Source organism: Pseudoalteromonas sp. NCCP-2140 (assembly GCF_023708065.1).
Lineage (GTDB): Bacteria > Pseudomonadota > Gammaproteobacteria > Enterobacterales > Alteromonadaceae > Pseudoalteromonas.
Window position 1 is genome coordinate 1 of sequence record NZ_BRCZ01000013.1, and the last position, 57671, is coordinate 57671.

At 41.9% G+C, this 57671-nt stretch carries 50 protein-coding genes (1 of these 50 running past the window's edge); 32 read left to right on the forward strand and 18 right to left on the reverse strand.

The window, feature by feature from the left end:
- Positions 1–474 precede the first annotated feature (474 nt).
- From NFU46_RS18060 to NFU46_RS18070, 3 genes are read left to right on the forward strand one after another with little or no spacing between them, the layout of a single operon-like run.
- The gene (locus NFU46_RS18060; RefSeq protein WP_251603803.1) at positions 475–2640 is read left to right on the forward strand and encodes a bifunctional diguanylate cyclase/phosphodiesterase; all 2166 of its coding nucleotides are present in this window, start codon (positions 475–477) and stop codon (positions 2638–2640) included.
- A gap of 46 nt (positions 2641–2686) precedes the next feature.
- Positions 2687–3700 (forward strand): fatty acid desaturase, encoded by a 1014-nt coding sequence (locus NFU46_RS18065; RefSeq protein WP_062566115.1) that lies wholly within the window; start codon positions 2687–2689, stop codon positions 3698–3700.
- Position 3701: 1 nt separating this feature from the next.
- Entirely contained in the window at positions 3702–4112 is a 411-nt protein-coding gene (locus NFU46_RS18070) for a GFA family protein (protein WP_251603806.1), read from the forward strand.
- 14 nt (positions 4113–4126) lie between these two features.
- Here NFU46_RS18070 and NFU46_RS18075 read toward each other — a convergent pair whose 3' ends face one another.
- The 3 genes from NFU46_RS18075 to rhlP form a co-directional block, all read right to left on the reverse strand.
- A complete protein-coding gene (locus NFU46_RS18075) occupies positions 4127–5311 on the reverse strand; it encodes an MFS transporter (RefSeq protein WP_251603811.1) in 1185 nt (394 codons plus the stop codon).
- 96 nt (positions 5312–5407) lie between these two features.
- Complete coding sequence (locus NFU46_RS18080; protein WP_251603814.1) at positions 5408–7465, reverse strand: TonB-dependent receptor; 2058 nt, start codon at positions 7463–7465, stop codon at positions 5408–5410.
- An 88-nt stretch (positions 7466–7553) separates the two neighbouring features.
- Positions 7554–8366, reverse strand: a complete 813-nt coding sequence (gene rhlP, locus NFU46_RS18085; RefSeq protein WP_251603817.1) for a rhombotarget lipoprotein — start codon at positions 8364–8366, stop codon at positions 7554–7556.
- Positions 8367–8617: 251 nt separating this feature from the next.
- On the opposite strand from rhlP, the gene NFU46_RS18090 reads away from it, so the two are divergent.
- The 3 genes from NFU46_RS18090 (at position 8618) to NFU46_RS18100 (ending at position 10562) form a co-directional block, all read left to right on the forward strand.
- Positions 8618–9052, forward strand: a complete 435-nt coding sequence (locus tag NFU46_RS18090) for a hypothetical protein (protein WP_175080235.1) — start codon at positions 8618–8620, stop codon at positions 9050–9052.
- A 98-nt stretch (positions 9053–9150) separates the two neighbouring features.
- Entirely contained in the window at positions 9151–9471 is a 321-nt protein-coding gene (locus NFU46_RS18095) for a hypothetical protein (RefSeq protein WP_062566111.1), read from the forward strand.
- Positions 9472–9488: 17 nt separating this feature from the next.
- Complete coding sequence (locus tag NFU46_RS18100; protein WP_175080289.1) at positions 9489–10562, forward strand: endonuclease/exonuclease/phosphatase family protein; 1074 nt, start codon at positions 9489–9491, stop codon at positions 10560–10562.
- 62 nt (positions 10563–10624) lie between these two features.
- On the opposite strand, the gene NFU46_RS18105 is transcribed toward NFU46_RS18100, so the two are convergent.
- Complete coding sequence (locus NFU46_RS18105) at positions 10625–12001, reverse strand: NAD-dependent succinate-semialdehyde dehydrogenase (protein WP_251603820.1); 1377 nt, start codon at positions 11999–12001, stop codon at positions 10625–10627.
- Positions 12002–12167: 166 nt separating this feature from the next.
- Here NFU46_RS18105 and NFU46_RS18110 point away from each other — a divergent pair, with 166 nt between their 5' ends.
- Genes NFU46_RS18110 through NFU46_RS18120 form a run of 3 tightly spaced genes read left to right on the forward strand, consistent with a single transcriptional unit; the run spans position 12168 to position 14312 of the window.
- Complete coding sequence (locus NFU46_RS18110) at positions 12168–13205, forward strand: nitronate monooxygenase family protein (protein ID WP_251603822.1); 1038 nt, start codon at positions 12168–12170, stop codon at positions 13203–13205.
- Positions 13202–13768 carry a Crp/Fnr family transcriptional regulator gene (locus NFU46_RS18115; protein WP_251603825.1) on the forward strand — a complete coding sequence of 189 codons (567 nt, stop codon included), beginning with the start codon at positions 13202–13204 and terminating at the stop codon, positions 13766–13768. The genes NFU46_RS18110 and NFU46_RS18115 overlap by 4 nt, the downstream gene beginning before the upstream one ends.
- A gap of 55 nt (positions 13769–13823) precedes the next feature.
- On the forward strand, positions 13824–14312 hold the full coding sequence (locus NFU46_RS18120) for a YgjV family protein (RefSeq protein WP_285835552.1): 489 nt from the start codon (positions 13824–13826) through the stop codon (positions 14310–14312).
- A gap of 7 nt (positions 14313–14319) precedes the next feature.
- Here the strand turns inward: NFU46_RS18120 and NFU46_RS18125 are convergent, their stop codons facing one another.
- A complete protein-coding gene (locus tag NFU46_RS18125; RefSeq protein ID WP_251603831.1) occupies positions 14320–14613 on the reverse strand; it encodes a cytochrome b in 294 nt (97 codons plus the stop codon).
- Between the two features lie 79 nt (positions 14614–14692).
- A complete protein-coding gene (locus NFU46_RS18130; RefSeq protein ID WP_251603834.1) occupies positions 14693–15205 on the reverse strand; it encodes an NUDIX hydrolase in 513 nt (170 codons plus the stop codon).
- 216 nt (positions 15206–15421) lie between these two features.
- Here NFU46_RS18130 and NFU46_RS18135 point away from each other — a divergent pair, with 216 nt between their 5' ends.
- The 5 genes from NFU46_RS18135 to NFU46_RS18155 are packed head-to-tail and all read left to right on the forward strand — an operon-like array spanning position 15422 to position 20964.
- The gene (locus tag NFU46_RS18135; protein ID WP_251603837.1) at positions 15422–16762 is read left to right on the forward strand and encodes a sigma-54 dependent transcriptional regulator; all 1341 of its coding nucleotides are present in this window, start codon (positions 15422–15424) and stop codon (positions 16760–16762) included.
- A gap of 12 nt (positions 16763–16774) precedes the next feature.
- Entirely contained in the window at positions 16775–16984 is a 210-nt protein-coding gene (locus NFU46_RS18140) for a histidine kinase (RefSeq protein ID WP_054562695.1), read from the forward strand.
- 22 nt (positions 16985–17006) lie between these two features.
- The gene (locus NFU46_RS18145; RefSeq protein ID WP_251603840.1) at positions 17007–18485 is read left to right on the forward strand and encodes an ATP-binding protein; all 1479 of its coding nucleotides are present in this window, start codon (positions 17007–17009) and stop codon (positions 18483–18485) included.
- Positions 18485–18946, forward strand: a complete 462-nt coding sequence (locus NFU46_RS18150) for a response regulator (RefSeq protein WP_062566100.1) — start codon at positions 18485–18487, stop codon at positions 18944–18946. Before NFU46_RS18145 ends, NFU46_RS18150 begins: the two co-directional genes overlap by 1 nt.
- A 50-nt stretch (positions 18947–18996) precedes the next feature.
- Positions 18997–20964 (forward strand): response regulator, encoded by a 1968-nt coding sequence (locus NFU46_RS18155; RefSeq protein ID WP_251603843.1) that lies wholly within the window; start codon positions 18997–18999, stop codon positions 20962–20964.
- On the opposite strand, the gene NFU46_RS18160 is transcribed toward NFU46_RS18155, so the two are convergent.
- Genes NFU46_RS18160 through NFU46_RS18170 form a run of 3 tightly spaced genes read right to left on the reverse strand, consistent with a single transcriptional unit; the run spans position 20927 to position 24655 of the window.
- Positions 20927–21949 (reverse strand): LacI family DNA-binding transcriptional regulator, encoded by a 1023-nt coding sequence (locus NFU46_RS18160; RefSeq protein ID WP_251603846.1) that lies wholly within the window; start codon positions 21947–21949, stop codon positions 20927–20929. The two genes, NFU46_RS18155 and NFU46_RS18160, sit on opposite strands and share 38 nt — an antisense overlap.
- A gap of 21 nt (positions 21950–21970) precedes the next feature.
- A complete protein-coding gene (locus tag NFU46_RS18165) occupies positions 21971–23302 on the reverse strand; it encodes a glycoside-pentoside-hexuronide (GPH):cation symporter (protein ID WP_251603848.1) in 1332 nt (443 codons plus the stop codon).
- Between the two features lie 24 nt (positions 23303–23326).
- Entirely contained in the window at positions 23327–24655 is a 1329-nt protein-coding gene (locus tag NFU46_RS18170; RefSeq protein ID WP_251603850.1) for a GH1 family beta-glucosidase, read from the reverse strand.
- A gap of 230 nt (positions 24656–24885) precedes the next feature.
- Here NFU46_RS18170 and NFU46_RS18175 point away from each other — a divergent pair, with 230 nt between their 5' ends.
- From NFU46_RS18175 to NFU46_RS18185, 3 genes are all read left to right on the forward strand, one after another.
- The gene (locus NFU46_RS18175) at positions 24886–26154 is read left to right on the forward strand and encodes a sugar MFS transporter (RefSeq protein ID WP_175080252.1); all 1269 of its coding nucleotides are present in this window, start codon (positions 24886–24888) and stop codon (positions 26152–26154) included.
- An 8-nt stretch (positions 26155–26162) separates the two neighbouring features.
- Complete coding sequence (locus tag NFU46_RS18180) at positions 26163–28679, forward strand: exo 1,3/1,4-beta-D-glucan glucohydrolase (RefSeq protein ID WP_251603852.1); 2517 nt, start codon at positions 26163–26165, stop codon at positions 28677–28679.
- Positions 28680–28784: 105 nt separating this feature from the next.
- Positions 28785–29396: a fumarylacetoacetate hydrolase family protein gene (locus tag NFU46_RS18185; RefSeq protein ID WP_251603854.1), complete on the forward strand. Its 612-nt coding sequence runs from the start codon at positions 28785–28787 to the stop codon at positions 29394–29396.
- Here the strand turns inward: NFU46_RS18185 and NFU46_RS18190 are convergent.
- From NFU46_RS18190 to NFU46_RS18200, 3 genes are all read right to left on the reverse strand, one after another.
- Positions 29347–30273: an ABC transporter substrate-binding protein gene (locus NFU46_RS18190; protein WP_251603856.1), complete on the reverse strand. Its 927-nt coding sequence runs from the start codon at positions 30271–30273 to the stop codon at positions 29347–29349. The genes NFU46_RS18185 and NFU46_RS18190 overlap by 50 nt on opposite strands.
- Positions 30274–30409: 136 nt before the next feature.
- Positions 30410–31462: an aldo/keto reductase gene (locus tag NFU46_RS18195; protein WP_175080259.1), complete on the reverse strand. Its 1053-nt coding sequence runs from the start codon at positions 31460–31462 to the stop codon at positions 30410–30412.
- Positions 31463–31474: 12 nt separating this feature from the next.
- Entirely contained in the window at positions 31475–31903 is a 429-nt protein-coding gene (locus NFU46_RS18200; RefSeq protein WP_058586547.1) for a thioesterase family protein, read from the reverse strand.
- Between the two features lie 153 nt (positions 31904–32056).
- Between NFU46_RS18200 and NFU46_RS18205 the strand changes: the two genes are divergently transcribed.
- The 4 genes from NFU46_RS18205 (at position 32057) to NFU46_RS18220 (ending at position 36793) form a co-directional block, all read left to right on the forward strand.
- A complete protein-coding gene (locus NFU46_RS18205) occupies positions 32057–32263 on the forward strand; it encodes a hypothetical protein (protein ID WP_054562678.1) in 207 nt (68 codons plus the stop codon).
- Between the two features lie 61 nt (positions 32264–32324).
- Positions 32325–33377 (forward strand): DNA polymerase IV, encoded by a 1053-nt coding sequence (gene dinB / locus NFU46_RS18210; RefSeq protein ID WP_054552593.1) that lies wholly within the window; start codon positions 32325–32327, stop codon positions 33375–33377.
- Between the two features lie 106 nt (positions 33378–33483).
- The gene (locus NFU46_RS18215) at positions 33484–35166 is read left to right on the forward strand and encodes a carbon starvation protein A (RefSeq protein ID WP_063529047.1); all 1683 of its coding nucleotides are present in this window, start codon (positions 33484–33486) and stop codon (positions 35164–35166) included.
- 103 nt (positions 35167–35269) lie between these two features.
- Entirely contained in the window at positions 35270–36793 is a 1524-nt protein-coding gene (locus tag NFU46_RS18220; RefSeq protein ID WP_175083269.1) for a leucyl aminopeptidase family protein, read from the forward strand.
- 64 nt (positions 36794–36857) lie between these two features.
- On the opposite strand, the gene NFU46_RS18225 is transcribed toward NFU46_RS18220, so the two are convergent.
- Both NFU46_RS18225 and NFU46_RS18230 read right to left on the reverse strand, forming a co-directional pair.
- Positions 36858–38492 carry a methyl-accepting chemotaxis protein gene (locus NFU46_RS18225; protein ID WP_175083270.1) on the reverse strand — a complete coding sequence of 545 codons (1635 nt, stop codon included), beginning with the start codon at positions 38490–38492 and terminating at the stop codon, positions 36858–36860.
- Between the two features lie 149 nt (positions 38493–38641).
- Positions 38642–40867, reverse strand: coding sequence for a S9 family peptidase (locus NFU46_RS18230; protein ID WP_251603858.1), 2226 nt, complete (start codon positions 40865–40867; stop codon positions 38642–38644).
- 112 nt (positions 40868–40979) lie between these two features.
- Between NFU46_RS18230 and NFU46_RS18235 the strand changes: the two genes are divergently transcribed.
- Both NFU46_RS18235 and NFU46_RS18240 read left to right on the forward strand, forming a co-directional pair.
- The gene (locus NFU46_RS18235) at positions 40980–41384 is read left to right on the forward strand and encodes an HIT domain-containing protein (RefSeq protein ID WP_054562674.1); all 405 of its coding nucleotides are present in this window, start codon (positions 40980–40982) and stop codon (positions 41382–41384) included.
- Between the two features lie 63 nt (positions 41385–41447).
- Positions 41448–42197 carry an ABC transporter substrate-binding protein gene (locus NFU46_RS18240; protein ID WP_251603861.1) on the forward strand — a complete coding sequence of 250 codons (750 nt, stop codon included), beginning with the start codon at positions 41448–41450 and terminating at the stop codon, positions 42195–42197.
- 72 nt (positions 42198–42269) lie between these two features.
- Here the strand turns inward: NFU46_RS18240 and NFU46_RS18245 are convergent, their stop codons facing one another.
- Positions 42270–43970 carry a dipeptidyl-peptidase 3 family protein gene (locus tag NFU46_RS18245; protein WP_062566085.1) on the reverse strand — a complete coding sequence of 567 codons (1701 nt, stop codon included), beginning with the start codon at positions 43968–43970 and terminating at the stop codon, positions 42270–42272.
- Positions 43971–44501: 531 nt separating this feature from the next.
- Here NFU46_RS18245 and NFU46_RS18250 point away from each other — a divergent pair.
- Positions 44502–45344, forward strand: coding sequence for an HDOD domain-containing protein (locus NFU46_RS18250; RefSeq protein WP_062566084.1), 843 nt, complete (start codon positions 44502–44504; stop codon positions 45342–45344).
- A gap of 58 nt (positions 45345–45402) precedes the next feature.
- Here the strand turns inward: NFU46_RS18250 and rdgC are convergent, their stop codons facing one another.
- Together rdgC and NFU46_RS18260 are read right to left on the reverse strand one after the other, a co-directional pair.
- Positions 45403–46311 (reverse strand): recombination-associated protein RdgC, encoded by a 909-nt coding sequence (gene rdgC / locus NFU46_RS18255; protein WP_054552583.1) that lies wholly within the window; start codon positions 46309–46311, stop codon positions 45403–45405.
- 90 nt (positions 46312–46401) lie between these two features.
- Entirely contained in the window at positions 46402–48165 is a 1764-nt protein-coding gene (locus tag NFU46_RS18260; RefSeq protein WP_054562670.1) for a sensor histidine kinase, read from the reverse strand.
- A 236-nt stretch (positions 48166–48401) separates the two neighbouring features.
- On the opposite strand from NFU46_RS18260, the gene NFU46_RS18265 reads away from it, so the two are divergent.
- From NFU46_RS18265 to thrC, 4 genes are all read left to right on the forward strand, one after another.
- On the forward strand, positions 48402–48776 hold the full coding sequence (locus NFU46_RS18265; RefSeq protein ID WP_054562669.1) for a response regulator: 375 nt from the start codon (positions 48402–48404) through the stop codon (positions 48774–48776).
- Positions 48777–49003: 227 nt separating this feature from the next.
- Complete coding sequence (gene thrA / locus NFU46_RS18270; protein ID WP_251603864.1) at positions 49004–51421, forward strand: bifunctional aspartate kinase/homoserine dehydrogenase I; 2418 nt, start codon at positions 49004–49006, stop codon at positions 51419–51421.
- Between the two features lie 9 nt (positions 51422–51430).
- Positions 51431–52357, forward strand: a complete 927-nt coding sequence (gene thrB, locus NFU46_RS18275; protein WP_058586208.1) for a homoserine kinase — start codon at positions 51431–51433, stop codon at positions 52355–52357.
- Between the two features lie 18 nt (positions 52358–52375).
- Positions 52376–53659: a threonine synthase gene (gene thrC, locus NFU46_RS18280; RefSeq protein ID WP_062566081.1), complete on the forward strand. Its 1284-nt coding sequence runs from the start codon at positions 52376–52378 to the stop codon at positions 53657–53659.
- Positions 53660–53715: 56 nt separating this feature from the next.
- On the opposite strand, the gene NFU46_RS18285 is transcribed toward thrC, so the two are convergent.
- Complete coding sequence (locus NFU46_RS18285) at positions 53716–54084, reverse strand: hypothetical protein (RefSeq protein WP_251603867.1); 369 nt, start codon at positions 54082–54084, stop codon at positions 53716–53718.
- 291 nt (positions 54085–54375) lie between these two features.
- Here NFU46_RS18285 and glyA point away from each other — a divergent pair, with 291 nt between their 5' ends.
- The 4 genes from glyA to NFU46_RS18305 form a co-directional block, all read left to right on the forward strand.
- Positions 54376–55632, forward strand: a complete 1257-nt coding sequence (gene glyA, locus NFU46_RS18290; RefSeq protein ID WP_054562665.1) for a serine hydroxymethyltransferase — start codon at positions 54376–54378, stop codon at positions 55630–55632.
- Between the two features lie 108 nt (positions 55633–55740).
- Entirely contained in the window at positions 55741–56190 is a 450-nt protein-coding gene (gene nrdR, locus NFU46_RS18295) for a transcriptional regulator NrdR (protein WP_054552576.1), read from the forward strand.
- Positions 56191–56192: 2 nt separating this feature from the next.
- Positions 56193–57332, forward strand: a complete 1140-nt coding sequence (gene ribD / locus NFU46_RS18300) for a bifunctional diaminohydroxyphosphoribosylaminopyrimidine deaminase/5-amino-6-(5-phosphoribosylamino)uracil reductase RibD (RefSeq protein ID WP_251603871.1) — start codon at positions 56193–56195, stop codon at positions 57330–57332.
- Positions 57333–57336: 4 nt separating this feature from the next.
- Positions 57337–57671, forward strand: partial view of a riboflavin synthase gene (locus NFU46_RS18305; RefSeq protein WP_054562663.1) — the 5' portion only. Its footprint extends 319 nt past the window's final position; 335 of the gene's 654 nt are visible here — the first part of the coding sequence; it begins with the start codon at positions 57337–57339; its stop codon lies off the right edge, out of view.

Below are 57671 nucleotides of genomic sequence, written 5' to 3' on the forward strand. Positions count from 1 at the left end.
ATTACTTTGTAGTTTTTGATGAAGAAACTTACCGACTTGAAAAACATTTTTTGCCAAGTCGATACTAATTAGGTTAAATTTTGACATGTATGGATTCCTTATTGGTAAAAGTAATTGTCCAATTTCTTTATACCGTACTCACTATATTTGGGGGAGGAGTCCATACATCTCCTACGGGTACATTTTGCCTAGCACCTAGCATTTAGCACCCAGAACCACCCAGAGTCTATAACTCAAATCTAAGTACCAATTCAGGCTCCATTAAAGCAACTTTTGTTCTATTTATAAGCAGTCAAGTTCGAACTATGCTTAGTCTACAAATAACCCCGAAAAATGTGTGTTTATTTGGTTGAAAATTAATCATTTAAGACTAGAGTACGATGGTGTTTGAATACATCTTATAATACAATTTGTGGTCTGAACTATAAGTGAAGTCAATCACTTAGTGCACATTATCGGGTAAGGTAGCATAGCGTGGGTACATACGACTTAAAGCGTATTGTTGAAAGTATTTCAAATCTTAAAAGTGAGAACTTTTATAATGCAATATGCTTGTCTTTATCAGAAGTGCTTGGTGCTTCTCATGTTTTTTTAGCTCAAGTCGATGAGTCAACTTTGTATGCAACAACTATAGCTTTGTGTGCGCATGACGAAATTGTAGAAAACATCAGCTACGATATCCGCTGTACGCCTTGTAATGATGTGAGCTGTGGCAGCATCTCAAGTTACAATGCAGGAGTTCAGCAGTTATTCCCGAATGATCAGCTACTTGTTGATATGGGCATTGAAGCTTATGTGGGTGTGCCTTTACAAAGTATATCGGGCAAAACCGATACCATTCTTGTCGCGCTATTTCAGCATGAAATAAATGATGCGATGCAAATTGAGTCTTTTTTCTCGTTATTTACTGGTCTTATCCAGCGTGAAATCGAAAAAGACCGTTTTATTGCTAAATTAGATTTTGCAAACCAATTGATTGAGCAAAGCCACGAAGCAATTTTTATTTGCGACCACAATGTACATATTACCTACGCGAATACCGCATTTACTAAAATGACGGGGTATTCGTTGGATGAAGTCTTAGGGCAAAATCCAAAAATTTTAAGCTCAAACAAGTATGACCCGCATTTTTATAAAGCAATGTGGCACCAAATTAATACTGAGGGAAAGTGGTCTGGTGAGATCACTAATAAAACCAAACAAGGTAAGTTGTACACGCAATTTTTATCGATAACCAAAATGCAAAATAATGGTGAAGATTGCTATGTGGCGTTTATTTTGGATATCACTGAGAAAAAAGAAGCTGAGCAGAAAATTTATTTTCATGCAAACCACGATCAACTCACCGGTTTGACCAATCGTTTTTACTTCAAAGAGTACTTATGCCAGTTGCTATCATCTTTGTCGTACCAAGACGATGCAAATACTAACTTAGCCGTTATCTACTTTGATGTTGATAAGTTTCAAGATATCAACACCGTTTACGGTTTAACCTTTGGCGATAAGGTTTTATGCGAGCTTTCAGAGCGCCTCGATGAAAGCTTTAAAGAGTCTGCTTTTTCGCGGATCGATGGTGATAGTTTTGCTATTTTACAAACTTATCAGCATGTCAGTGAACTTGAGCATGTTTGTAAACAAATTACCGCGTTACTTGTTGAGCCCGTTTCTATTGGCGGCATTAGTCAGCAGGTGTCAGTTACGCTGGGTATTAGTCAATTTGAGCAAACTAGCGCTGCTAGCTCACAAGAAAAAATCGAAAGAATTGCTCGTCGTTTAGTTCGCCAAGCTGAGCTTGCTACCTTGAATGCAAAACAAACAGGCGATGAATATCTGTTTTTCAGCAAAGAGATGGATAACAAGGTTAAAAAGCACAACTTACTGGTTGAGCAGCTTACACAAGCCGTAAAGAACAACGACATAGAAGTGTATTTTCAACCTATTATTGAAAATAATACGGTCGCTAAATTCGAAAGTTTAGTGCGATGGAACAACCAAGGGCAATGGGTATCACCTGCTGAGTTTATTCCGTTAGCAGAAGAGTCGCGGGTGATTATTCCCCTCGGTGAACTTGTATTGATTAAAACCTGCCAGCAAATAAAGGTGTTAGAAGCACAAGGTTATGAAAACTTTGTTTTTAATGTGAACCGTTCTTTATTTGAATTTACTGAGTTTAACCCTGAACGTAATGCATGGCTTGAGATTATTAAAGGGCAAGGGGTTAAACCATCACAAATTTCATTTGAATTAACTGAGAGTGTTTTAGCGCCAGAAAATACCAACCATCTCGATGTGTTAAAGCAGTTGAAGCAAGCTGGATGTTTAATTTCGCTAGATGATTTTGGTACGGGTTATTCGTCTCTTAGTTATTTACGCCGCTTCCCAGTTGATGTACTAAAACTAGATAAGTCATTTATTGATGAAGTGCATGTTGATTTAGGCGATGAAGCGCTGGTTAAATCGATTATTCAAATGAGTCGTGTTTTGGGTATTAAAGTCGTTGCTGAAGGAGTTGAAGAGCGCGAGCAATTGGCTGTGCTAACCGAAGCCGGTTGTGACTATATACAAGGCTATTACTTTTCTAAACCATTGCCAGCAAATGATGTAATTCCATTTTTAACGCAATTTTCTCGAGAGCAGTAGGTAATTACTGTATGATTTTGACATCAAACAGTTAGCAAAGCTTGTGATGTCAGAATTAACCGCAAAGCAAAACATAAAGGCGATTGTTACAGCCATTAAGGCCGAAGAGCAATCGCTTAGATCGCATTACCCTATTCTTAACCAGCAAAACGCCATTGCGATGATTATTCTGCTGGCGTCGTTGTTTTCACTAATCGGTGTTGCGACACTTTATTACTTAGCGATTATTCCCTCGTGGCTTTGCATCATTCTGGCTGCCTTTATTACCTCGGTATCGCATGAGCTTGAGCATGACCTTATCCATAAGCAGTATTTTAGTAATCACCCTTTCATACATAACTTTATGATGTTAACCGTGTGGCTTATGCGGCCCAATACGGTTAATCCTTGGTATCGCAGAAAAATCCATTTACATCACCATAAAGTATCCGGCACCTCACAAGATTTAGAAGAGCGTTTAGTGGGCAATGGCATTAAATCGCCATTTTTAAGAGCCTTGGTCATTACTGATGGTCTGCTAGGTTTATTAATCAATACCAAGCGATTTAATAAAGAAATTAGTGGTTTTAAGTTTTTAAGCGTGTTTAATGCGGGCTTTCCGATTGCAACCGCGTATTTTGCGATTCTTTATGGGGTAATTGCTTATTATGCTGTGCAGTTTGTGCAGCCGTTTACATTGCCGCCGTGGGGAGCTGAGTTACTGGCGGGAGCTGAGTTTTTAATGGTGGTACTTATTGTGCCTAATATCATTCGCTCAACGTCTCTTAACTTAGTGACATCTTCAATGCATTATTATGGCGGTGTAAATAACTTGCTTGAGCAAACGCATGTGATCACCAGCCGTTGGTTTTTACCGTTTCAGTTATTTTGTTTTGATTTCGGCCGAACCCATACAATCCATCATTTTGTGCCGAACCAGCCCTTTTACATTAGGCAATTGATTAGCAAAAAAATACGCCTTATTATGGCCCAGCATGGAGTACGTTTTAATGATTTACAAAGCTTAAAACATGCCAATCACTATCCAGTAAAAGAGCAGCCACCTCAACAAGGAGTTTAATATGAAGGTTACCGGTCGTTGTCATTGTGGTGAGGTAACTTACCACGCAGAAGTGGATGAAAATAAAGTGATTAACTGTCACTGCACTGACTGCCAAATTATCTCAGGTGCGCCTTTTCGTACGGTTGTGGTGTCTGTGCCAGGTGGGGTTACCTTTACAGGTGCTGAGCCAAAAGAATATATAAAAATTGCCGAGAGTGGTAATCAGCGTGCGCAAGGGTTTTGTGGTAACTGTGGTACGGCCTTATACGCGACTTCTGTAGGTGCAGGTGAGCGTATTTATGGCTTACGTATTGGCGCCGTAGAGCAAGCTGATGAACTTATCCCTAAAGCGCATATTTGGTATCGCTCACATAAACCTTGGCTAGATAGCCTTAGTAATATGAGTGCCTTTGAAACCGCACCTAAATAGCTGTGGTTTCATATTTATTGCTGGCCGATGGTGATATTTCGGCCACTTAAATAACCAAATAAAGCACACAACAGGCTAGATGCAATACACAGCCAAAGTGCTCCTGCCCAGTTATTAAAATAACTATGTAAGGCGCCCGCAATAATAGGGCCTGTTGCAGCCAATAAATACCCGATACATTGCGCCATACCCGATAACGCCGCAGCTTGCATTGAGTCATGAGTACGCAGGCTTACAAATGATAAGCCTAAGATAAAGCAGGCACCTGAGCAAAACCCTAAGGTGACTGACCAAAGCATAGCAAAACTAGGCGCAACTAATAATCCAACAGAACAAAGCGCGCCAAGTAATGCCAAGCTTAGGGTTAAGATGCGTTCATCTTTTAATTTGGCAAGTAGTGGAATAAGCACAATACCTGGTAGCGCTGAGGCTACTTGAAAGGCGCCTTGCAAAGCACCCGCGTGCTGCGCACTATGGCCGCCTTCTATTAAAATGCTGGGTAGCCAACCTAGCATGATATAAGTGAAAAATGAGTTAAAGCCAAGCAATAACGTAATTTGCCAAGCAAGTGCAGAGTGCCAAATTTTGCTTTGTGTATTGTTCGACACATGTGCCTGTTTTGGCATGGTATGTTGCTTAAGTTGTGGTGACCACACAACAATAGCCAGCACAACCAATAAGGCATAACTGGCAAGCGCCAATTGCCAACCAAGTTCTTTATACTCAGCCAGCGGAATGATGAGTGCTGAATAGCTGCCACCAAATATGCCCATCGCTAAAACATAACTAGACGTCATCACAGCGACTTTGTGTGGAAAGTCACGTTTTATTAAGCTTGGTAATAACACATTGCCAATCGCGATACCGACACCAATTACAGCGGTACCAATAAATAGTACGGTGGCAGAATCAATAACACGAGACACAACCCCTATGCCTATGAGTACCAGGGCAATAAACAGTGATACTTCAAGGCCGCATTTTTTAGCAAGGCTTGCAGCCATAGGTGAAGCAACAGCAAATGCAATTAAAGGTAAAGTCGTCAACATGCCGGCTTGTGATGCATTTAACTTAAATTGTTCAATGATCTGTTCAAGTACCGGTGCAATACCAGTGATAGGGGCACGTAAACTAGCTGCAATAAGAAAAATGCCCAGCACTAAAAGAAGGTTACGAATTAGATTTTGAGAAGATGACACGCTGTTTAGGAACTATAGCAATAGGTACATTTATCATACCAAAACACTAAACAGCGTGGGTGAACTATGAGATAGCTCACCAAATAATGCGGTTACTTAAAACTGATAACTTGCTGATAACATGGCGTTGCGCGGTCTACCCGGAAAGTAGCGGTCGCCACTAAATGTGGTGTAGTCAGCGCGCTCTGCATAACGCTCGTCAGTTAAATTGTTTATTCGTGCCGTCACACTAAGGTTAGCTGATAGCTGCCACGCCGCTCTTAAATTTACTAATGAGTGGCCTTGGTAACTATGCTGGTTTTCAGGATCAGTAAAGTAGCTGCTGGTGGTATGTAGCTCAAGACCAACACGCGTCATGTCGTTTGCTTGCCAAAGTAGCTGTAAGTTAGCGATGTTACGTGGTGCAGTATCAATGAGATTACCATTGATATTAACTCCGCTAAGTAATTGGTCATAACTGTATGTATGCTTGGCGTGACTCGCAGCTAACTGCATCGATAAGCTTGGCGTAATGGCATAAGCTAACTCAAGCTCAACACCACGATGCTGGGTTTGGCCATCATTGACGTAATAAAAATCACTGTCGCGGAAAATTACGTTCTTTTTATTCATTGCATAAAAGCTAACTACATAATGCAGCTGTGCTTGTTGACCTTTTAAACCAAGCTCTAGATTTTTAGCTGTTTCAGATTTTAGATCTGCGACATTTTGTTCACGCTGTAACTGATAAAGCTCTGCCGCTTGCGGTGCTCGATAACCTTCTGAAGCATTGGCGTAGATAAACTGGTTTTCAGCATATTGATAGCTTAAACCAAGCTTAGGCGAAAAGTTGGAAAAGCGATTTACACCGCTTTCTGGTCGAGAATAGCGACATCCACCCATTGCGCATTCTGTGCCATCTTCTTTTGTACGACCAGCCAACATATGGTTGTTGTAGTCATATCGCATACGCTCGTATCGGCCACCAAGGCTGATAAGTAACTCATCAAGTTGCCAATCAAGATTCACAAACGGTGCTAATAGGGTGCTAGTTACTTGATAATCATAATGTTTGCCTTGTGGCACGGTGGCGACTAAAAATGCTGAGCCTTGAGTTGGGCTATCTTGATATTGTAAAAAGTCAGCATCTGTAAGCTCACCATCAAAGCCAACAGTTAATAGGCTAGAACCCGTTAACTTATGCTGCCAGCTTGATTGTAGGCCAACACCTTGCTGAGCATTTTCTTCAAGGGGAGTACCCGGTAAAAAATGCTTAAAGAAGGTCATGTTTTGGTCGCGGATATAAGGCGTTAGGGAAAAGCTGTTAGCCTCATCTTGTGTCCAATTTAGCTTTGACCAAACACGTAAAGATCGGGCTTTACGAAATGCATCAGGATCAAAATTAGACTGAGCTATTTGCTCATCCTTATAGCTTTCAAAGCCCTCGATGTAGCCAGCCGTTTGCTGATCTAAATGGGTGTAAGTCAGGCCTGTACTTACACTTAATTTTTCGCCATCAAAACGGTGGCGTAGCGAAAGTTTTTCTTGGTCAACACTTTCGTCATCACGATAACCTGTATCTCGGGTGAGCGTGGCATTAATGCCTAAACCTTGCTGGCCAAAGTCACGCCCCGTACCAAGTTTGTAGCGAGTGTAGCCAAACGAGCCATAATCAAAACCAAGTTGGTTGTGGTCATAGGTCGTATCTGGCGTGATCACGTTGACTACACCATGCACTGCATTTGAACCATAAAGGGCAGAGCCCGGGCCTTTCAGTACTTCGATACGTTCAGCCATTTCTGTGTGGGCTTCGAATAATTCATTGATGTTGCAAAAACCAGCTGCGCGAAGTGGAATACCATCTTCAGCGGTAAGTAAGCCACCGCAGGCACCCGCACCAGAAAGTACAGGCGAACGTAGAGCGGGTAAATACTCTTGGCCGTTACCGTGTTGAAGATTAGCACCGGCCACTTGCTTAAGGGCTTGTTCAATATGGGTAGGAGCGATTAGGGCTAGTTGCTTTTGTGAAATACTGCTGACCACAACTGGCAATGGATCTGCCAACACTTCGCTGCGCGAGGCGGTTGTTGTAATATGTTCTAGCTCATTATTAGCGAAAGCTTGATGGTTAAATAATGAGGTGCTCACAAGCACTGAGAGTATCGACAACTTCATGAAAACCCTTTGGTTAGGTACAACAAAAACCAAAGGGTAACTGCTTTTTAGGATGGGTAAAAGCTTTCGCGATTAATAACTTTGTCTGTTATGCGCTACGGCGATGTACGGCAAAACCTGCCAGTACTGCAACTAACCAAAATAAGCTACTGCCACCAGTACCACTTCTGTGCGTGACATTAGCTACTTTTTCTTCTTTAACGCGGGTTTTAAATTGCGCCAATTCCGCATCGAGATTCGTGATCATGTCATCAACGGCACCATTAAAGCTTGCCAGCGATTGCTCTTTAGCGACTTCATCGATGCCAATCGCTGTGCTGCGTTGCTCTGCTTTATGTATACCTGGAGCGCGAAACAGCATTTTTCGGCTTTTTACATCAAATACGGCGGTATCTACAAAGGTTTGTACTGAGTTTTCATTGCCCGGAATCACATATAAACCAACAATCGTTAGATATAAAAAAGCGGCGTTATTTTCTAGGCTTTGCGATACTTGGTCGTAAGAAACAAGCGCCATAATATCCACATCATATAATCGTGATACTTGTTCTAATGTGGTAAACCCTTCGCCGCCTTTTAAATATGTGCTTGGGATCACTTCAATGCGGTCAATATAGTCATATTGCATAAACTGCTTTTTAACTTTGTTCAGCAGTGCCACTTCGTCGCCGTGGTGTAAGCCATCATTGTACTTGTTAGGAATAAAGGCAATCCCTACAGTGGCAGGTAAGTTCAAAGTTGGGATCGTTGCTTGATGGGCTGCTCTGTCTTGCTGGTCTGGGTAAAGGTACTCAACCAATGAACTTGATTGCGTTTTTTGATTGCCATATTGGCTCATCATGGCACTACAGCCCGTTAGTGCAGTAATGCTAATCACCAAACACCATTTTAGTAGATTCATAAATTATCCTTATTATGTAGTGAGGAAGCGTTTGTTTATGTTGCAAATATAACGACAAACGCCCCAAACAGAACTGTAACTCAGACTCGATTTTTCGTAAATAGTGCCAAAGAAGTTTAAAGAAATGTAAAGATTGGCTTTCTAATGTGTTGATATGTAAGCAGTTACGTTTTTAAATTGTAACCCTTCATCTATGATTCAGGCTAAAACGTTAGGCTTTTTATCAAGAGCAAACGTTGAGGGTCTCTATTATGAATAAATTACTTACTATCTCAGTTGCCATTTTAGGTTTGAGTTTGATGCCTATGGAAGCAAACGCGAAACATGATCGTGACCATGATAGATATGAACATAAGCACGAACGTAAAAAGCATAAAAAGCATAAAAAACACCACAAACATCACCATCATGACAGACATGATCGTTACGATAGATACGACCGTTACAGCTACCGTGATTTACCACCTGGTTTATACAAAAAAGTAGGGCATGGTGGTGGCTTACCACCAGGTTGGTATAAGCGTTATCACCATGGTGATATTCTTGACCGTGATATATATCGTCATGGGCGAGTGATTAAACGTCGCGACCGAAATGGGATTATTGCCATCGAAATCGATGACCGCCTTATTCATCTAGTACACGATACGCGAGAGATTTTATCAATTGTTACTCGCCATCGTTAATCCTGCCAAAAGCCGCTTAGCGGCTTTTTTTAGCTGTTTCATACCCAGTTCAGAAAAACTTGCTACGCTTAATTGGAACTAACAAAAGGAGCACTCGTATGAAAGCATTGTTAACAGTTGCAGTAATAGGTTTGAGCTTAGTGACGGCTGGCGCACTTGCGAAAGATAAAGACAAGGATAAGGACAAAGGTAAAAGCCTGCCACCTGGCCTAGAAAAGAAACTTGATAATGGTGGCGATTTACCACCTGGTTGGCAAAAAAAATTACGTAAAGGCGATATTCTTGACCGTGATATTTACCGCCGCGGTAAAGTGATTAAATCACGAGACAGAGATGGTCTAATTTCAATTCAAGTTGACGATACTGTCGTGCGTTTAGTGGAAGATACCCGAGAAATTATTTCTATTCTGAGCCGCTAATTTTGCTTGAATCGATCATGACTTATGGATTGAGTTCACTATTGGCCATGTTGCTAGTGGTCTCAATCTTGCCATTTTCATACTCCCAACATTACTTAATTCGCAGTTGTGACTTTGTACGCTTACAAGTGGCTTACCTTGCTTGTGCGAGTTTAATTACTGCAAGCTATTTAATCAGTCGAACGGGCTCTGTGTTTTATATTGGTTGCGCTCTGGCGAGTATCATCGTGCTGCTTTTACAAGTTGGCTGGATTTATCCTTACACAAGGCTCGCTAACAAAGAAGTTGCCTCAAGTAATAAAAGCGATAAGCACAGTATTCGTATAATGTCGGCAAATGTACTGATGTCGAACAATGAATATGACAAACTCATTGGCTTAGTTAAAACGCACCAACCTGATTTCCTCATTACGTTAGAGTCTGATCAAACTTGGCAAAATGAACTGAGCAGTTTAGAACAAGAGTACCCATATCGTGTTTACTGCCCAAAAGATAATCGTTATGGCATGCACTTGTACAGTAAGTTTAAAATCAAACAACAGCAAGTTTGTGAGCTTATAGAAAGCGATATCCCCTCAATCCATATTTTGTTTGAAGATGCCGATGGCGTAGAAGTACAAGGGCACTTTATTCACCCTGCTCCTCCGAGCCCCACAGAAGAAGACAGTTCACGACCCCGTGATACTGAGCTGATAATTTTAGCGAAAGCACTTAAAAACAGACAGCGACCTTGTATTGTTGCCGGTGATCTAAATGATGTTGCATGGTCGCGTAGTACCCGCTTGTTTATGCGTATTAGTGGTTTGTTAGACCCACGTAAAGGGAGAGGCTTTTTTAATACGTTTCATGCCAGTTATTTCTTTATGCGCTGGCCACTTGATCACCTTTTTCATAGTAATGAGTTTAGTGTTAAGCGTATTGAGCGTTTGGCTAAGTATGGCTCAGACCATTTTGCACTACTTACTGAACTTGTTTATAACCCCGATTCTGACAATCAAAAACAACAAGCGCAGATTGATAAAGAAAAAGCAGTGGATGAGTTAAAAATGCCAGCAGCGTCTAAGCAGCAAGTGCCAATGTTTGAAAAGTGATAACCTTATTCAGGGCGGACAATTAGATATAAGAAAGGGCTCTAACGAGCCCTTTTTTGTAGTTAGTCGTTGATCATAATGGTTTTGATATTAACAAATTCTCGTAGTCCAAAGCCGCCGTGTTCACGGCCATAGCCACTGTCTTTTACACCACCAAATGGTAAGTTCGGCTGCGCAAGACCATAGCCATTAATATTAACCATGCCGGTATCAAAATGGTGCTTTGCAAGCTCAATGGCTGCTTGTTCGTCTTTTGAGAAAATACCGCCACCAAGACCATAGCGAGAGTCATTAGCAATTTGCATAGCCTCATCATTATCTTTTGCTCTGATAAGCGATGCTACAGGGCCAAATAATTCATCATCATAGGCGGGCATGCCCGGTTTAATGTTTTCAAGCAGAGTCGGGGTGTAATAAAAGCCTGTGTGCTCAGCAACGTTACCGCCGGTAACAATGCTCGCACCCGCATTTACTGATTCAGTCACTTGCTGATGAAGTTTATCGCGCAGATCTTTACGGGCCATTGGACCGAGCGTGGTTTTTTCATCATTCGGATCACCAAGAACAACTTGTTCAAATTGCTCTTTAATTAAGGCTTTAAAATCATCGTATAAAGCATCAACAACAATAAAGCGTTTTGCGGCAACACAGGTTTGCCCGTTATTGATCAAGCGCCCTTGTGTACATGCGGTAATCGCCGTATTTAAGTCAGCATCATTGAGTACAACATAGGCATCGTTACTACCAAGCTCAAGTACGGTTTTCTTAACCTGTTTACCTGCAAGCTCAGCAACTTTTTTGCCTGTTTCGTCGCTACCAGTAAATGTCACGCCACGAATAGCTGAGTGCTCAATAAGTTTGCTTGCGGTTTTGCCGTCAATCAGTAGGTTTTTAAAGCAATAGTCATCAAAGCCAGCTTGAGTAAATAATTGCTCAATTTTTTCCGCCATGCCAAATACATTGCCAGCATGTTTTAGCACCGTGGTATTACCCGCCATGATATTTGCACAAGCATAGCGAATGACTTGATAAAGCGGGAAGTTCCAAGGTTGGATACCTAAAACGACACCGATTGGTTGGTAGCTAATAATTGCACGGCCGTCTTGCATATCACGGCTTTCATCAGCAAGCACTTGTGGCCCTTGCTCTGCGGTATAGCGACAAATTGCAGCGCAAAGCTCAACTTCTTGTAGGCCTTGTTGATATAACTTGCCCATTTCATCGGTCATTAATTGGGCTAACTCTTGTTGATTAGACTCAATTACTTGTGCAAGTTGATTGAGTAATTTAGCGCGCTGCTCATGGGATGTGGTGCGCCACTTTAAAAAAGCTTGATGACATTGGTCAACTTCACTCTGTGCTTGTTGCAGCGACAATAAATTATACGTATTTAAGGTTTGCTCATTGGCTGGATTGATTGTAGTAACAGTATCAGTCATCATTATCTCCTTACAAAATTGTAGGAAAAGGTTTGCAAGGCTAATACCTAATTTTTCGCTGTTCTAGCTATTTGATTTAATTGCCTTTTATTTTAATTTAATCTTAGCTGGGCACTTTTTTTCTGTAAAAACTGCAACAGGCTGCAAAACTTACAAGGAATACGTAATGACAAATTCTGTGTTAAATACCAAGCTTGCGATTATTCAAGCGCCAATGGCGGGTGTGCAAAACGCCAAACTGACAGTGGCTGTTTGTGAAGCTGGGGGGCTTGGCTCGTTACCTTGCGCTATGCTCTCGGCTGATCAACTAGTCTCAGAGCTTGATTACATTAGTCAGCATACGGACAAGCCGTATAACCTTAATTTCTTTTGTCATCAAACACCTGACTATACACTGGCTCAGCAAACTGCATGGCATAATGTACTTGAGCCTTATTTTGATGAGTTTGCTGTCGATGCCTCACAATTTACCCGTAACGCTTCACGTCAGCCTATTAATCAGCAAGTGATCGATATTATCGCCCCTTATAAGCCTGCCGTTGTGAGTTTTCACTTTGGTCTGCCAAGTAAAGAGATTGTTTCTCAGATTAAAGCCTGGGGCGGGACGGTTCTTTCATCAGCCACAACATTAGATGAAGCTCGCTGGCTACAAGCAAATGGTGCCGATGCGGTTATTGCACAAGGGATTGAAGCTGGTGGTCATCGAGGCCATTTTTTATCGATGGATTTATCGCTACAACCAACCACTGTGCAATTAGTACGAGAGTGTGTAAAGCTTGATATTCCCGTAATTGCAGCAGGTGGAATTTGCACAGCGGAAGATGTAGCTCAGTACCAAGCATTAGGTGTATCTGCTGTGCAGGTAGGGAGCGCTTACTTACTTTGCGAAGAAGCGACAACAAGTGCTTTACATCGTGAAGTATTAAAAACGGTTAAGCCAAATTCAACTGAATTGACAACCTTATTCTCTGGCCGACCGGCCCGAGGAATACGCAACAGAGTGATGCAAGAGTTAGGCGCGATGCCAGAGCAGGCGCCGCCTTTTCCGTATGCATCGATTGCGATGACGGCATTACGTGCAAAAGCAGAGGCTAAAGGCGACAGTGGTTTTTCACCGCTTTGGTGTGGTGAGCGCTTTGTGGCTCGAGAAGGTATTAACGCCCTGCAAATTACTGAATTACTAATACAAGGTTGGCAATCTTGACAGATACCCAGTTACTTCCACTAGGTGATAGTTATCATCAGCTAGCCTGTGAATTTCGTAACAAACTTGCAAGGCAATGTGCTATAAAGCGGTACGCTAAAGGTGATGTTTTATTGCAGCAAGGCGACGAACAAGATGCAGGTTACTTAATTATATCTGGGGTGCTTGGGGCGTTACATGCATCCTCGCAGGGGGCGCAAAAGTGTAAAGAGTTTTACTTTCAAGATGAATTTGCATTACTTTATGGTAACTGGTTAACTAAAACTCCAGCGCTTTATCAGCTAAAAGTAATACGTGATGCTGAGCTTATTAAGGTGCCTTTGGTTTTATTTGATAGTACCGACTGGCAAGTAATAAAACATAAACTAATTAGTCAGCAATTATTGTTTAAAGAAGCAAAAGAAGCGTTTTTATTACTCAATACTCCTGAGCAGCGTTACCAATATTTACTAGAACAAAAGCCGCATTGGCTTGAACAACTGAGTTTAAACGAGGTTGCTATGTATTTAGGGATCTCTGCGATTTCTTTATCGCGAATTAGACGGCGTCTTAACTTAAGTTAAGGCGCAGCAAAATAGTGAACATTACACTGCTGATTTTTCAGGAGTCGTTATTTTTATTTTATCTCAGTGCTTAGTTGCCATTGCCACATTACTCGATTTGGCTTCATTTCAGTTTAAACAAAGGCAGGCAATTTTAGCTTGTTTGTTTAGCTCGGTTCTACTGACATCTGTGCACTTTATGCTGCTCGATAACTTTAGTGCAGCTAGCTTAATGCTGATTGCAGCACTACGTTATGGCTATTGTATTTTTGCCCGCAAAAGCTGGGTGATGATAGCTTTTATGCTTTTGAGTATTAGCGCAGTACTATTTACTTGGCAAAGCTGGGTTAGCTTTATCGCGTTGTCGGCAACATTACTGCAAACTTATGCTTCATTCCAAGGCAAAGATTTTACCTTACGCATACTGATGATTGTTGGCACGATTGGTTGGATAGCCCATAACGCTTTGGTTTTTTCACCACTAGCAGTGGTAATGGAAACGGTATTTTTAGTAAGTAATTTAGTGGGCTTATGGCGCTTTTATGTTCACCCTAAGCCCGCTTAAATTTGATTTAAGACTTACCTAGCATGCGACTAAGCATGCCATCTTTGTCAACAAACTGGTGTTTAAGTGCTGCGGCAATGTGCAAGGCTAAAATCACCACAATGATTAGCACTGAACTGTGGTGTACAAAGCTGCCTGCATCAGCAAGCCAAGGTGTTTTCTCTGGTGCACTCAATAGCTCAAACTCAAAGAAGCTAATTGCACGACCGCCGCATAGCTCATGATAAAGCCAGAAAGCGGCATAGCTAGAGTAGCAAGTAACAATAAGCCATGAGTGAGGTGAGCAACTGCTGTTTGCCATTTAGGCATTGCAGATGTTGCAGGTAATGCACCTTCTTTAATACGCCAAATAAGGGTTGCGTAAAGTAATGTAAAGTAACTCAAAGAGTGTCAGCAATTAGTTTTAATAAAAAGGTTTCGCGCTGAATCGATAGGCCCTGTTTCTCACTCATTGCCATGGTGGTTTCGTTATGTGCAATGGCATCAAAAATATTCACCCACTTAGGGTGCATACCATTTTGCACTTCGTAGTGCTCCATTTTTGGGTCTGCAAATTTATCGCTAATTTCACAGTAGTAGCAATAGGATTTGATATGAACACAATTAAAGTCGTCTTTATACCAAGGCCTAACTTCTTCATATAATCCTAGTGGCTGCTTTATTTGAATTTGTAATGCGCCTGTTTCTTCATGTAACTCTCGTAGAAGTCCTTGTTCAATGCTTTCGCCTTCATCAACGCCACCACCTGGTAGGCTATAGTCATCATAACGGGCGGTGTATAAAAGTAGTATTTGTTCACCTTTTAAAACAATGGCGCGGGCAGTGTGACGAATAAACACCGTGCCATAGTCATTACTTAAACTTGGGTGAATTACTTTTCTTAATAACTTCATAGAATTACAACTTTAAATTAATGCGAGTACAGCTTAGCTTAATATTGAACGTGCCATAATAACCTTTTTTCCGCATTTAATTCATTATGCTTACCCCAAATTGAAACTAATAAGGTAATATAACTGGAATTAAGAACTATTTAGGTATCTAGCGCATATAGTTTTCATTTGCTTATAACTGTGCGTAGAATGATTAAAAAAGCTTAGGGAATGAATATGTTAAACGTACTTTTGGTTGATGATGACAGTGAATTTAGTGATGTAGTTTGTCACATTGTTGAGTTCCTCGGGCACAATATAAATACCGCAGCGAACCTTGCTGAAGCGGAGCAATGGTTTGAAAACAATACGTTTGACCATGTTTTTTTAGATTTCATGTTGCCTGATGGCAGCGGCCTTCATTTACTTGAACACTTAAAAGCTATCGGTCAATCGCCTCGTGTTACGTTAATTTCAGGGCACCCTTCAGTAAAAGGTAAGCTGGCTGAAATGTGTGAACCAAATGTAGGCCACCTAGTTAAGCCACTGCAACGCGAAGACATTGAGCGTGTACTTAACCCTAAAAAAGCAGCCTCTAAGAAAAAAGCAACGCCAGCAATAAAGCGCCACTTCGGCACTCTAATTGGTGAATCAGAGGTGATGCAAAAGCTTTACACTATGATTGAACGCGTCGCAGCAACTTCTGCCAATGTAATGTTAATGGGTGAAAGTGGTGCTGGTAAAGAAGTGGTTGCTCAGGCGATTCATAATGCGACTGAGTGTGATGGTCCGTTAGTGGCAACCAACTGTGGTGCATTTTCAAAAGAGCTGATTGGTAGCGAGCTTTTTGGTCATGAAAAGGGCGCATTTACAGGGGCGATTGCTCGTAAAGAGGGGATGTTTGAGCAAGCTGCTGGTGGTACTTTATTTTTAGATGAAGTGACCGAAATGCCAATTGATATGCAGCCAAATTTACTGCGCGTGCTTGAAAGCAAAAAAGTAACCCGAGTGGGTGGCACAAAAGAGCAAGTAGTTAATTGCCGTGTTATCTCTGCAACCAACCGCACCTTGACCGATCTTGCGCAAAACAATGTTATCCGTGAAGATATTTACTTTCGTTTAGCGGTATTCCCAATTGATATTCCACCGCTTCGTGAGCGAAAAGAAGATATTCCACTGCTTGCAAGCGCCTTTTTAGAGCAACTTAATGAAGAAAACGGCACTGACTTTAAATGGCAAGCGGCGCAAATCAAAGAGCTTGAAGCCCATGATTGGCCAGGGAACGTACGTGAACTTCGTCACGCTATTCACCGCGCCTTTATTATGAGTGACCCTAAAGGCACTGCTATTACCTTACCTGAATCGCTAGAGTCGCCATTTTCTAAAGTGAATAAAGAGAGCCAAGCAAACCAAGTTGTTGCAGGGCAAACCATTGAAGAAGTTGAAAAAGAATTGATCCACGCTACTTTAGATAAAGTACAAGGTAATAAGACGATTGCAGCACAAATGCTGGGGATCAGTACTAAAACACTTTATAACCGTTTAAATGCTTATGGAGGCATTGGCGAATACAAATAACAAAGGATAGCTATGAATAATAACGAGTCTTTACGAAAAATGGTGCACGATGCCCGCGCGCCACTGAACCGTATTTCGATGAATGCAGAGTTAGTTAAGCTCGTATTAGAAAATGATATGCCTAAGCAAAAAGCACTTGAGGCATTGAATAAAATTATCGCTAATTGTCAGCAGTGCAGTGAGCACTTACAGGAAATAAGCGACACTCACGCAGCTGATTAAGCACTTAAAAACTGGGAAGCAAATGCAAAAACAAAAAGGAAAAATAGCAGTCAGTTGGGCTGGCTTTATTGCCGTGGTGCTTTGTATCGTGGTGGCTAATGCGTTTTTAGCCCTTAATAGCATTCGCTCACTCACAGAAACACAAAGTAGTCTTGATAACACCAACTCGCTTAACACAGCGATTGAGCGTTTGCATTTATCTGTGGTGCAAGCTGAGTCAGGTCAGCGTGGTTATCTACTTACTGACCGAGAAGATTATTTACTGCCTTACAATGATGCAATCGCTTCAATGCAGGCGCAGATCATGCTTGTGAAAAGTCTGCATTCTGAAATTGAAGGTCAAGCAGACCGCATTGCTCGTTTAATATATTTAGTAAACGACAAAGTGGCGGTAATGACTAAAACCACCGATCTGGCCCTTGCAAATAAAGACGTTAAAGCTCGCCGCTTGTTATTAACGGACCAAGGCCGTGATTTATACAAAGATATTCGCGCAGCAGTTGATGAAATTCAAATGCGTGAACTGAACTTTAAAATAGAGCAGTTTGCGAAGCTTTCTGAGATTAGAAATGAAGCTAAACTAACATTTGCGATTACGGCTGTGACCAGTACCTTATTGATAATAGGTATGTTTGTATTAACTCGTATTAACTTACGCAACCAAACTAAATATAGAGCTGAACTTGAAAGCCAAAATGAGAATCTAGCGGCAAAAGTCGCAGAGCGCACCCAAGAGCTAACCATATATTCAGACGAGTTAAGCCGTTCTAACAGAGAGCTTGAAGACTTTGCTTTTGTTGCAAGTCATGATTTACAAGAGCCACTGCGTAAGATTCAAGCTTTTAGTGACCGCCTCGACAAGATGTTTAAAGATGAGCTTGGTGAAAAAGGCGTTGATTACATTAATCGAATGAAAAATGCTGCTCAGCGTATGTCTAATTTAATCAACGACTTGCTAGAGTTCTCACGTGTAACCACCCGTGGTAAAGATTTTATTGATACTGATTTAAATGAAGTTGTTGCAGAAGTTCTTGATGATCTTGAAATTGCGATAAAAGAATCTGAGACCACGGTTAATCTCGACACTTTACCGCATATTCAAGCAGATCCAAGCCAAATGCTGCAATTGTTCTTAAATATTCTTTCTAATGCTGTGAAGTTTAGGCGTGAGGATGTTGCGCCTGTGATTGATATTACATACCAGCGAACGTCAGAATTCAGCGAAACTCACAACACTGATGTTGAGTGGGAAATTATTACTATTTCAGATAACGGCATCGGTTTTTCTGAAGAGTATCTCGAAAAAATATTTGTTCCGTTCCAGCGGTTACATGGTCGTTCACAATATAAAGGCACAGGCATAGGATTATCGGTTTGTCGCCGTATTGTTGAGCGTCATGGCGGAGAAATAACTGCAAGTAGTCGCGTTGGTGAGGGTGCAAGCTTCACTCTTAAATTACCCGTGGAAACATCGCTTTTCACACTACAAGGAGAGGCGTAATGCCACTTAATAAAGTTAAACCAATTACCATTTTAATGGCTGATGACGACGAAGATGATCGTTTATTAACCCAAGATGCATTGGCCGAAAGCCGTGTGTTGAACGAGCTGTTTTTTGTTGAAGACGGTGTAGAGTTGCTTGAATACCTTGAGCGTAAAGGCAAATTTAGTGAAAAAGAAAACTCGCCTCGTCCGGGCTTGATTTTACTCGATTTAAATATGCCGCGTATGGATGGCCGAGAAGCTTTACAAGCCATCAAAGCCAACCCTAACTTGAAGGGCATACCGGTTGTGATTTTAACCACATCAAAACAAGAAGAAGATATGGTTAAAGGCTACGACTTGGGCGCTGCATCATACATCACTAAACCAGTTACTTTTGAAGGTTTAGTTGAGTTAATGCAAACACTAGGGAAATACTGGGTAGAGTTTGTAGAGCTGCCAACATCACAAAACGATTAAGTCCAATTCGCATAAATACTTAATTAAGCAAATTGGAATAAGGAATAAGAATGTTAGACAAGGTAACCCGATTACTCTTAGTAGAAGACGACGAAGACGATTATATTCTTACTTGCGACTACCTAGACCAATTAGGTTCCCATACATTCGATGTTGAGTGGTTAAGTTGTCCTGAGCAGGCCATTAGTGAGCTTAGCGAAAACAAACATGATATTTGTTTGTTAGATTACCGCTTAGGCGCATCAGATGGCCTCGAAGTACTAAAACGGGCTGTGGCAAATGGCTTTCGCGGCCCTATTATCATGCTAACCGGGCAATCAGATGAAGCCCTCGATTCTGCGGCGCTCGATGCCGGAGCTGTTGATTATCTCGTTAAAAATGAAATGAGCACCGGGCGTTTTGCTCGTGCTATACGTTACGCGTTAGCCCGCCGAGATGTTGAAGATGAGCGTGTTGAGCGTTTAAAAGCAGAAGCTGAAAACCGCTCTAAAGACCGCTTTCTGGCCCATTTAAGCCATGAGCTACGCACTCCTCTGTCTTCTATCTTGGGTTACACAGAGTTACTCATGCAAAGCGGTAAGAACCAGCATGCTCAAAATGAGTTGGGTGTGATTTACCGAAATGGCAAACACTTACTGAGTTTACTCAATGATGTGCTTGACCTATCAAAGATTGCTGCCGATAAACTGGAGCTCAATTGCAGTGATGTTAACTTAGATAGCCTAATGGCTGACGTTTATACCTTAATGCGCGTTTCTGCGCTTGATAAAGGCTTATCGCTTAAGTTTGAGTCCCAGCAAGCTCTGCCTTTAGTTATAAACACAGACGCTACTCGGTTACGCCAAATCTTAATTAACATCATCAACAATGCAATCAAGTTTACCAACCAAGGCGAGATCACAGTGCGAGCTTGGACTGCTTGGGTCAATGAACGAGAAATGCTGTTTTTTAGTATTAAAGACACTGGCCTTGGAATCCCAGCCGAAAAACAAGCATTGATCTTTAAGCCATTTGAACAAATTGCCGATGTAGAATCACGAGATGTCGGTGGAGCGGGGCTTGGCCTTGCTATTTGTTCAGAGTTACTTAGTCGAATGCAAGGCTCTATTGAGCTTGAATCAACGCAAGGTGTGGGTTCTGAATTTACCCTTTCTATCTACCCGGGTAACATTCGTGATGTTGAGCGCCAAGTGCTACGCTTTGATTCAAACCCAGATTGCCAGCAAAAATTAGCCACCCTCGAAACCAGTGGTCGGGTATTAGTGGTCGACGACTTAAAAGATTTACGCACCCTTGTTGGTCACATGATCACTATGACCGGGGCAGAAGTGGAGTACGCAGAACACGGTAAACAAGCAATTGAAAAAGTAGCCAGTGCCGAGCAAGCCGGTAAACCTTTTGATATTGTATTTATTGATTTGCATATGCCGGTTATGGGCGGCAAAGAGGCTACCATTGAGCTGCGTAAAATGGGCTATCAAGGGCCAATTATCGCGCTTACTGCCGCCACCATGAAAGGGGTGAGAACTGAGTTAAGCGCGCTTGGTTTTAACGATATGATTGCAAAACCGGTTGATTCTGGGCTGCTTTACCAAGTGCTCAATCATTACATTTGCGAAGGCAATACTGCACCTGTGGTTGAGCAAGACGACAGTCCTGAAGTGACATTACAAAGCACACGCTATTTATTGGTTGAGGACGACAGTGATGCGGCGCAAATCACTCAGTTATTGCTTGAAAGCTTAGGTGTTGAAACTGTTATAGCGCCAAGTTGTGCTGCATGTCTTGCGACCCTGAGTGACGATCAAAACTTTGCTAAAGTGTTACTCGATATGCATTTGCCTGATGGCGAAGGGCTTGATTTAGCCCATGAGATAAAACAGCGCCACCCTGACTTAAATCTAGTCATTGTTAGTGGCGCAGAGCCAGAGCCAGAAAAAATTGAACAACTTGAGATTGAACAAGTGTTATTAAAGCCGATTAACCTTGGCTTGTTATCTGAGCTGATTGGCGGCTAATTGAATGCCTTATTATAAGCTCTGGTTCAAATAGCGTTTGTAGTGGTGGGGTTTGTTTTTGATAAACATGATTTAACACCCAATCTGCTGCCATGCGACCCATCTCATCTATTGGGTAATTAACGGTACTCAATTGTGGGTAAACGTGACGGGTGAAAAATACGTTATCGTAACCCATAATCGACAATTGCTTAGGTAAAGTTAACCCTAAATCCCGCGCGCTAGCCATGGCGCCTACAGCCATTTCATCATTGGCACAGATGAGCGCTGTGAATGGATGCGTTTGTTGATGAAGTGCTTTTAAACCTTCGTAACCACTCGCTTCCATGAAGTCACCTTGGAATAATAGGTTTTCATCAAACTCAAGATTAAACTCAGCAAGGGCCTGTTTATGTCCTTCTAGACGGTCTTTGGCATCTTGTTTCCAAAGCGGCCCGCTGATGTAGGCAATATTTTTATGACCTTGCTCTAACACATGCTTCGCCGCTAAATAGCCACCTTTAATGTTGTTAAGCAAAATACAGCGGTCACTGAGTTCGCTGATATAGCGGTTGATCAAAACAAATGGCGTACGGCCTTTACTGAGTTTTATAAGGTAGTCGTCGCTGACTGCTTCAACATGCAAAATAAGGCCATCGCAGTTACGGCTAATTAAAAATTCAATCCCTTGTTTTTCGCGTTCTTCATCACTGTGACCCGCAGCAATAATCAGATGTTTGCCTTGATTACGAAAGGTATTTTCAATGCCGCTCATCATAGGCCCATAAAACGGACCTTGTAATTCAGAGACCAGTAGGCCAACACTGTTCGAGCAATTTGATGCTAATGACTGAGCAATTGAGTTAGGTCTATAGCCAAGCTCATCCATTGCGGCAGTGACCTTTTTACGAGTTGCATCACTGACATTTGCATTGTTGTTCATTACTCGTGAAACGGTTGCAAGAGAAACACCTGCAAGTTTCGACACCTCGTAAATGGTGGCCATATTATTCCTTTTTATACAAAATTATGGATGCTGCTTTAACGATAAATCGGCACTGATCTGCTCAACTGTTTGGTTATCCAGAATATACCTTTTCATGATAAATGCGACAAGCATACTACCTATTGCTGGATAAAGGGTAAATGAAATTAAGATACCCGAAAGCGTGTGTTCACTGAGTTCGGTATTGGTTTCATAGCCATAAAATGCCAGTAACCAACCTGCAATGGCACCGCCAAGGGCAAGACCAAGCTTAATAAAAAAGACCACGCTTGCGTAGACTAGGCCTGTTAGCCTTTCACCGGTTTTCCATTGCCCGTAATCTATGGTGTCGGCCATTTTTGCCCACAGTAGCGGGGTTGCCATTTGCGTGAAGAAACACCATAAAAAATACACCGCAAAGGCAAGTATCAGCTGTTCGCCTGGCAACCAAAATGCCACGCAACTAATAGCTGCAGAGATATATTGCAAACGAATATAGGCGGTTTTCTTATCAACACGTTTGCTGAGTGGGTTTGCACAGGCACAGCCCAAAATATTACCTATCATGCCGATGGTAACAAAGTAGGTGACTAGCTCTGCTTCACCAAGTACATATTTTACATAGTAAATGGCAAGGGTAGTGCGTAGTACCATACTGGTTAACAACATAAATGCGGCAAAGCACAACACTTTAAATGGACCATTTTGCCATAGTGTGTTCATGCGGGTTTTCCAGCTCAACGATGAGCTGTTATGAGCTGTAACACGCTCTTTGGTAAAGCGAAAACAAATCAAAAATAAGATCACACCAAAGCCACTCATTAAAGCCATAGTGAGTTGGTAGCCGGTAGCGTTATCACCTTTCCCTAGCCAGTTTACCAAAGGCAAAGTACAGGCACTGACAATTAAGCCGCCCAGCATACCAAACACAAATCGATAAGATTGAATTGATACTCGCTCTTTCGGGTCGCCACTTAATACCCCACCTAACGCTGAGTAAGGAATATTAATCGCGGTATAAACCAGCATTAGCAAAGTATAAGTGACAAAGGCATAAATCACTTTGCCTGACTCTGGTAGGTCTGGTGTGGTGAAGGTGATCATGCTAATCACCCCAAATGGTATAGCAAGCCAAAGTAAATAGGGGCGATAGCTTCCCCATTTTGTGCGGGTTGAATCAGTTAAAGCTCCCATTAATGGGTCGGTAATTGCATCAACGATTCTCACCACCAAAAACAAGGTGCCAACAATAGCGGGTGAAATACCAAAGATATCAGTATAGAAAAAAGTTAAAAATAACATCACCGTTTGAAAGATGATATTACTTGCTGTATCGCCTAATCCGTAGGCTATTTTTTCTCTTTTTGTCAGCATGTGTGTTCTCGATTGTTGTTATTTTTATCGCTGTTTGAGTAGCGCGCGATATTGTTTTGCGCTTTCTTTTAAAATGCGTTGTTGGCTTTGATAATCAATATAAACTAACCCAAAGCGCTTTTCGTAGCCATACGCCCATTCAAAGTTGTCCATTAAGCTCCATGCAAAGTAGCCTTGAATATCAACGCCTTGGCGAATTGCATCACACACTGCATTTAAATGAGTATGATAATAATCTACCCGCTCGATGTCGTTCACTTCACCGTTTTCTAGTGTGTCGGCCATGGCTGCGCCATTTTCGGTAATATACATTTTTGGCAAATCATACTGCTGATGAAGTGATACCAAAAGTTCAGTTAAACCTTGTGGGTAAACTTCCCAGCCCATATCGGTAACACGAACATCTGTAAGGTTTGCTTCTTCAAACCAGTTATCAGCGGTATTTCTGTAGTGTATGCGGGTATAGTAGTTAACGCCAATAAAGTCGACAGCTTGGCTAATAATCGCCATATCGCCAGCAATAATAGTTGGCTTAACTGCATCAGCTAAATCATCCAGTAAAGATGGGTAAGCACCTTCTAAAACCGCTTTGATATACCATTGATTATGGTATTGATCAGCAAGCTCAGCGGCTTTTTTATCATCGGCGGTTAAAGGGTAGGTCGGGCTGAAGTTTAATACGATACCCGCTTCTGTATCCGGGCAGTTTTTACGTAATACTTGCATTGCAAGACCGTGGGCAAGCAGTAAGTGGTGCGCAGCTTGTCGGCCAGCTTGTTGCGATTTAATGCCAGGTGCATGTGCACCCACTTCATAACCTAAGTAGGCACTACAAAATGGCTCGTTCAAGGTGGCGAATGAATCAACTAAGTGACCAAGGTGTTGAGTAACAAGTTCGGCATAGTCTTTAAATTTATAGGCTGTCTCGCGATTTAACCAACCGCCATTATCTTCAAGGTATTGGGGTAAATCCCAGTGATATAAGGTGACGTAGGTCTTAATATTACGTGCTTTTAACGCCGATAATAGCTGAACATAAAACGCCATACCTTGCTCGTTAACCGAGCCATCTTGTTGCATGACTCTCGGCCACGAAATAGATAAGCGGTAAGCATCGACAGCCAAATCTGCAATCATCTCGATATCTTGCTGCCAGCGTGCAACATGATCACAAGCTACATCGCCATGGCTGTTATCTGCAATGGTGCCAGGCTTTTCGCAAAATGTATCCCAAATACAATCGAGGCGCTTATCGCGTGCCCCTTCAATCTGAAATGAGGCTGTTGCCACCCCAAAAGTGAATTCGGGCTTGAGCAAAGCCGAATCTGGTAACAGTGAGATTGATTTATACACAGTTAATACTCGTCCTTTGGGTTAGTGTAAGGCTTGAATATTTAGAGCTTTGACTCAGCTGTAAGCGCTTACATTTTTTCTGCAAATAAATTGCTAAATATGATTTATATGTTATAAATGTAAGCGCTTACATTTAATGTTGCAACATTTTTCGCTATTTGTTGTTAGTGATTAAGTACCAGAGTTTGCTGTAACAAACTGATAAATATAATTAACTAGAGAAGAAAATTATGGCTCATGTATCAACTCCTGTTTCGGCTGCAGCAGGCCAAGCAGATATGCCAAAGCAGCATTTTGCGCTGGCATCATTGACCACATTATTTTTTATGTGGGGATTCATCACTTGTCTTAATGACATATTAATCCCTTACTTAAAAGGCATGTTTTCACTTAACTATACGCAGGCTATGCTCATACAGTTTTGCTTCTTTGGTGCGTATTTTGTGATGTCGATTCCGGCAGGCAAGTTGGTCAGTCGTATTGGTTACCAGTTTGGTATTGTGGTTGGCTTAGTGGTTGCAGCCATTGGTTGTGCGCTGTTTTACCCAGCTGCGGTTGCTCATGTGTATGAGTTATTCTTACTGGCCTTGTTTGTACTGGCCTCGGGCATCACTATTTTACAAGTATCTGCCAACCCTTATGTAAGTGTTCTTGGTCCACAAAAAACAGCGTCTTCGCGTTTGACTATGACACAAGCGTTTAATTCTTTAGGAACAACAGTCGCGCCAATTTTTGGTGGTTGGTTAATTCTATCTGAAATTAGCCAAGCAACGGCAGAAGAAGTAAAACTCCCTTATTTAATGTTATCGTTAAGCTTATTGGTACTTGCGGTTATCTTTGCATTTTTAAAACTGCCAAAACTAGGTAAAGAAAGTGATAGCGAAGCGGCACATCAAGACTTAGAAGACTTTGTTGATTTAGGCAGTGTTTGGCGTTACCGCCACCTTATTTTAGGTGCTGTAGGTATCTTTGTGTATGTAGGCGCAGAGGTAGCGATTGGCAGCTTCTTAGTAGGCTTTTTGACCCTAGATAACATTGCTGGTTTACCTGAAAATGAAGCAGCGCATTATATTAGCTACTATTTTGCAGGTGCTATGGTTGGCCGTTTCATTGGTGCTGCTGTAATGCAAAAGTTTAATGCCGGTAAGGTACTGGCGTGCCACGGCTTATTAGCAGTACTGCTGGTTGTTATTGCCATGACAGGTGAGGGAAGCCTTGCTATGTGGGCAATTTTACTTGTGGGGTTATGTAACTCTATTATGTTCCCAACCATTTTCAGCCTTGCTCTACATGGCCTTGGTAAGTATACATCAAAAGGCTCAGGCATTTTATGTTTAGCGATTGTAGGTGGTGCGATTATTCCATTACTACAAGGTGTGTTAGCAGATTCTATTGGCGTGCAAATGGCGTTGTTTTTACCTATCGCATGTTATTTATACATTACTTACTTTGCGCTGGTTGGCTCAAAAGTATCGACTCAGACTCAGCAATCTTCATAGGTGTAAAAATGAAATTGAAAAAAACATTCACACTCTTCTCGTTAATGATGGCAGGCGCCAGCATGACAGCTTGCACTGGGCAAGATAAGGTGGCAAACGTGAGCGCTGAGCAAGAAATTTGGCCAAACATCGAAACGGGCATTGCTGCAAATCCAGAAATGGAAGCAAAAATTGCGAAAATGCTGGCAAATATGACCCTTGAGCAAAAAATTGCGCAAATGATCCAGCCAGAAATTCGCGATATTACCGTTGAAGATATGCGCAAATACGGCTTTGGTTCTTACCTTAATGGCGGTGGCGCATTTCCAAATAATGATAAGCATGCCAGTGCCGCAGATTGGATTGATCTTGCTGAAAAAATGTATCAAGCCTCAATTGATGACTCGCTTGATGGCAGCTCAATTCCGACTATGTGGGGCACCGATGCCGTGCATGGTCACAATAATGTTATTGGTGCGACACTATTCCCACATAACATTGGTTTAGGTGCAACAAACAACCCTGAGTTAATCGAAAAAATTGCCGCCGCTACTGCACAAGAAGTGATGGTAACAGGCATCGATTGGGTATTCGCGCCTACGGTTGCGGTTGTTCGTGACGACCGTTGGGGCCGTACTTATGAAGGTTATTCTGAAGACCCTGAAATTGTGAAAGCATATTCAGCAGCCATTGTTAAAGGGTTGCAAGGTGCGGTTGATGACGACTTTTTATCAGATAAGCGCGTGATCAGTACCGTTAAACACTTTTTAGGTGATGGCGGTACCGAAGGCGGTGATGACCAAGGTAATAACACAGCATCTGAGCAAGAGTTATTTGATATTCATGCGCAAGGGTATGTGGGCGGCTTAGGTGCTGGCGCACAAACTGTAATGGCGTCATTTAATAGCTGGAATGGTGAAAAAATTCACGGTAGCAAATACCTACTTACTGACGTACTAAAAGGCAAAATGGGCTTTGATGGTTTTGTAGTTGGTGATTGGAACGGTCACGGCCAAATTCCAGGTTGTACTAATGGCAACTGTGCACAAGCAGCAAATGCCGGTCTTGATGTGTACATGGTGCCAACAGATGCATGGAAACCTCTTTACGAAAACCTTATCAAACAAGTTAAAAGTGGCGAAATTGCGCAAAGTCGCATCGATGATGCTGTAACACGTATTTTACGTGTGAAAATGCGCGCAGGTTTGTTTGATAAGCCAAGCCCTGCTAAGCGTCCGCTTTCAGGTAAAACAGAGATCATTGGCAGTGCGGAGCATCGCGCAGTTGCAAAGCAGGCAGTGCGTGAATCACTGGTTCTTCTGAAAAATAAACAACAATTGTTACCGCTCGCACCAAGCTCAAACGTATTAGTTGCCGGTCAAGGTGCTGATAACATTGGTATGCAGTCAGGTGGTTGGACAATCACTTGGCAGGGTACAGGTAACGAGAATAGCGACTTCCCGGGTGGTTCTTCAATTTTTGATGGCATCAAAAATACGGTTGAGCAAGCCGGTGGTCAGGTTCAATACAATATAAATGGCGAATTTGAAGCTAAGCCAGATGTTGCGATTGTTGTATTTGGTGAGCAACCGTATGCAGAAGGTAATGGTGATTTAGATAACCTTGAATACCAACGCGGTAATAAAACTGATTTAGCCTTACTTAAAAAGCTAAAAGATGCCGGTATTCCTGTGGTGTCGCTATTTATTAGTGGCCGCCCAATGTGGGTGAATGCAGAGCTCAATGCCAGTGATGCCTTTGTCGCAACTTGGTTACCAGGTAGTGAAGGTGATGCAATCAGCGATGTTATCTTTAAAAAGCAAGATGGTTCTATCAATCATGACTTTAAAGGTAAGTTATCGTTCTCATGGCCAAACAACCCTGTAGGTAACCAAAACCGTGGCGATAAAGATTACGCGCCACTGCTGCCTTATGGCTTTGGTTTAACTTACCAAGATAAAAACACATTAGCAGATGACTTAAGCGAAAAATCACAAGTCGCCGCTAAATTAGAAGACTTAGTACTATTTGAGCGCGCCGTAAAAGCGCCATGGTCACTGCAACTACAAAGTGGTTCTGAGCTCCAAGCCATGACTAGTAGTCGTGCAGCCCTTAACGCTGTTAGCGTAAAAACCTTTGATAAAGATGTACAAGAAGATGCGCGCGCAATCAGCTTTAACGGTAAAGAAGCGGCTGCGGTTCGTTTAATGGCTGCGTTCCCGTCGGATCTTCGTTCATACGTTGAAAAAGCGGGGCAGTTAGAAATGCAAATTAAGGTAGACCAAGCTGCTGATGCGCCGCTGATGCTGGGTATGCAATGTGGTGAAAACTGTGACGGTCAATTTGATATTAGCAAACAGGTTAAAGCAGCAAGTGATTGGCAAACCCTGACAATCGATTTGAGCTGCTTTGCTGAGCAAGGTGTGCAACTTGGACAAGTGTTCTCACCTTGGCAGCTAGCCACTGAAGGTGCATGGCAGGTATCGATTGCTAAATTGAATGTGACAACCTCGAAGAAAAACGATACTGCTATTTCTTGCAACTAACTTTTTTCTCCCTTAATGTTCCTCATGGCTAACAGTTGCTGTCGCATCTGTTAGCCTTTTTTATGTAAAGCCATTATTTGGTATAAATTACTTAACGGAGGAATAATGCATAAGGTTAGATTTGCAGATAAAACGTTTTTACCTAGTAAAATCATTTGTGTTGGCCGCAATTATGCAGCGCATATTGCAGAGCTTAACAACGAAACGCCTACAAATATGGTGCTGTTTGCAAAACCAAATAGTGCGATCACCGATTCTCTCAATAGTGAACACTTAGGTGAGACTTTACATTACGAAACAGAGCTTTGTTTTTTAGTTAAAAATAAGCAACTGGCTGCGGTTGGGCTTGGGCTTGATTTAACCAAGCGAGACCTACAAAGCAAGCTTAAAGAAAAAGGCCTCCCCTGGGAGCGCGCAAAAGCATTTAATGGTTCAGCGCTTTTTACTGAGTTTGTTGCTGTTAATTCCAACTTACATTATCAATTTAGTCTAAAGATTGATGATAAAGACACTCAACTAGGCGATACAAAGTTAATGCTGCATAACGCAGAGCAAATCTTAACTGAAATCAGTGAATTTATGGACCTAGAAGATGGCGACATCATTATGACAGGCACGCCTGAAGGTGTAGGGAAGGTTGTCGCTAATTCAACCTTTGTGGTAACACTTATGGATGGTCAGCAGGCGTTGCTATCTCATCAGTGGCAGGCTCTTTAAGCGGGTCTAAAATGTAGCGCTGATAATAGGTTGAAAATTCAGGAAAGCTTTGTTCGAGCCAAACTCGTTGACTTTGCTGATATCTCTCGCTTGGCAATACTTTGCTTTTCAGCGCTTCATTAATTTTTGCTAGCACTTTTTCGGCATAATTATTAGGTGCGCTTGTCGAGCAGCCTATGGAACCAAAAACCACATTCTGGTCTGGGTTGGTAATTTTGAGCTTTTGAATATCCTGTTGGTTTTGTTGATTGTAATAATCAGCAACGTACGGGTAATCAATGGTGTAATCAATGTAGCCATGCTCTAACTGTGATAGCAAAGCAAAAATAGGACTACTGCCATTACCACTTAGTGCTGCACTTTCGTAAAGCTTGGTATTTTTTGCAATCTTATCTAATTGACTGCCAAATTTACGCGCATCGTTTTGACCATAAATGAAATTGGCATCAGTCAATAATGAGACTAATGAAACTGGGTTACCGTGTTTTTGCTTAATCTTCAGTGCTTTTTCTTTGGTACTTAATACGCTAAACGGTGGGTACACTGTGGTTGGGATTGAGTAGGTAGCACGGTTGTTTTTTTTATCACGATGGATCATGCAAGCATAGCATGCCATTTGTCCGTCACTGAGATATTTACTGCCACGTTTTTGCGGCAACATCACTTTGCTGTGGTTAATGTCAGGTAATGCTTCAATCAACATATCGGTAATTTCATTGCACAGCCCACCATGGGGGGTAGCGTTACTTTTCTCGATATAGAAAGGCTTCGCATCATTTTCAAGCCAGGTAATAGAGAGCTTGTCGGAGGCATGAGTAATTGGAGCAAGTAAAACCCCTGCAACTACGCATACTACTTGTTTTATGTATTTACTCATTAACAACCTACATAGTGAAACTCTATGAATAACTATACACTAAAGTATGGGTAAAGTTGTAGGTAGAGTATAAAAATGATGAATAAGTATTAATAAGCCTGTCAGGTAACAGGCTTATACTAATGCAAATAATTGCTTAGAAAGGCATAGGATAGCGGGTAAATACATCAGCGATTTTATCGTTAGCTTCATCGCTTAATTGCACTGAGAAAGCATCGATATTTTCTTTTAACTGCGCCATTGAGGTTGCACCTATAATTGTAGAGCTTACGCCATCCACTTGATCACACCAAGCCAATGCAAGTTGTGAAGGTGTTAAATTAAAGGCGTTAGCAATTTCAACATATTCAGCAATCGCAGCCCGTGATTGTGCTGTGTCTCTAAATAAGCCATTACGTTGCACTAGCGTCCAACGACTACCTTCAGGGCGAGCACCATTTAAGTACTTACCACTTAGCATGCCGCCACCTAGTGGTGACCAAGGTAGGTAAGCAATATCTTCATGAATACATTGTTCAATTAAATACGGCCAATCTTTGGCGTGCAATAAACTAAATTCGTTTTGAATCGATACCATGCGCGGAAGGTTATGCTGCTCACTTAAGCGTAAGTACTGGCTGATGCCCCAAGGTGTATCGTCTGATAAACCACAGTGCTTAATTTTACCAGCCTTGATACAGTCATTCAGACCTTCAAGAATATCTAACATGCCAGCGATATTTTGTTCAGTGTCAGCCTCAGAGAAGCACACTTTACCTGGCCACTGTTTACCAAAGTGCGGTGATGTACGGTTAGGCCAATGTAATTGGTATAAATCGATAACCTCAGTTTGTAAGCGTTTAAGAGATGCATCAACGGCTTCAACAATGGCTTGGCGAGTAATATCGCCGGCATCGCGTACCCAAGGTAAGCCGTTACCCGCAATTTTAGTGGCAATGACAAGATCATCGCGTTTGTCTTTATTACGCGCTAACCAATTACCAATGATCTCTTCTGTCTTACCATAGGTGTCTGGAGAAGGTGGTACGGCATACATTTCGGCGGTATCAATAAAGTTAACGCCCTTATCTAATGCGTAGGCGATTTGTTCATCGGCATCGGCTTGGTTGTTTTGCATACCCCATGTCATGCTACCTAAGCAGACACGAGATACATCAATACCACTTCGACCAAGTGGGCTATAAAGCATAGTAGATCCTTGTTAATCGCTAGAATGGGCTTTAAGTGCAGTTAATAACTCATCATTTAACTGCGCTTTTTTACCCGTTTTAAAATTAAACATAACCACTTGTGATGAGCCAATGGTTGTTACTGCGTCTTGGCTTTCACTAAATACAGTGTAATGCATCATAAAACGATCTTGTTCAATGTCACTAATCTTTACACCAACATGCACAGTATCAGGAAATGTCACCGGGCGTTTATAGCGGGCGTTGTTTTCGCTGATCACCGGACCTACACCTGTTACTTGTAAATCTTTAAGAAAGCCGAGTTGAGTAAAAAAATCGATACGGGCTGTTTCAAAGTAGCGAAAATACACCACATTATTGACGTGCTGCAGGGCATCCATTTCGCCCCATGCAACATTAATTTTTGTTCTGATAGGGTGTTGTTCTATAAACGATTGCATAGTAAATCTTCGTTGATTGTGAGAAATCTTAGGTTAGCAATATGCTGCTTTTAGCTCAAGGAAATTAGAAAGCTCAGTAGATTGTGCTAGATTTATAAGTTCACGCTTACGTAAAGTGTGAGCAAAATGAACACACATTAAAGGACCTTAATTATGCAGCAACTAACCTTGAGGGTGATAAAGTGGATTGCACTTTTCATCTTGCTAGCTCTAGCTTTGCTCTGTTATAGCATGGGCACAATGTCAGGATTTATCGCTTTAATTGTCGTGGGCTTGTTATTAGAAGCCGCGTTTTGGTTATTTGGTTCACGGCTTATTAGCCGTAAAAAACCAAACCAACAAACAAGCCAAACCTCTTAGCTTGCACTCTCAGGAAGTTTAAATATAATAACTGTATATATAAACAGTTGTTGTATTCCTGATGAAAAAATTCATTCACATCGATATGGACTGCTTTTATGCAGCCGTTGAGATGCGTGATAACCCCGCGCTTGCCAATGTGCCACTGGCTATAGGTGGTAATAGTCGTCGCGGGGTGCTTTCAACTGCTAATTATATTGCCCGTAAATATGGTGTGCGCTCGGCGATGTCGAACTATCACGCCAAACAACTGTGCCCCGATCTGGTTATCGTGCCCGGACGAATGCAGGTTTATAAAGAAATCTCCACGCAAATTCGCGCCATTTTTGCAAAGTACACCGACCTTATTGAGCCGTTATCGTTAGATGAAGCCTATCTTGATGTAACCGACAGTACCGCATGCAAAGGCAGTGCAACACTCATGGCTCAGCAAATCCGCCAAGAAATCTATGACACCACCGGACTAACGGCCTCAGCGGGCGTCGCGCCAATTAAGTTTATTGCCAAAATTGCCAGCGATGAAAACAAGCCTAATGGTCAGTTTGTGGTATTGCCCGATCAAGTTGATGACTTTTTGGCGAGTTTACCGCTTGGCAAAATTCCTGGCGTAGGCAAGGTGACATTAGAAAAGCTGCAACTTAAAGGGCTTTACACAGGGGCTGATGTGCGTGCGAAAGGGGTTAATTGGATGCAGCAGCACATTGGTAATTTTGGCGTGTCTTTATATCAAAAGTGTGCAGGCGAGTACGTTGGCAAAGTGTCAACTGAGCGAGTACGAAAGTCACTCAGTGTTGAGCACACCTATGAATACAATAAAAATAACTTAGATGAGTGTCTAAGTCAGTTACCCCGCTTGATGGATGAATTAACTCGTCGTCTTGATAAACAACAATTAAACAACCGCATCAATAAATTATCGGTGAAGGTCAAGTTTGCCAATTTTGTCGTGACCAGTGCCGATCAAAGCCACCATCAATTAGACGAACGCATTTTTGCTGAGTTAATGAGTAAAGCTTATGAGCGAGGTAACAACCAGCCAGTACGCCTGTTAGGAATAGGTGTCGGAATAAAGAGTCAGGCTCACGAGCATTTTCAGCTGAGTATATTAGACTAAAGGTTAACACCTTGGTGCTTGAAAGTTTGTTAGTGTCTAGTTGGGGTGCTAGGCCTGCCTAGTTCAACACCTTAGACAACATTATAACTTAATAAGAGAGATGACTATGCAATCGGTCGTAATCGTGCTGCTCGGAATAGTCGGTATGTTGTTCGGATGGTTCTTTTATTCGAAATTCATCGCCGAAAAAATATTTAAAATGGATGATAATTTTGTCACACCAGCTCATGAACTTGAGGATGGTGTGGATTATGTGCCAACTAACAAAGTTGTGTTATGGGGCCACCATTTCACCTCTGTTGCAGGTGCTGCGCCAATTGTTGGCCCTGCCATTGCCGTATACTGGGGCTGGGTGCCTGCGGTACTGTGGGTAGTATTTGGTACTATCTTTTTTGCTGGTGTTCACGACATGGGCGCTCTATGGGCCAGTGCGCGTAACAAAGGCAAATCAATGGGCGCTTTATCTGAAAGCGTAATTGGTAAACGCACCCGTGCATTATTTATGATTGTGGTGTTCTTAGTACTACTGATGGTGAATGCGGTATTTGGTGTGGTGATTGCCAAGTCATTTGTATCGCAACCCAACGCGGTATTTCCAGCTTGGTCAGCGATTGTCGTGGCCTTAGTTATTGGTCAGTTGCTACGCCGTAAAGTGTCGTTAATTCCGCTTTGTTTAATTGGTGTGGGAATTCTTTATTACACCATTTACCTTGGTAGTGGCATGCCGATTTCATTACCTGATGAAATGTTTGGCTTAAGTGCGAATGCGAACTGGATCATCATCTTATTTATCTATGCAGCCATTGCTTCATTATTGCCAGTATGGATGCTTTTACAGCCACGCGACTTCATTAACGGTATGCAGTTATTGGTTGGTTTAGTATTACTATATGGTGCGGTTTTTGTGTCAATGCCGGATATCACAGCGCCTGCGTTTAATACTCAAACGGCGGTTGATACACCAAGTATAATTCCATTGCTATTTGTGACCATAGCTTGTGGTGCGGTATCGGGTTTCCACGGTATTGTGTCTTCAGGTACCAGTTCTAAGCAGCTTAACAAAGAAACCGATGGTCGCTTTGTGGGTTACTTAGGTGCAGTAGGCGAAGGTATGCTTGCGCTTATTACACTAGTTGCAGTAAGTGGTGTTGCACTTGCGGTATCTCCTGAAGAATGGCACGAAATTTACAGTCACTTAGGTGCCGGTAGTGTGAGCGCCTTTATTAATGGTGGTGCTAACTTAATTGAAAGTGGTTGGGGTATCTCGCAAGAGGTGGCATCAACTTTACTTGCCGTAATGGTGGTCTTGTTTGCGGGGACTACGATGGACTCTGGCGTGCGCCTGCAGCGTTATATCATTCAAGAGTGGGGTGATATTTATAATATCAGCATCATTCGTAATGGTATTGTAGCCACACTCATTGCAGTACTTAGCTGTTTACTGCTTGCTTTTGGTGCTGGTGGCGCTGACGGTAGCGGCGGTATGATCATTTGGCCATTATTCGGTTCGACTAACCAGATCTTAGCCAGCTTAACCCTACTGGTTATCTCGGTAATGCTTATTAAAGCGAATCGCCCGGCTAAATACACCTTGATCCCAATGAGCTTTGTACTAGTTATGGCGTTCTTTGCTGGGGTTATTAAACTGGGCGAGTACTACCAACAAGGTAACTGGTTACTAGTGACACTTGATTTGTTAGTACTGGTTGTGAGCGTACTGGTTATGCTTGAGGCTTGGTCTGTAATTGTTAAGCATCGTAAAGACTCAGCACACATTACAGAGCAGTAAACTTAGCTTGCCAGCCATATCGTAAGCTGTCTTACTTGGCTGGCAATAGCGCTCTAAATCAATGATAATAAGGTCCTATGTTTCTAACAGCAGGACCTTTTTTATGGCATACCCTCATGCAGTTGCAGCCCCGCAATTAGCGGATGCAAATCACGATGCATTGATTATTATCGGTGATGATTTTTCTTCTTTAGCAGATGCAAGCTTAAGCCAAGCTATTAGCGCTCAACAAGCTGTAGACGCACGTATTGGCAAACAAGTGACATTACTTGTTATTGACTCTAAACGCGTTATTTTAGCGCCTACAGGCCCTCTAAATCGTGATTATGATGATGTACGTCGTTACTTTGATGCCGCGAAGCAAGGTGTACTAGAGGCGAAAGCATCGGGTAGCACTCAGCCTGCAATTTTACTTGCTAACGTAAATCAAGATAGCCGTTACAAGCATGCCCTTGAAGTGGCTTATTTAGGTGCTTGCCAAGCGCTTTGGCAACCACTTGAGGCACGTGAGTTTCACGGCCAAGCGATTGAACCAATTAGCCAAATTAGCCTAGTGGGTGCAGATGAGGCAATGAGCAAAGCGCTTAATGCTATTGCTGCAGGTCAATATGCTGCACGTGATTTATGTGGTACCGAACCTGAGCGTATGGCACCACCTCGCTTTGCTGATTACTGCGTTGAGTTATTTGCTGATAGTAAGGTGTCTGTTGAAGTGATTTCAGATATCAACACTATCGATAAAGATTACCCAATGATGAGCACCGTAGCGCGCGCATCTTACGCTGTTGAGCGTCATCACCCACGTGTTGTAAAACTAGAATACGTGCCTGAAGGCGACGTTGAGCGTACCTTAATGTTTGTTGGTAAAGGTTTAGTTTACGATACCGGTGGTGCAGACCTTAAAGTGGGTGGCTTTATGGCAGGTATGAGCCGCGATAAAGGCGGTGCAGCTTCGGTTGCTGGCTTTATGAAATCTGTGGCTGACTTTGCACCAAAAGGCGTAAAAGTGATTGCTTACCTAGCCGTAGTTCGTAACTCAATTGGTTCTGATTGTTTTGTTCCTGATGAAATCATTACCAGCCGTGAAGGTGTGCGTGTTCGTATCGGTAATACAGATGCTGAAGGCCGTTTAGCAATGGGTGACCTATTAAGCGAAATGAAAGATCGTGCTTTAAACGAAGTAAATCCAGAGCTATTCACTGTTGCAACACTAACAGGCCACGCAGCTCGTGCGATGGGTCCTTACAGTGCGTATGTTGAAAATGGTCCAGCTCGCGCAGCGAAAATTTCACGCCAAATTGCTGACTTAGGCGATTTATGGGCAGATGGCGCCGAAGTATCTCGTAGCCGCCGTGAAGATTATGACTTTATTCGTCCTCGCACGTTAGCTGACGATGTATTATCAAGTAACAATGCCGCTTCTGCAGTGACAGCTCGTGGTCACCAGTTCCCAATGGCATTCTTAGCGATTGTTGGTGGTTTAGATAAACATGGTACTGAATCAGCGCAACCATTACCGTATGTTCATATGGACATCGCAGGTAGCGGCGTAGAAGGCGGTGATTGGCAACATGGTAAGCCTACCGCAGCAACAGTAAGCAGCTTATTCGCTCGTTATTGTTTATAAGCTAGAAGCTATAAGTTTTTAGTTTTAAAAGCCCCGCACTGCAATGCGGGGCTTTTTTGTGGTGTTAGTCGAGCTTGAAGCGGTTAACGACATCACTTAACGCTTGCGAGCTTTGTTTTAAGTTTTCACTGGCGTTCGAGAGTCCTTCGGTATTCGACAGTGATTGTTCGGTTGATTGTGAAAGCTCATTAATCCGTAAATTAACCTCATCTGCGGCGCTGGTTTGTTGCTCTGTAGCGCGGGCTATTTGGCTGTTCATATCTTTAATAATAGAGACAAGTCGCTCAATCTCACTCAATGAACTATTTGCTTCACCTGCTTGTGAAACCGTTTCAGTTGATAACTGTTGGCTTGCCGATACAGCATCAACAGCAGCTTGTGCGCCTGTTTGTAGTTTACTGATCATGGCTTGAATTTCATCAGTACTTTTACCTGTGCGACTTGCTAATGTACGCACTTCGTCAGCCACTACGGCAAAGCCTCGACCTTGTTCACCAGCACGGGCCGCTTCAATGGCAGCATTGAGAGCCAGTAAGTTGGTTTGCTCAGCAATACTTCGGATAACATCAAGTACTGAGCCAATGTTGTTACTCTCTGCAGCAAGATCCGCCGTTACCTTACTCACTTGTTCAATATTATGCGACAGGGTCTCAATGGCGGTGATAGTCTTGTTAAGAACCTGCTTGCCCGCTTCAGCATTTTGCGCTGCTTCATTAGCGGCATGCTCAGCTTGGTCGGCATTTTGACTAACATCGTGAATTTGATGGGTCATTTGTTCCATCGCGGTTGCTACTTGTGTTGAGCTGTCGTTTTGTAGCTCAATAAAGGAGTGATTGGTTTTACTGGCATCATCAACGCTATGGGCAAACTGATTTACTTGCTCGGCATTGTGGGCAACATGTTTCAGTGACTCACGCATTTTTGCGGTGTACAAGTTAAAGTAGCGCGACAAACGAGACACTTCGTCATTGCCATTTTCATCAAGCTTTTGGGTTAAGTCGCCTTCACCTTGTGAGATGTCTTTCATCATGTCGGCGGCAAGTTGGGTTGGGCGAAGAATACTATTGGCAATTAGGTAGCTTAGCGCAACCAGTAGGGCAATGATCACCACTGCGGTGATAATGACATGAGTACGAAGCGAAGAGAATGCCTCTTCAATGGTATCAATGTAGACACCAGAACCAACAATCCATTGCCATTTATCAAAGCCTTTTACGTAGGCAATTTTATCAACCGGCTTATCTTTACCTGGCTTTGGCCACTTGTAGGGAATAAAACCTTCACCTTGTTTTTTGACGATATTAACCATATCGACAAATAACAACACGCCATCTGGATCTTTACTGCCCGCTAGCGATTTACCATTTAATTCGGGCTTAAATGGGTGCATGACCATCACGGGTTGATAGTCGTTGATCCAAAAGTAATTGCTGTTGTCATAACGTAGTGCAGAAATTGTTTCGAGGGCTGCTTGTTTGGCTTGTTGCTCACTCAGCTTACCTTGCTCAAACAACGCATAATTATGCTCAATAATAGAGTAAGCTGACTCAACAAGGTTTTGGGTTTTTATGTATTGCTCTTGCTTTAGCGAGCTGTATTGCTGAGTTAAACTCGAGACGCTTAAAAATATCAGCCCTATTACGACCACACTCACTAACATGGCGAGGCGCTGAAAAATTGTAAAACGGCGTAAATTCATGTGTATTCCTTCGTCATGCCCATAGGAGCAATGTATTAAGCGTAGCTAAAATAGGTCGAAAATCTAGTTAAATAGTAGAATACATTGAGACAAAAAAAAGGCTGATTTAACAATCAGCCTTTAGTCTAAGTTACCGAAATTAAACGTGATTACTCCACGTTAAAGTGTCGGTTGAAGAAACTGGTGATGGTTTGGTGTAAGTGCGTTTGTACGCTCTTGCCACGTAAACTGTGTTTTGAACCCGGGTAAGTCATCATTTCGAACTGCTTTTCTTGATCTTGCAGTTGTTTGAATAACTTAGTGGCGTGAGTGAATAACACGTTATCATCTGCCATACCGTGGTAAATCATCAGTGGGCCTTTTAAGCCTTCGGCATATGGGAAAACTGCACTTGCTTCGTAACCTTTCGCGTTAGTTGCAGGGTGACCTACATAACGTTCAGTGTAGTGAGTGTCGTAAAGTGCCCAATCAGTTACTGGCGCACCAGAAACACCGGCTTTGAAGTAGTCGCCCGCTTTAAACATAGTCATAAGCGCCATATAACCACCGTAGCTGTGGCCATAAATACCAATACGTTCAGGGTCAACGTAATCAAGGGTACGTAAGAACTCGACACCTTTGATTTGGTCTGCCACTTCAGCAACACCTAAGTGCTTATAAATCACGTCTTCAAACTTTTTACCACGGTTGTATGAACCACGGTTATCAAGTTGGAAAATAACATAGCCTTGTTGTGCCATGTACTGGAAGTATAAGTTTTTACTACGCCAGCTGTTCGTTACGCGCTGAGCATGAGGGCCGCCATAAACGTTAACAATAACTGGGTGCTTTTTACCATCTTGGTAATTAGTTGGCTTGAATAAACGGTAATGCATGATTTGCCCGTCTTCAGCCTTTAACGTGCCGTATTCAGGCGTGATCAAATCAGCTAGGTAAGGCGTTAATGGGTGTGACTTATCTAACTTGTTTTCTTCAAGCCAAGTGATAAATTCGCCATTAATTTTACGTAATGCTGCAGAGCCAGGCTTATTCACTGATGAGCTGTTATCGATAAAGGTTTTGTTATCTTTAGCAATCACCACATTATGGTAAGCACCTAGCTCAGTTACGCGCTTAATTTCGCCTTTTTTGAATAGCGGTACGCTGTAAAGGTGGCTTTCAAGTGCCGTGTCTTTACGACCTGCAAAATAAACGATGCCTTTTTTCTCATCGATACCTTTTAAGCTATCAACAACCCATTCCCCTTGGGTGATTTGACGGATCATTTCACCGTTTGTGCGGTATAAATAAAGGTGTTTAAAACCGTCGCGCTCAGATGCCCAAACGAAATGTTTCTTATCGTTTAAGAACTGCAAATCAAAGTGCAGGTTAATCCAAGTATCACTGGTTTCTGTTAGGGCAACGGTTTGTTTTTTAGTGTCGCTATTATAAAAACGTAACTCTAAGTTATGTTGCGAGCGGTCTTGCCACTGATAAGAAAGTGTTTTGTTATCTTTTAACCATTTTGCGCGAGCGATATAAATATCTTGATCGTCGCCTAAATCAACCCAGTCAGTTTTTTGATTGTTGATGCTTACAACACCTAACTGAATTTTAACGTTGTCGGTACCTGTAAACGGGTAGCGCTGATTAAATAGCTTTACTTCATCGGCGTAAATTTCATTACGGATCGCTTCTTTTACTGGGCTTTCATCAACACGGGTATAAGCGATTTTAGACTCATCACCAGACCACCAGTAGCCAGTCATGCGGCCCATTTCTTCTTGCGCAACAAACTCGGCCATACCGTTTTTAATAACGCCGCCACCATCTTTACTTAATTGGATTTCTTGACCCGTTTTTAAGTTAAGTGCATACAGGTTTTGCTCACGAATAAACGACACAAAGTGCCCTTTAGGTGAGAAACGTGCATCGGTTTCAAATGCTTCTGTGTCGGTTAATTTGCGGCTTTTAGCTGAAGCAAGCTCATAATAATAAAGGTCGCCATTAAGCGGGAATAAAAGCGCTTTACCGTCTTTTGACCATTTATATTCTAAGATCCCTTTACCAAAAATACGTTGGCGCTCACGGCGTGCTTTTTCTTCGTCAGATAAGTTTTCTGGACCAGAAAATAGCGCAGCAGAGTCAACTAATAAGCGGTTTTTGTTATCTTTTAAGTTGTATTCCCATAAGTCGTAGCGATTGTAATCATCGGTTTTACCTTGCAGGTAAGTTACACGACTGCCATCTGGAGAGAATTTAAGTTGTACAGGCGCTTTACCTGCTAAGCTTGGATCGTCAAAAATACGTTCAAGAGTGAGTGGTTCAGCGGTCACACTGAATGCTGTTGCCACCACTGGCAAAGCAAGTGAGAGAGATTTAATTTTTTTTAGCACAGGAGTACCTTCGCTCGAATAAAAACTGCCACGATGGTAATGGTAAGCTTAGGCAACTGCAACAAAATGCTATAAAGTAGGGTTTGTTTACCCAATATCAAAGGATTTACTGATGAAAAATACTGATACGCCGTTTTCTTTGGCCCCAGAACTACAACGCGATTGCATTGAGCTTGCTGATTGGCCACTGTGTAAAGTATTGCTGATGAATGATAGCCAATACCCTTGGTTTATTTTAGTGCCAAGAGTTGCTGGCGTTAAAGAGATTATCGACCTTTCTGAAGAGCTACAAATTACCTTATTACAAGAGTCGGGCAAACTGAGTAAACTATTACAACAGGTGTTCAACCCAGACAAACTCAATGTAGCTGCACTAGGGAATATGGTACCGCAATTACATGTTCATCATATTGCGCGTTTCACAACTGATGCAGCTTGGCCAACACCAATTTGGGGTAAATTACCAGCAGTACCTTATAGCGACGAACAAATTGCCGCATTAAAAGCGCATTTTTAAACTGTTTGTTCTAGCAAGATTGGACTAAGCTAAATGGATGATGCACGAAGGGGTACGGAATAAATGAAACACACAGTGTTTGCCGTGTTGCTTATTCTGAGCTCTTTTTCTTGTTTTGCAAAAAGCTATTACTTTGTTGGTAGCCACTTTCCTGCCATTTTAGAGCAAGATCAACAAGGCACAGTGGTTGGCTTGGGTGCCGATATTGCTCACGAAATTTGCAGGCGTTTAGGGCATGAGTTGGTAATTGATATCATGCCACTAAAACGCGCTCTAAAAATGGTAGAGCAAGGTCAGGCTGATGCCATTATTGGTCCTTACAAATCCATTATACGTCAGCAGTATATGCAATTTAGTGACTTGCCCTTTTACGAAGACCCGATTGTTTTATATACCAAAAAGAACAATGATGTGACTTGGGTTGGAAACTTTGCCAGCCTTCGTAAAGATATTATTGGTACAATTCGAGGTTGGAACTATGGTCCTGAATTTAAGCGTAACGAGGCAAATTTATCGCTATCTGAAGTGGGTAATGTGCGGGCTAGCTTTTTACAATTGATGCATAACCGAGTTGACTTAATTCTTACCCATCCTCGGGCTGCAAAGCCTGTGATCGACAGTTTAGATATAGCAGATAAAGTGATTATGTTATCGCCGCCGGTGACGGTTAATCAGGGCTACTATGGCTTTAGTAAACAACGCGAACTCGATGAATTTATCGATGCTTTTAATGCCGAGTTTCAAAAAATGCTGATCAACGGGGATATTGTAGAACTAAACTCCAAATATGGTTTGAACTTCGTTGCACACTAGTCGTGTTTTACTCGATTTCAGGCAACAAAAAACGCTGCAATTGCAGCGTTTTTTGTTAGAGAAGAATAAGGCTTAAAGACCTAATACTTCTTTACCTTGTTTGAAAGTAACATCAACAGGGATGTTAGCTTGGCTTAGTTTTTCTAAGTCTTTAGCTAGTTCAGCTTTGATGTCGCCATGAGTTGCGATTAGCTGATCAACTTTTTGGTAATCACCGTCACCTTGAATAGTAAGGATTAGGTTAGATAGTTTCTCCATTGCTTGGCTCATTTTCTCCATGTTAACGCTGTATAAGCCGTCAGCATTTTTAGAGAATGCACCTTCTTCAGCGAAGAAGTTAAAGCGGATCATGTTCGCTTTACCGTGTGCGCTTGATGCACCAAAACGCACTGAGCGGAAGATACCAGCCATAAAGGTGATGTAGTAATCCTCTAACGTACCGTCAGTGATCTCGCCTTTCTTAAGTAATTGCTCAACCATGTAAAGACCTAAGATATCCGCTTTACCTTCTTCAAGGGCACTTGCATGCTCTTGCAATGATTGGCGAACAGTTCCTTTACCAGTAATGGTGTTTTTAATACCTAAACCGTGCGCTACTTCGTGGAACATAGTGTTTGCGAAGAAAGCATCAAAGGTAATGTGTTTACGCTGCTCAGGAACAATTAGCTGCTCTGAAATTGGCACTAAGATTTTATCGAATTTAGCGCGCATTGCGTTTTTAAGCTGTAAACGTCGAGTGCCTTTTTCTAGCTGAACTTGTTCATCATTTGGCAGGTTGATAGCAATTGTTTTACTACCTGCATTTGAGTGGCCTGCGTAATAAACAACATCATAAGCATTTAGGTCAGCATCAGAGCCTGGGACTTCTTGCTTGTATTTTTCGTCTACAGGTAAACCTTTTTGTAGCTCAGGTAAGAAAGCGGCAAATTTAGCTAAACGCTCGCTCCATGCTAAATCTTTAATTAATACATAAGATTCATACGCTGCACGGTAACCAAATAATTGATCTTCATAGGTTTCGATAGGGCCAATAACCACGTCAATTGGGTTATTTTTCATATCCATCCACGCAAAATCAGATGGTTGGAAGTCATCACTTACTAGTGCGTCTGCGCGCATGCTTAGGTAGTTAGCAAATTCTTTATCATCAGCCAATTTACTTGCTTCGCGTAATAAATTAGCTGCTTTTTCTAGCTCTTGTGCGTACTCAACCGAGTAAGCCACGCTATAAAGAAGGCCTTTTTCATCGCGCTTGATCACTGAGTAAAGACCGGTTTTGTCATCAACGATTGCGTTGTTTAATTCTTCTTTTGTGATATCGCTCGGGTAAAATTCAGCGCCTAAAGGCTTTTCTTCATAGCCTGACAAGAATACTTGGTCACCGTTTAAGCGATCCCAAGGGCCGTAGTTGATATCTGCAAACTTCTGAACTTTTTCATCATTAATTTTTGCTAAGAAAGCGTCTTTGCTCTCACCAAATGCTTGGCGCCAAAATAGCTCATCCATGATTTTTGAGGCATCGATTAACTTGCCAATCATTTGCTTCTGGTTATCGCTTAAGTGGCTAAGATCAGAAGTAAGCGTAAAGTCAGTGTAAATGTCTAAGCGGCTTTTCTCAGCATTGATAAGTTGTGGGTTGTTTTGTTCAGTAGTTTGCTTTGTTTGCTCTGCAGCAGGCTTAGTTTGAGAAGTGGTAGCTTGCTGGTCAGAACATGCACCAAGGAAAACAGCACCTGATAAGATAAGTGCTTGGCTAATTTTATTTAATGTCATTTTTTTGCCCGTTAAAAAAGTGAGAGTCATTGCTTAGAAAACAAAAAGTCTATGCATTAAAGCAAACCTGACATATATATGGCAAGTTTACAGCACTAGAAGCAATATTTATTAGGGCGTGTTGACCTTTGTGGATTAAAATTTGTTCACTCTAGGGGCGATTTAATCGCGGCGCGAGATTTGTAACCTAGTGGGCTAAGTAAAAATCGAGCAACAAAGAGTTAATCGCCCCTAGGAAGAACCTGAAGGGCAGCGCGTGTTTGGCATTGATGCTGCGTTATCGCCTATTTATGTGGAACAACCACACTACATAGGCTCTGCCTTGCCTAAATACCAAACACACTGCTGCAAAATTAATCACAAAAGGTCAACACGCCCTAGTTAGTTAAAAAATATAAAAAATAGATAATTTCTGTGAATTTCTTAACTTTAGCGCTAAGTTAGACAATACTAAAACTATAACTAATCTAATAATGTCAGTCATTAGTCTGTCTTTGTTTAGGCGGGCTAACCCAAGAGGATGGCACACATATGTCAACAGAAAATGCATTACTGACCATATTGGTCGACAGAATAAATAATGACACTTTAGTGTTACCTACCTTACCAGAAGTTGCAGTGAAGGTAAGGCAAGCCGCGGATAACCCCGAGGTAAACTTGATGGATATGGCAGATGTCATCTCTCATGATCCGGCATTATCAGCACGAATGATCAAAGTCGCCAACAGTGCATTTATGGGGCGCTCAGTTAAAGTTACAAATCTACACCAAGCTGTAACACGAATTGGTCTACGTCAAATTAAGAACATTGCAACTGCAATGGCAATGGAGCAGCTGTTTGTATCGCATAATGAGCTTATCAAAGGCTATATGGACAAGGCATGGCAGAAAACCCTCAAAGTAGCATGTCACTCAATTACCTTGATGGATTTCTTCTTACGCAGAAATAAGCATACATCATTGAATCGCGACACAATTACCTTAGCGGCATTGGTTTATAACATTGGCGTACTGCCTATTTTAACAGAAGCTGAAAAGCACCCCGAGGTGTTCGCAAACCCAAGTTTCCTTGCTCATGCCATTCAAAAGCTGGGTGGTAAAGTAGGTGGCGCAATTATGCGTGCTTGGGGCTTTACTGATGAGTTTGTAGAAGTAGCTGAAAGCTGGGCAAATCCAAACTACCGTCCAGAGCATATTTGCTATGTTGATTTTATTCGTATTGGCGCGATTTTAGAAGGCATCTTACAGGTGTCTGATAAGTCTGCGGCATTGCAAACTTACATGGACAAAGGCGTGATTGAATCACTAGATATGTTCAGTGACGATGAATATAACGATATGCTTAATGAAGTAAAAGCAATTTTTACTGAATAACTTTAACAAAAAGCGCGACTTAGTCGCGCTTTTAAATTAATTAACTCTCAGATTAATTTTATAAATCTTCTGCGTCGCCTAAGCCTTGAGTCAGCTCTTCTAGCAATTGCTTAATTTCTTCTGACGCTAGGATAAAGTCAGCATCAAGTTTGACCGCCATATCTTCTTTTGGAATGTCGGCGTTTTCTTCTTTTAATGTTTCTGAGTAGCTTAAACGCTTAATTGAACCATCGTTTTGTAGCATGAACTTAACGCGTTCTTGCCAATCAAGAGCCAGCTTAGTTACGCGCTTACCATTTTCTAAGTGTGACTTTACTTCGTCGCATGATAAGTCATGGCCTTTTAATTTAACCTGAGCGCCACTGTCATCGGCTTCTTCAAGCTCTGCATCATTACCGATAGAAAAGCCTTCAGGGGTACTGAAATTAGTTAACCAGTCAGTTAAAAATACATCTAAATCGTAATTCGCAAATGCAGGTACGACAGGTAACGTGCCAAGTGATTTACGTAATAGGGCTAAAAGCTCTTCTGCTTTATTAAAGCTTGCGCTGTTAACCACAACCCAGCCATTCTTTTGATCAATAAACGCAAACTGTAGGCTCGATTTTTTGAATGCTTGAGGTAGTAAAGTGTGCAGAATATTTTCTTTTAGTTCGTCTTTTTCTTTTTTCTTTACTGGGCGGTTTTCTTCAGCTTCGATTTGCTCTACTTTCTCTGCAACCAATTCGTTGATAACGGCAGCTGGCAGTACTTTTTCTTCACGTTTAGCACATACTAAAATGCTGTCTTGAGAGAAATGAGATAGGGTTTGACCATGTTTACCAAAGGCTTTTGTCCAACCGAAAGTTGAAAGCTCTTGGCCTGTACATGAGCGGAACAAGTCTTGTTCTAGGGCTTTGTCGAAGTCTTCTTGAGAGTATGAAACGTCTTGTTTAAAACGGTAACAGATAAGGTTACTAAACCACATAATTAGGCTAATCCTTTCAATAAATTTGCCCAATCATAGCAATAAAAAACTGATGCCGAAATGAATCATTTCGGCATCAGCGTTAATTGCTTATGAGTTAAACATTGAAAGTGGCTTTGGCATGTTTTTCGGAAAACTAATATGGTAGTGCAAGCCTTTACCGACTTCGCTTGATACCTCAATATCGCCACTCAGGGTTTGCTTAACAAGGTTAAAAGTAATATGTGTGCCCAAGCCACTGCCGCCTTGGTCGCGCTTGGTTGTAAAGAATGGGTCGAATAGCTTTTCTAACTGCTCTTTTGATACGCCATTACCATTGTCTTTAAAATCGATAACGACTTCGTCATCTTCTTCTTTGATCACAATATCAATGATGCCACTTTCAATCCCTTCGAAACCATGAATGAGTGAGTTCATAATCAAGTTTGTGAAAATTTGACTAATCGCACCCGCAGGCAGGTTAAGTGTTAAATCATCAGGGCAATCTAAATTAATATGATGCGATGTTTTCTTAAGCTTTGGATGGAGTGAGCGGATCACCTCACCTAAATACTCTTTAAAGTTAATGGTACGTACGGCTTCACTGGCTTGGTCCACTGCAATTTGCTTAAAGCTTGCAACCAGCTCTGAAGCTCGGTCTAGGTTACTAGTCAGTAGGCTAGTACTTTGCTTGGCGTCATTAATAAACTCTTCAAGCGCTTTTGGCGATAGGGTTTTTTCTTTATATGCCGCTTCAATTTGGTCCAAGCGTTCTTGTAAAAATGATGTTGCGGTAACACCAATCCCAATAGGAGTGTTTACATCATGAGTAATACCCGCCACTAAGCCACCTAAAGCAGCCATTTTTTCTGAGCCAACTAAGCGTTCTTGCGCCATATTTAGTTCATCAAGGTAGCGTTGTAACTCAGTTTGCTTGGTTATGAGTTCTTGTTCAGTTTGTTTACGTAAATCAATTTCTTCAGTTAGTGTCAGCTTTTGTTTTTCAAGCTCGTATTTTTGTTGCTGCAAGTCCATCATCGCTTGGCTTAGGTTTGATGTTTTGCGCGCTACTTCTTGCTCTAACTGTAAGTTATGTTGGTCGAGCTTTTCGTTGCTTATCAAAAGCTCTTTTTGCGTATGTTCGAGCTCTTCACGGTAAAGTACCACCTTATCAATTAAGCGGTTGAAAGACTCTTCCATTACTTTTAATTCGTTGTGTTCAACAGTTTTGATCTCGATATGGCGGCCTTCTAGGTCGTTTAGTTCAAGATCTTCAATTTGTTCTGTGAATTGTGCCAATGGCTCGGTTAAGCGCTTTCTAAATGCAAGTAAGAAAAGAATGATCAAAAAGGTGGTTTTGATCATTGCATTACCAATTAAAAAGTAGATAGAAATCATGATGCGGCTAAAGACCACTTCACGACTTGAGAACAGGGTTACATCACCTACTTGGGTTGTTTTACCCGAAAATTCAAAAATGAGTGGGAATGTGTAACCGAATAAGCCTGATGGCGTATCTTCGATAATCGCTTCTTCTTGCACTAACTGTTGACTGTATAGCTCGTGAATATCTAACGAGCGACCTAACTGAGAGAGTACCTCGCCGCTATCATCACGCACAATAATACCCTCGATCATAGGGATTGCCAGTAAGCCCTCAGCCGTGGTGATGGTTTGTTTATCGTTCAGTTCCCAAATAGCGCGGGTTAAACTACGGCTAAATGTTTTTTGTAAAGTCGTTAACTCGTCGCGAATATAATCTTTGGTATTAACGTACTCAGCAATAACTTGTCCACAGGTCACTACAAAAGTAAGTAAAAAGTAGACTGAGAGTACATTTGTTAATAATTCTTTGGACAGGCTTTTTTGTAGCATGGAATATCCATAGCTCCTTGGTGACAATTGTAATACATTCAGCTAGTTCTAAAGTTAGCTAATAAATGGTTAAAAAGAAATAAATATATCCTTTTTTACTGGAACATTTCTAAATTGTTAGTAAATTTTGAAAAAACTTGCCCTTACTGCGCTTGAAAAAGTGTGTTATAAATTTATTCCATCTTTAATTTAGCCTTTTTTGATGTTGTATTTGCTACAGCGAAGATTTTTATTTCATGAATAATCCTAATTTTTCAGTACTGGTCTGTGATGATTCAAATATTGCCCGAAAGCAGGTAGTACGCTGTTTAGGGGATTGCTTGGATGCAGATGTTCAACAAGCCACTAATGGCCGCGAAGCTCTTGCCTTATTGCGCGAGCAAAACTTTGATCTATTGTGCTTAGATTTAACCATGCCAGAATTGGATGGTGTTGCAGTGCTCGAAACAATCAAAGCAGAGAAAATAGAGTGCTTTGTTATAGTGATTTCGGCTGATATTCAGGCTGAAATGAAACAAAGAGTAGTAAAATTGGGTGCTATTGACTTCATTGATAAACCGATAGATCTTGTGCGACTAAAAGCAACTTTGCATAAATTTGGTATTCACTAATCTTTTATATAACACAAACGCATAATTTATCTTTTCTTTAAGGGTTGACAGGCTGGCTACATTTAAGGCAGTCTACAGTCTATGAAAACATTTAATCACACAACGACCATTATTATTACAACCATCATCCTTACGGGATAGTGGCATAGGTCGGTGCAACAAAATTATAGGCCTGTGTTCACTAGAACACAGGCCTTTTTCGTTTATGGAATGAGGAAACATAAATAATGCGAGTATTAAAATTTGGTGGGTCGTCCTTGGCCGACTACGCATGTTTGCAACAGGTAGCTCAGTTAGTCAAAGAAGAATTACGCGATGAAATGTTGTTAGTGCTGTCAGCGCCGGGTGGCATGACAGATTCATTAGTAGCATTAGCAAGCGCTGCTGAGCAGGGGCAAGATTTTAGTGAGTTATGGCAAGCTTTGGTTGCACGCTGTGAACAACTAAAAGCTGCTGTCGAAGCTGACTTTGGTCAGACAGCAAATTGGCCTGATCTGAGCGAGCTTAAGAATAAACTAGATGGTGTTGCACTTTTAAAGTGTTGCCCAGACCAAGTACGTGCTTATGCAATCAGTTTTGGTGAGCGCGTAAGTGTTGCCTTGATGGAGTGTATGCTTAAAGACAGTAATGCTCGTTATTTAGAAGCGACAGATTGTATAGCTTCAGTGGGTGGCTACATTGATGCTGAAGCTGACTTGAATGCAAGTAAGTTACGTTTTCAAGCAGCATTAAAAGCGGCACCGAGCACAATTTATATCATGCCGGGTTTCACTGCTGCCAATGAGCAAGGTGAGCTAACAACACTTGGTCGTAATGGTTCAGATTACTCAGCAGCCATTGCAGCAGCATGCCTAGAAGCTGATGTATGCCAGATCTGGACTGATGTTGACGGTGTTTACAATGCTGACCCGCGTTATATCAAAAAAGCATCTAAGGTTGATTCGTTATCTTATAAAGAAGCAATGGAGCTGTCTTACTTTGGTGCGAAAGTATTGCACCCGAAAACGATTTTACCTTGTGCTAAAGCAGGCGTGCCGTGCGAGATCAAAAATACTCATAACCCACGTGCAGAAGGTTCAGTGATCAGTAATGACAGTGTGTCGAACGATCCAGTTAAAGCGTTATCAAGTTTACAAAACCTCGCTATGTTAACGGTGTCTGGCCCAGGCATGAAAGGTAAAGTTGGCATGGCGTCAAAAGTATTTAATGCACTGGCGCACGACAATGTTTCAATTGTACTAATCACTCAATCTTCGTGTGAATTTAGCATCAGTTTCTGTGTGCATGAGAGTGACCTATCTCTTGCTTTAGAAGCATTACAAACTGCTTTCGAATTAGAATCACAAGCCGGTTTAATCGAACCAGTACAAGTACAGCGTAACCTTGCGATTGTTACTCTAGTTGGCGATAACATGCGTGCGCACAAAGGTTTAGCGGCTAAGTTCTTTGCTTCATTAGCTCAAGCGCAGGTTAACATTGTTGCTATTGCACAAGATTCGACTGAAAGCGCCATTTCAGCGGTTATCGACGGTGAACTATGCAACGACGCAGTAAAAGTGTGCCATGAGAACTTCTTTACTCACATTCCTTCAATCGATGTGTTTTTGCTTGGCTGTGGCTTAGTGGGCCAAGAGCTTATTCAGCAGTTAGAGCGTCAGCAAGCATGGCTTGAAAAACGTAACATCAAGCTGAACTTGTACGGTGTTGCTAACTCAAGACAGCTTTATCTAGATAGCGAAGGTATTGCTTTTGATGGCTGGCAAGACAAACTAGCCGAGTCAGAGCAGGCATTTGATTTAAATCTGGTTGAGCAATTTGTTAAACAAAACCATTTAATTAACCCTGTGATTGTAGATTGTAGCTCAGCCGATAAGCTTGCTGCGCAATATGTTGATTTCTTGAATGCCGGTTTCCATGTGGTTGCGGCAAACAAAAAAGCCAATACTAGCTCATATGCTTACTACCAAGATTTAGTAGCAGCAACACAAAAGAATAACCGTAAGTTTTTATACGAAACAAACGTAGGTGCAGGCCTGCCGGTTCTTGATAACTTGAAATCATTATTTGGTGCCGGTGATGAGCTTATTAAGTTCAGCGGTATCTTATCGGGTTCATTATCGTATATGTTTGGTGCACTGCAAGATGGTTTATCACTTAGCGAAGCAACATTAAAAGCAAAAGAAAGTGGATTTACAGAACCAGATCCGCGTGATGATTTATCAGGCACTGATGTTGCCCGAAAACTACTGATCATTGCTCGTGAGTCGGGTCTTGAGTTAGAACTTAGCGATATTGAAGTTGAATCAGTTTTACCAAAAGGGTTTGCTGAAGATGATTCTGTAGCAGATTTCATGGCAAAACTACCATCTCTTGATGCACAGTTTAACGACCGCATTCAAAGCGCTGCAAGTGAAGGTAAAGTACTTCGTTATGTGGGCACTATTGAAAACGGTCAATGTAAAGTAGGCATTGAAGCCGTAGATAGTAGCCATGCTCTTTACGATATCCGTGATGGTGAAAATGCATTGGCAATCTTAAGTCAATATTATCAACCACGTCCGTTTGTGATTCGTGGTTATGGCGCAGGTGCTGAAGTAACGGCTGCAGGCGTATTTGCTGATATCTTAAAAACGTTAACACGTTAGGAGCTGGTCATGATCCGTGTATATGCACCCGCTTCAATCGGGAATTTTGCTGTCGGCTTTGATGCACTAGGTGCCGCGCTGGCACCTATCGATGGTACGTTATTAGGTGATGTTGTAGAGGTGAGTGCCGCTGAGCAAGATACTTTTGTATGCTCTGGCGACTATGCCCATAAACTGCCTGCTAATGCTGAAGAAAACTTGGCTTATCAATGTTTAATTCATTTTAAAGAACACGTTGCGCCGGCTATGCCAGCGGTAAAACTTGAGCTTAAAAAGAACCTACCAATTGGCTCAGGTTTAGGTTCAAGTGCTTGTTCTGTGGTGGCAGCATTTGCTGCCCTTGATAAATTTGCCGAAACCAACTTATCTCAAGAGCAACTTATCGAGTTGATGGCTGATTTTGAAGCCATTGTTAGTGGCGGCCGTCATTACGATAACATCACACCCTGTTATTTAGGTGGCTTGCAATTAACTGGTGAACTGATTCCGAACAAGTCAATTTCGTTACCCGTTGATAATCAATGGTATTACGTAGCGGCTTTTCCAGGTTTTTCACTGAATACTGCAAAAGCGCGTTCGGTATTGCCAACGCAATTATCAATGCACGACAGTGTTGAGTTTGCACAGCGACTGTCTGCATTTAGCAGCTTACTGCTTACTGGTCGCTTTGATGCTGCGTTATCAATTATGACAGATGAAATCGCTGAGCCACATCGCGCACCATTAATCCAAGGTTTTGCTGAAGCTAAAAGTGCCTTGCCAGAGCTTGGCGCAGAGATTGTCAGTATTTCTGGTGCTGGCCCAACATTATTTACCGTGTGTAAGAGTCTTGAAGCTGCTCAAAAGTGTGCAGCTTGGCTGAATGATAATTACGTAAATGAACAAGGTTTCAGCCATATCTGTAAACTTGATCAGCTTGGCACACGACAGCTTTAAAGATTTTAAGGAATAAACATGCAATTACATAATTTAAAAGATGAAACACAACAGGTGTCGTTTGTTGAAGCGGTAAAAACGGGGTTAGGGCGTAACCAAGGGGTGTTCTTCCCTGAAAGCCTAACGCCAATTCAAGACATTGATGCGTTACTTGATTTAGACTTTGTTAGCCGAAGCAGCAAGATTTTATCGCACCTAATTGGCGATGAACTACCTGCCGATACCGTTGCACAGATGGTACAAAATGCCTTTAACTTTGATGTGAAACTGGTTGAAGTAGAAAAAGATATTTATTGCTTAGAGCTATTTCATGGTCCAACACTTGCGTTTAAAGACTTTGGTGGCCGTTTTATGGCTGAGTGTCTTGCTCAATTTAACCAAGGCGAAAAAGTCACTATTTTAACGGCAACATCGGGCGACACAGGGGCTGCGGTTGCTCATGCATTTTATAATAAGCCAAATATCGATGTCGTGATCTTATACCCGAAAGGTAAAATTTCATTAGCGCAGCAAAAGCTATTTACAACGTTAGGCAATAACATTCATTGCTATGCTGTTGATGGTAGCTTTGATGATTGCCAAAGCATGGTAAAGCAAGCTTTCTTAGACGATGAAGTTAAACAAAAGCTAGGTCTAAATTCTGCTAATTCAATCAACATCAGTCGTTTAGTTGCACAGGTTTGCTATTACTTTGAAGCCATTGCCCAATTACCTAAAGAGCAGCGTAGTAAAGCGCATATCTCAGTACCAAGTGGTAACTTTGGTAATGTGTGCGCTGCGATGATCGGTGCTGTGCTTGGTATGCCAGTAGCGAAACTAAGTGCTACAACTAACCAAAACGACACTGTTCCACGTTTCTTACAAAGCAAAGAGTGGGCACCGAATGACACGCTTGAATCGTTATCGAACGCTATGGATGTGAGTAAACCGAATAACTGGCCACGTGTTCAGTTTATGTTGGATAACAAATGGTTTAGCTATGATGACTTTTATTCAAGCTGTGTTGGTGAAGAAGAAACAAAAGAGGTGATGAAAAAAATTCATCAAACGGGTTACATCGCAGAGCCTCATACTGCAATTGCTTATCAAGGATTGAAAGAAAATCTAGCAGATGGCAGTGCAGGTATCTTTTTAGCGACTGCACACCCAGCTAAATTTAAAGACAGTGTAGAAGAAATTTTAGATATCGAACTGCCTATGCCGAAACCACTTGCTGATGCGCTAGCAAATGAGTGTTTGGCCGAAGATATTAAGTTTGATTATCAATTGCTTCGAACTGAGCTGTTAAATAAATTAGCATAACCTTGATTATAGAGCGGCTAAGCCGCTCTTTTTTATGCTGTCTTTTAATAAAGCCCTCAATGAAGTAACGAATGGCTATGACGGTTTAAAATCCGCATGCCTAGAATGACCCCTGCCGAGATACACAGCAAAATACTGATCACCGAAACGAGTTCATTTTGCGTCCATTGCATCAAGGTGAATGCCGAAATAAAAATGATAAAAGGTTTAAATTCATAGTAATAGCGACGTTTTCTTTGCTTGACTCGCTGGCTTGAATGATCGGTTCTTCTGGCTTCAGAACGCATCCGCCAAATGTTAGCACCTAATAAAAATAAGATTACACCGATTAATGTAGGCACATAATTATTGGCTAATGTGATACAACTGATGCCGAGAAAAAAGTATCCGTAGGGGACTAATTCGTATATTGGTTTAGCTAACATGTACTTATACCATCCTTGATATTGACTAGTTATATAAGCTTAGTTTGCCCTAATAAAAACGCAATTTAACAGAGCGATTTTTTGTTTAAGTGACATTTTAAATATCTATGAAATATTTTAAATTTATAAATTTTTGTTATGTATCAATAAAAAAATATCATTATTAAAACACTGTGAAATAAATTCAATCCCTGTTTAAATATGTTCATCTTTACAAGATAGGCAAAAGTGCGTTTTAAGCGTACAATACAGCCTTTAAAAAACACCATACACGTTGCCTTAGGAGACCCCATGTTAGAACGTAGCATGAATATTTCGGATTTCGATCCAGAGTTATTTGCAGCCATCAATAAAGAGACGGCTCGTCAAGAAGAGCACATCGAACTGATCGCGTCTGAAAACTACTGTAGCCCACGCGTACTTGAAGCGCAGGGTTCTCAGCTTACCAACAAATATGCTGAAGGTTACCCAGGCAAACGTTACTATGGCGGTTGTGAGCATGTTGACGTTGTTGAGCAACTAGCTATTGACCGTGCAAACGAATTATTCGGCACAGATTACGCTAACGTTCAACCACATGCGGGTTCACAAGCAAACGCAGCTGTTTTCCAAGCACTTCTTCAGCCACACGATACAGTACTAGGTATGAGCTTAGCTCATGGTGGTCACTTAACTCACGGTTCACACGTTAACTTTTCTGGTAAAACGTACAATGCAATTCAATACGGCCTAAACGATGAAACAGGCGAAATTGATTACGCTCAAGTTGAAGCACTTGCATTAGAGCACAAGCCAAAAATGATCATCGCTGGTTTCTCTGCATACTCAGGCGTTGTTGACTGGGCTAAATTCCGTGAAATCGCTGATAAAGTAGGTGCATACTTATTCGTAGATATGGCTCACGTTGCTGGTCTTATCGCAGCGGGTGTATATCCAAGCCCAATCCCTCACGCACACGTTGTTACAACAACAACTCACAAAACATTAGCAGGTCCTCGTGGCGGTCTAATCGTTTCTGCATGTGGTGATGAAGAGATCTACAAAAAGCTAAACAGCGCTGTTTTCCCTGGTGGTCAAGGTGGTCCTTTATGCCACATCATCGCTGCTAAAGCGGTTGCTTTCAAAGAAGCATTACAGCCAGAATTCAAAGCGTACCAAGCACAAGTTGTTAAGAACGCACAAGCAATGGTTGAAGTACTGCAAGAGCGTGGCTATAAAGTTGTTTCTGGTAAAACAGACAACCACTTATTCCTTCTTGACCTAATCGATAAAGATATCACAGGTAAAGATGCTGACGCTGCACTAGGTAATGCAAACATCACTGTTAATAAAAACTCAGTACCAAACGACCCACGTTCACCGTTTGTAACGTCTGGTCTTCGTATTGGTTCTCCGGCTATTACTCGCCGTGGTTTCAAAGAAGCTGAGTCAAAAGAGCTTGCAGGCTGGATCTGTGACGTACTAGACAACATCAACGATGAGTCTGTACAAGCAGAAGTAAAAGAGAAAGTTAAAGCTATCTGTAAAAAATTACCAGTTTACGCTTAATTACTGGTTAAACCGTAATTAAGATAACAATAGCGTTGTTTTTTGCTATTATAAAGGCCGCTTACTAAGCGGCTTTTTTTTGTTTTTTATAAACGGAAGTTGAACCCTATGCATTGCCCTTTTTGCACCGCAAAAGATACTAAAGTAATTGATTCTCGACTTGTTGGCGGTGGTCACCAAGTGAGACGTCGACGTGAATGTAACGAATGCCATGAGCGCTTTACCACCTTTGAAGGCGCTGAACTTGTGATGCCAAGAGTCATCAAGCAAGACGGTAGCCGCGAACCATTCAATGAAGACAAGTTACTGAATGGCTTGCATCGCGCTTTAGAGAAACGCCCAGTGAGCACTGAGCAGGTCGACGAAGTCGTTAACATCATTAAATCTCAACTTCGTGCTACAGGTGAGCGTGAAATCTCTAGCCATTTAATTGGCGAGTGCATCATGGAGTCACTGAAGAAACTCGACAAAGTGGCCTATGTGCGTTTTGCATCGGTTTATCGTTCATTTGAAGATATTCGCGAGTTTGGTGAAGAAATCGCTCGTTTAGGTGATTAATCATGTCGTTTACAGAGCTTGATACGGCTTACATGGCGCGTGCCATTGAGCTGGCTAAACAAGGTCGTTTTACTACGACGCCAAACCCGAATGTTGGCTGTGTTTTGGTTAAAGATGGCGAAATAGTCGGTGAAGGGTTTCATCAATTAGCAGGGCAGGGCCATGCTGAAGTGAATGCCTTGGCTGTAGCTGGCGACAACGCGAAAGGAGCCACTGCCTATGTGACTTTAGAGCCTTGTAGTCATTATGGACGTACTCCACCTTGTGCCGAAGGTTTAAAAGCCGCGGGTGTAAGCAAGGTGATTGCCGCTATGGTTGACCCAAACCCTGCGGTGAGTGGTCGCGGCCTACAAATTTTAGCCGACGCAGGTATTAGCGTTGCATCAGGTTTACTTGAACAACAAGCGCGCGATTTAAATAAGGGCTTTTTAAAGCGTATGGAAACTGGATTGCCATATGTGACTTGTAAAATGGCATGTAGTTTAGATGGTAAAACCGCGCTAAATAACGGCCAAAGTAAATGGATAACAGGCCCTAAAGCGCGCCAAGATGTGCAAGCATTTCGTGCACAAAGCTGTGCTATCTTAACCGGTGCAGACACCGTTATTACTGATAATGCCAAACTTAATGTTCGTGTTGGTGAGTTGCCATTTACCATGCCAACATCGTTGCCTTTGCGCCAACCAACCCGAATCATTATTGACTCACAAAACAGGTTAACGCCTGAGCTTGCGTTATTCAGCATCGAGAGCCCGGTGATAATTTTTACCACTTCGCTTGATAATCACACCAAATGGCCTCACTTTGTTAAACACGAAGTAGTACCAGCAATTAACAATAAAGTTGATTTATCGGCGGTTTTAAAGCGTCTTGCTGAACTACAATTTAATCATATTTGGCTCGAAGCGGGTGCAACCCTTGCTGGTGTGTTCGCAGAGCAAGATTTAATTGACGAATACATTGTTTATATTGCCCCTAAGTTAATAGGTGATATGGGCAAAAGCTTACTAAACTTTGCAGAAGTCACCATGATGAGTGATATCACTGAACTGACCTTTACTGATACAGTGATGATTGGCGATGATATTCGCTTAACAGCGATAAAAGCAAAGCAAGCCACAGACATTGAAAATAAAGAGTAGCACTATGTTTACTGGAATTATTGAAGCAACAGGTAAAATTGTTGAACTAACACAAAAGCAAGGTGATCTAGCTATTCGTATTCAAAGCCCTAATTTGGATATGAAAGACGTCAAGCTCGGTGACAGTATTGCCACCAATGGTGTGTGTTTAACGGTTGTCGCTAAACATAGCGATGGTTTTAGTGCTGACTTATCAAACGAAACAATTAGCTTAACTGGGTTTGCACATTATAAAAAAGGTCAAACAGTTAACCTTGAAAAAGCCATGCAACCGGTTTCTCGCTTAGGTGGGCACTTAGTGTCAGGGCATGTTGATGGTATTGCGACTGTCGAAAGTAT

Bases quoted from the DNA above. Each gene is read 5' to 3' on its own strand.
- NFU46_RS18065 (WP_062566115.1), top strand. From the start codon at position 2,687: ATGTCAGAATTAACCGCAAAGCAAAACATAAAGGCGATTGTTACAGCC.
- NFU46_RS18070 (WP_251603806.1), top strand. From the start codon at position 3,702: ATGAAGGTTACCGGTCGTTGTCATTGTGGTGAGGTAACTTACCACGCA.
- NFU46_RS18080 (WP_251603814.1), bottom strand. From the start codon at position 7,465: ATGAAGTTGTCGATACTCTCAGTGCTTGTGAGCACCTCATTATTTAAC.
- rhlP (WP_251603817.1), bottom strand. From the start codon at position 8,366: ATGAATCTACTAAAATGGTGTTTGGTGATTAGCATTACTGCACTAACG.
- NFU46_RS18090 (WP_175080235.1), top strand. From the start codon at position 8,618: ATGAATAAATTACTTACTATCTCAGTTGCCATTTTAGGTTTGAGTTTG.
- NFU46_RS18095 (WP_062566111.1), top strand. From the start codon at position 9,151: ATGAAAGCATTGTTAACAGTTGCAGTAATAGGTTTGAGCTTAGTGACG.
- NFU46_RS18100 (WP_175080289.1), top strand. From the start codon at position 9,489: ATGACTTATGGATTGAGTTCACTATTGGCCATGTTGCTAGTGGTCTCA.
- NFU46_RS18105 (WP_251603820.1), bottom strand. From the start codon at position 12,001: ATGACTGATACTGTTACTACAATCAATCCAGCCAATGAGCAAACCTTA.
- NFU46_RS18110 (WP_251603822.1), top strand. From the start codon at position 12,168: ATGACAAATTCTGTGTTAAATACCAAGCTTGCGATTATTCAAGCGCCA.
- NFU46_RS18125 (WP_251603831.1), bottom strand. From the start codon at position 14,613: ATGGCAAACAGCAGTTGCTCACCTCACTCATGGCTTATTGTTACTTGC.
- NFU46_RS18130 (WP_251603834.1), bottom strand. From the start codon at position 15,205: ATGAAGTTATTAAGAAAAGTAATTCACCCAAGTTTAAGTAATGACTAT.
- NFU46_RS18135 (WP_251603837.1), top strand. From the start codon at position 15,422: ATGTTAAACGTACTTTTGGTTGATGATGACAGTGAATTTAGTGATGTA.
- NFU46_RS18140 (WP_054562695.1), top strand. From the start codon at position 16,775: ATGAATAATAACGAGTCTTTACGAAAAATGGTGCACGATGCCCGCGCG.
- NFU46_RS18145 (WP_251603840.1), top strand. From the start codon at position 17,007: ATGCAAAAACAAAAAGGAAAAATAGCAGTCAGTTGGGCTGGCTTTATT.
- NFU46_RS18150 (WP_062566100.1), top strand. From the start codon at position 18,485: ATGCCACTTAATAAAGTTAAACCAATTACCATTTTAATGGCTGATGAC.
- NFU46_RS18155 (WP_251603843.1), top strand. From the start codon at position 18,997: ATGTTAGACAAGGTAACCCGATTACTCTTAGTAGAAGACGACGAAGAC.
- NFU46_RS18160 (WP_251603846.1), bottom strand. From the start codon at position 21,949: ATGGCCACCATTTACGAGGTGTCGAAACTTGCAGGTGTTTCTCTTGCA.
- NFU46_RS18165 (WP_251603848.1), bottom strand. From the start codon at position 23,302: ATGCTGACAAAAAGAGAAAAAATAGCCTACGGATTAGGCGATACAGCA.
- NFU46_RS18175 (WP_175080252.1), top strand. From the start codon at position 24,886: ATGGCTCATGTATCAACTCCTGTTTCGGCTGCAGCAGGCCAAGCAGAT.
- NFU46_RS18180 (WP_251603852.1), top strand. From the start codon at position 26,163: ATGAAATTGAAAAAAACATTCACACTCTTCTCGTTAATGATGGCAGGC.
- NFU46_RS18185 (WP_251603854.1), top strand. From the start codon at position 28,785: ATGCATAAGGTTAGATTTGCAGATAAAACGTTTTTACCTAGTAAAATC.
- NFU46_RS18190 (WP_251603856.1), bottom strand. From the start codon at position 30,273: ATGAGTAAATACATAAAACAAGTAGTATGCGTAGTTGCAGGGGTTTTA.
- NFU46_RS18195 (WP_175080259.1), bottom strand. From the start codon at position 31,462: ATGCTTTATAGCCCACTTGGTCGAAGTGGTATTGATGTATCTCGTGTC.
- NFU46_RS18200 (WP_058586547.1), bottom strand. From the start codon at position 31,903: ATGCAATCGTTTATAGAACAACACCCTATCAGAACAAAAATTAATGTT.
- NFU46_RS18205 (WP_054562678.1), top strand. From the start codon at position 32,057: ATGCAGCAACTAACCTTGAGGGTGATAAAGTGGATTGCACTTTTCATC.
- dinB (WP_054552593.1), top strand. From the start codon at position 32,325: ATGAAAAAATTCATTCACATCGATATGGACTGCTTTTATGCAGCCGTT.
- NFU46_RS18215 (WP_063529047.1), top strand. From the start codon at position 33,484: ATGCAATCGGTCGTAATCGTGCTGCTCGGAATAGTCGGTATGTTGTTC.
- NFU46_RS18220 (WP_175083269.1), top strand. From the start codon at position 35,270: ATGGCATACCCTCATGCAGTTGCAGCCCCGCAATTAGCGGATGCAAAT.
- NFU46_RS18225 (WP_175083270.1), bottom strand. From the start codon at position 38,492: ATGAATTTACGCCGTTTTACAATTTTTCAGCGCCTCGCCATGTTAGTG.
- NFU46_RS18235 (WP_054562674.1), top strand. From the start codon at position 40,980: ATGAAAAATACTGATACGCCGTTTTCTTTGGCCCCAGAACTACAACGC.
- NFU46_RS18240 (WP_251603861.1), top strand. From the start codon at position 41,448: ATGAAACACACAGTGTTTGCCGTGTTGCTTATTCTGAGCTCTTTTTCT.
- NFU46_RS18245 (WP_062566085.1), bottom strand. From the start codon at position 43,970: ATGACATTAAATAAAATTAGCCAAGCACTTATCTTATCAGGTGCTGTT.
- NFU46_RS18250 (WP_062566084.1), top strand. From the start codon at position 44,502: ATGTCAACAGAAAATGCATTACTGACCATATTGGTCGACAGAATAAAT.
- rdgC (WP_054552583.1), bottom strand. From the start codon at position 46,311: ATGTGGTTTAGTAACCTTATCTGTTACCGTTTTAAACAAGACGTTTCA.
- NFU46_RS18260 (WP_054562670.1), bottom strand. From the start codon at position 48,165: ATGCTACAAAAAAGCCTGTCCAAAGAATTATTAACAAATGTACTCTCA.
- NFU46_RS18265 (WP_054562669.1), top strand. From the start codon at position 48,402: ATGAATAATCCTAATTTTTCAGTACTGGTCTGTGATGATTCAAATATT.
- thrA (WP_251603864.1), top strand. From the start codon at position 49,004: ATGCGAGTATTAAAATTTGGTGGGTCGTCCTTGGCCGACTACGCATGT.
- thrB (WP_058586208.1), top strand. From the start codon at position 51,431: ATGATCCGTGTATATGCACCCGCTTCAATCGGGAATTTTGCTGTCGGC.
- thrC (WP_062566081.1), top strand. From the start codon at position 52,376: ATGCAATTACATAATTTAAAAGATGAAACACAACAGGTGTCGTTTGTT.
- NFU46_RS18285 (WP_251603867.1), bottom strand. From the start codon at position 54,084: ATGTTAGCTAAACCAATATACGAATTAGTCCCCTACGGATACTTTTTT.
- glyA (WP_054562665.1), top strand. From the start codon at position 54,376: ATGTTAGAACGTAGCATGAATATTTCGGATTTCGATCCAGAGTTATTT.
- nrdR (WP_054552576.1), top strand. From the start codon at position 55,741: ATGCATTGCCCTTTTTGCACCGCAAAAGATACTAAAGTAATTGATTCT.
- ribD (WP_251603871.1), top strand. From the start codon at position 56,193: ATGTCGTTTACAGAGCTTGATACGGCTTACATGGCGCGTGCCATTGAG.